Raw genomic sequence first — 57,671 nt, forward strand, 5'->3', positions numbered from 1 at the left:
AAAATAGCAGGGGTGTTGGCTGCGCTTGCTAACCCTAGCCACATACTTATGTATGCTCCTAGCGCTTAGTGCGACTTGCCGCCTACCTACAATTCGAACTATTTTGAGTATTGGCATTTATCTATTTCAAAATTGTAGGGGTGTTAGTTACATTTGCTAACCCTAGCCACATACTTATGTATGCTCCTAGGGCTTAGTGCGACTTGCCGCCTACCTACAATTCGAACTATTTTGAGTATTGGCATTTATCTATTTTAAAATAGCAGGGGTGTTAGCTGCATTTGCTAACCCTAGTCATATACTTATGTATGCTCCTAGGGCTTAGCGCGACTTGCCGCCTACCTACAATTCGAACTATTTTGAGTATTGGCATTTATCTATTTTTAAAATTAATAGACACAAAAAAAGTATGGTTTCCCATACTTTAGTGTGAAAAGCGTGATGTTTAATCGCACATGCAATTTTAATTATTTTAAGTATAATTAGTCTTCTACTTGGTTTAGCTCTTTATAAATTTCATGCTTAATGGGAACTAAGGCCAAAATTAAGGCTTGTTGGTAAACACTTGTGCGGGTTAATACCCCGTCGGTGAAAAAACCAATAGCGCCACCTTGTTGTTTGATATTATCAATACCGGTCAAAAAGGCCATTTCATCGCCAAGTTCACGACCTTCACGAATACCTGCCAGAATTTTTTCTGGGATCATAATACTCGCAGAGCGAGACTCGCCGCGTATTTGCTTATGTTCAATAACTATCCAAGCAAAAGTCATATCATCTTCAATGCCTGCTTCGATACCGACCCAAAAGTCTGCTTCAGGGCGAACTTGTCTTGAAGCCATTACGCGTTGTCTAGCCCCTGTACGGGTTTCATTATTACCGATAGGTTGCTGTGGAACACTGCTATCGACATTAATATCTTCAATTTGATAACTGCCAGCCCCAAATACAGCATCGAAAGCTAGATGGATCGCTTTAATTTTGGCAGGATTAGTCGTTGCAGCTATAACTTGGTACATTAATTATTTTCCTTTGAACACATACTTCGAAAAGTAATAACGGAACACATCTATGTTACAGGTTTATCTTGTTCGCCATGGCGAAACTGAATGGAATTTAGCTCGTCGCATCCAGGGACAATCCGATAGCCCTCTGACAGCCACTGGACGACTGCAAGCAAGGCAGGTGGCTGAAAGGATAAAATCAGAAGGCATTACCCATATTATCACTAGTGATATGGGACGCACACTGGAAACTGCACAAATAATTGCAAGTGTATGCGGATGTGAAATTACCACAGAACCGCGTCTACGTGAACTAAATATGGGGGTTCTTGAACAAAGAGCGATTGAGTCGTTAACCTCAGAAGAAGAACAGTGGCGTAAAAGCTTGATTGACGGCACTCGTGGTGGTCGAATCCCTGAGGGGGAATCGATGGAAGAACTCTATACGCGTATGTTTGCGGCATTAAATAGTTGCTTAGATCTCCCCGAAGGGAGTCGACCCCTGCTTGTAAGCCATGGCATCGCACTAAGTACTTTAATTAGCCGTATTATGGGGGTTCCTGCGTATTCAGAGCGCCGCTTACGTTTACGTAATTGCTCATTATCTCGAGTAGACTACCAAAACAGCCCATGGCTTGCGAATGGGTGGATAGTCGAAACTGCGGGGGAAGTGACTCATTTAACGCAGCCAGCCCTTGATGAACAACAAGGCTAATTATTGAAAAGTAAGGAGTTTCAATGTAATGAAACTCCCTCAGCTTAGCGTGCTTTAGTATCGTCTGCTTTGATAGGAACATAATAATCAAACGTATCGATATGCGTTTTAGGGTCATCACTTTCTGGGGTGATATTATGCAAGTCGATATTTTTTAGTCGGTAATGTTCAATATCATACCCAGGGCGACGCGTTAAATTGAGTTTGGGTAAATAAACACCATAAATTTGGTATAAAAACTCCTGTAACGCATTTCGGGTTGGCACGCCATTAAATGAAAATTTCACATACTTACCACTCGGTAATGTCAAATTGGTATACTGATTAGTATTGAAACTTGCATCTTCAGGCCTAACTGCGGTGGTATAGAACACAGTTTGCTCGTCTTCTTTTTCAGGGTTATGGATTGCATGATGCAGCCCGAACACCTCAGAAGCAATCTTGGTGGTATTATCTAAATAATAATGCCAAAACGTTTGGCGCATTTCTGAACATGCGGTTGACCATTCCTCTAAAGCATAAGAACAGCTTTGCTCCAAACCGACCAATTGCAGTTCAGGCATTTGCATAAATTCATGTTCAATATTTATATGATTATCTAAGATAATCGGTGGGCAAATCCCAGTAGCACACCACTCCTCACTACGGCGGTAGAAAGCCGGTGTCAGGTTAAACTGTTTTTTAAATGCGCGCGTAAAAGTTTGTTGCGAGTCAAAGCGATACTGTAGCGCAATATCAAGAATTGGGCGGCTTGTTAAGCGCAGTGCAACCGCAGCACGAGAAAGTCTTCTGGCTCGAATATAAGCACCAATCGCTTGGTCAGTGACTTCTTTAAACATTCTTTGTAAATGCCACTTAGAGTAGCCTGCTTTTGCGGCAACATTATCCAGCGAGAGTGGTTTATCAAGGTTGTCATCTATCCAGCGAAGCAAGTCGCGAATAATATTAGTTTGATCCATGTATATCCCCAGCCAATGCGACTTATAGTACAGATATAATCTATCAATGAATCGCTATTCTATATCAAGTTACCTTTTTCGTTTATAGTAAATGAGTTGTATTTGAGAATTAGTTAGAAAAGTGAATAATTAACCTTGTATTGATACGAGGTTTACCGATTGTGAGTTGAATAGGAAACCCAGTATGCGTTGTTCCAGATTAAAAAATATTGTTCTCGCGTCATTATTATCAGCGTTGCCTTGTATTACTTTCGCTGAAGAAATCGGTTCAGTCGATACTGTATTTAAGATTTTCGGCCCTGACCATAAAATTGTCGTGGAAGCATTTGATGACCCTGATGTTGATAACGTTACCTGTTATTTGAGTCGCTCAAAAACGGGTGGTATCAAAGGGGGGTTGGGGTTAGCGGAAGATACTTCTGATGCTGCTATTTCATGTCAGCAAGTTGGTCCGATTGAACTGAGCGACCGTGTAAAGCGTAAACCAACAAAAGGCCAAGTTGTTTTTCAAAAGCGCACATCGTTAGTTTTCAAAAAACTGCAAGTGGTTCGTTTTTATGACCCGAAACGTAACACACTGGTTTATTTAACGTATTCAGACAAAATGATCGACGGCTCACCGAAAAATGCGTTAAGTGCTGTACCGATCATGCCGTGGTGATTATGACGAGTGTTTGGGCTGCAATCCTCTGATAGTATGGATGCCACTCATAAAAAAATCCGCTGCTTAAAAGACAGCGGATTTCGATAACTATAATGCAAATAATTAGGTTGTTAATTATTCGTCTAAATCACCACAGAAACGGTAACCTTCACCGTGGATAGTGGCAATAATTTCTGGTGTGTCAGGTGTAGATTCGAAGTGCTTACGAATACGACGGATAGTCACGTCAACAGTCCTGTCATGAGGTTTTAATTCACGGCCAGTCATTTTCTTCAGTAAGTCAGCTCGAGTCTGAATTTTCCCTGGGTTTTCACAGAAATGCAGCATTGCACGGAACTCACTGCGCGGCAATTTGTAGTGTTCACCAGCAGGGCTAACTAATGAACGGCTATTAATGTCTAATTCCCAACCATTAAATTTATAGCTTTCAACCAAACGACGCTCTTCAGTACCGCCAGCCAAATTCATGGTACGTGACAGTAAGTTACGCGCACGAATAGTTAATTCGCGTGGGTTAAATGGTTTGGTGATATAGTCATCAGCACCGATTTCCAGACCGAGAATTTTATCAACTTCGTTATCACGGCCAGTTAAGAACATTAACGCAATACTTTCTTGCTCACGTAATTCACGAGCAAGTAATAAGCCATTTTTACCTGGTAAGTTAATATCCATGATGACTAAATTGATGTCATGTTCTGAGAGAACGTTGTTCATCTCTTCGCCATCAGTTGCCTCATGAACCACATAGCCTTCAGCTTCAAAGATACTTTTCAGCGTATTGCGTGTGACTATTTCGTCTTCAACAATCAAAATGTGTGGGGTCTGCATAGTTGCTACCTAAAGTATTAAAATAAAAATACTGAACTCACAAGCCGTTTTCAGTTAGGTGGTTATTATATTTTTCTCTGAAAAAACACGTTTATGAGTATAAATTTGTTTCAAAATCCAACAGTGACATTATGTTGCTTTTGCAGCAAATGGCTCTAAAAAACTAGCCAAAATATAAGCACTTTCCCAATATTGGGCTGTTAACAGCAATATAACAGCTAATACTGCATTTACCACCTAAAAAACTAACTTTTGTTGATACATATCAAAATCAATTGTAGCACGTTAACAAAAATTGTTAGGTACATAATTATATAAATTAACATGCGATTTAGATATCAGATAGTCGGTCAAAATGCAGAAGACGAATATGAGGGTTGTTGCTTTGACTTGAAATTAAAGAATTTAATCTGCAATTTCCCCAATATACCATCAAAAATAATGTCTGATTTGTGACTCATCTCGAATTTTGACAGGTTGTTTTGTTTAAATGATAGAGAGCAAACGCTTCTAAACTAGAAGTAAAGTGTCTATGCAGTAATATGATGAGTCGTTTATGACTGTAAATAAGTAAATATACTTGTGTTATTTTAAGGGTGAAGAAATTTACTAACAATATTTTTACATTTAAATAAAGCATAAATTGGTGGAGATTATGCTAAACAACGAATATGAGTGTAAATGTAGAGAGTGATATCAGATATTTTCAGATTAAGCCCATATGATAACGATCAACTTTCTCGGTAAATCACAAAACCCCATGCATTGATCTACAACTAGAAATAAGTCTCTATCAGGTTAATTGGAATATGGTTTTTTTCTGACTCATCTTGGTGGAAATTCCTGCTTATTTTTAGTGGTACATAACTTTTATCAAATCCCATCATTGTATTTATTTGCTCATTTAATAAACAAATAAGCCATTAAAATCGCAAAAAATTATTCATCTGCTAATTTAAATTATTTTGGTTGTTAAAGCTGGTACTGGTGGGGTTTTTGTTTTTTTATGAAGATTTTTTCCCTTTTCCTAGAGGGGTTTTTATTGAAAAACTGTTTTGTTAAAGGGGTTGGAATCAAATAAATTTGACAAATTATGCCGATTGCTTTAACCGTATAGGGAGAAACCCAAAAGATCTAAGAGACAGACAGAATTTATGCGTAATATCAGCCTGACTATTATTATTACCACCACCACCGTAACCACAGGAAACGGGGCGGGCTGACGCATCCAAAAAATAAAAATGAAAAAGCCCGCATCCCCATAAGATGCGGGCTTTTTTTTGGTGTTAATTCAGGAGAGAAATACCATGCGTGTGCTTAAATTTGGCGGTACTTCGGTTGCAAATGACGAACGGGTACTAAATGTTGCTGACATCGCTGAAAGTAAATTAGCAGATGGGCAAGTGGCACTGGTGCTATCAGCACCAGCAAAAATCACTAACCATCTGGTTGCTATGATTGAAAAAACGGTTGCAGGTCAAGATGTCATCACGCATGTAAATGATGCCGAAATGATTTTTGCTAACCTTTTAAAAGGATTGAAAGAAAAACAGCCTGGTTTCGAATATGACAAGCTGAAAAAACTTACAGAACAAGAATTCGCACAAATCAAACAAGTACTGCATGGTATTACTCTCCTAGGTCAATGCCCTGATAGCATCAACGCTACAATTATCTGCCGTGGTGAAAAGCTCTCTATTGCTATTATGGAATCTGTATTAAAAGCTCGTGGTCATAATGTGACAGTGATTAATCCAGTTGAAAGCCTATTAGCAAAAGGGCATTACCTTGAATCTACTGTTGATATAAATGAATCGACAAAACGTATTGCTGCTTTAAATATTCCCAAAGATCACTTTGTCTTAATGGCTGGTTTTACCGCTGGGAATGATAAAGGCGAACTAGTAGTGTTAGGCCGCAATGGTTCTGATTACTCCGCCGCGGTATTGGCAGCTTGCTTACGTGCAGATTGTTGTGAAATTTGGACTGATGTTGATGGTGTGTATACTTGTGACCCGCGTTTAGTACCTGACGCACGCTTATTGAAGGGGATGTCTTATCAAGAAGCCATGGAGTTATCTTATTTTGGCGCCAAAGTTCTCCATCCTCGTACAATCGCTCCTATCGCCCAATTCCAAATACCTTGCCTAATTAAAAATACCACTAACCTAAGTGCTCCCGGTACTCTGATTGGGGATGGTCAAACGGATGACAGCACACCAGTTAAGGGGATCACTAACTTAAATAACATGGCAATGATCAACGTATCGGGGCCTGGTATGAAAGGAATGGTGGGCATGGCTGCACGTATTTTCTCTGTCATGTCACGTAAAGGCATTTCAGTCGTGTTGATCACCCAATCTTCATCAGAGTACAGCATCAGTTTCTGTGTGCCACATAATGAACTACAGCGTGCTCGCGCTGCACTAGAAGATGAATTCTATTTAGAGTTGAAAGATGGCGTATTAGACCCACTGGGCGTGATGGAGCAATTAGCGATTATTTCTGTAGTCGGTGATGGCATGCGTACATTGAAAGGTATTTCAGCGCGCTTTTTCTCTGCATTGACCCGTGGCAATATCAATATTGTTGCTATTGCACAAGGCTCATCTGAGCGCTCTATTTCAGCCGTAATTGCGAACGAGGCGGGAACCACGGCGGTACGTCTTTGTCACCAAATGTTGTTCAATGCAGAGCAAGTGATTGAAGCCTTTATCATCGGAGTCGGTGGGGTGGGAAATGCATTGATTGAACAAATACACCGTCAGCAACAATGGTTGAAGCAAAAGCATATCGACCTGCGTGTGTGTGGTATCGCAAACTCACGTGCAATGTTAACGGATATGCAAGGCATTGATTTAGCTAACTGGAAAGCTGAATTAGCGGAAGCAAAAGAACCTTTTAGCTTAAGTCGTTTGATCCGTTTAGAACGCGAGTATCATTTCTTAAACCCTGTGATTATCGATTGTACTTCCAATCAAGAAATTGCAGAGCAATATGTGAATTTCTTAAAAGATGGTTTTAACGTCGTCACGCCAAATAAAAAAGCCAATACATTATCCATGGATTACTACCACCAATTGCGTGGCGCAGCAGAAAGCTCGAAACGTAAATTTCTCTATGATACAAACGTTGGTGCGGGCTTACCTGTTATTGAAAATTTACAAAATTTGCTCAATGCAGGGGATGAATTAGTTCACTTTAGTGGTATTTTATCGGGCTCACTGTCCTTTATCTTTGGTAAGCTTGATGAGGGCATGTCTTTATCTGAGGCAACGGCGCTGGCAAAAGAGAAAGGCTTTACAGAACCAGACCCTCGCGATGATTTATCCGGTATGGACGTAGCACGTAAATTATTGATTTTAGCCCGCGAAGCAGGTTATGACTTAGAGCTACAAGATATTGAAATTGAACCTGTTTTACCTATGGATTTCGATAGCAGCGGCTCTGTTGCTGAATTTATGGCTCGTTTACCACAATTAGATGTACAGTTTGCTCAGCGTATAAAAGCCGCAGAAGCAGAAGAAAAAGTGTTACGCTATGTTGGGTTAATTGAAGAAGGGCGCTGTCAGGTTAAAATTGTTGCTGTTGATGGCAATGACCCACTCTTCAAGGTTAAAAATGGCGAAAATGCACTGGCTTTCTATACACGCTATTACCAACCAATTCCTTTAGTCTTAAGGGGTTATGGCGCAGGTAATGATGTTACTGCTGCTGGTGTATTTGCAGATATGCTGCGTACCCTTTCATGGAAATTGGGAGTTTAAGAAGTGATTAAAGTTTATGCACCAGCTTCAATAGGTAATGTTAGCGTTGGGTTTGATGTCCTTGGAGCGGCGGTCTCCCCTGCGGATGGCTCATTATTAGGTGATTGTGTCACCGTTGAAGCTGCGGATACTTTCTCGCTAACGAACAAAGGTAAATTCGTTGCTAAGTTACCGAAAAAGAACGAACACAATATTGTCTACCAATGTTGGCAGCTGTTTTGTGAACGCCTTGGCAAACAGTTGAATGTTGCAATGACCCTTGAAAAAAATATGCCAATAGGTTCTGGTCTTGGTTCAAGTGCATGTTCCGTGGTTGCCGCGTTAATGGCATTAAATGAGTTTGCGGACAAGCCATTTGATGATACGCAATTATTAGGCATGATGGGCGAATTAGAAGGGCGAATTTCTGGTAGCGTGCATTACGATAATGTAGCGCCTTGTTTCTTAGGTGGGCTACAGTTGATCATCGAACAAAATGGCATTATTTCCCAACCTGTGCCTGCATTTGAAAACTGGTATTGGGTAATGGCGTATCCGGGAATTAAAGTATCGACAGCAGAAGCGCGTGCTATTCTCCCTGATAGCTACCCACGCCATGACATTGTAAATCATGGCCGGTATTTATCTGGTTTTATCCATGCATGCCATACTAACCAACCATTACTTGCTGCAACAATGATCCAAGATGTCGTGGCTGAGCCTTATCGCACTCAGCTACTGCCAGGGTTTGCAGAGGCACGTAAAAATGCCAAAGAAATTGGTGCGTTAGCATGTGGTATTTCCGGTTCGGGGCCGACACTGTTTGCCATTTGCGATGATAAACAAATCGCTGAAAATATGGCGGATTACTTGCAACAACATTATATTCAGAATGATGAAGGCTTTGTGCATATCTGCCGTTTGGATCTCGCAGGGGCAAGGACAATAGGGTAAATAATGAAACTGTATAATTTAAAAGATAATAACGAACAAGTAAGTTTTGCACAGGCAGTTAAGCAGGGGCTTGGTAAACAACAAGGCTTATTTTTTCCGCAAGATCTGCCAGAGTTTAGTGCAAGCGAAATTGAAGAACTATTAAAATTAGATTTCGTGACACGTAGTAGCCGTATTTTAAATGCCTTTATTGGTGATGAAATTCCTCAAGAAGAATTAGCTGCACGCGTGAAAGCCGCATTTGCCTTCCCTGCACCAGTGTCTAAGGTTGAGGAAGATATCGCGACTTTAGAGCTTTATCACGGCCCTACGCTAGCATTTAAAGACTTTGGTGGGCGTTTTATGGCTCAAGCTTTAGGGCAAGTCGCAGGTGACCAACCAGTTACTATCTTAACGGCAACCTCCGGTGATACAGGGGCAGCAGTTGCACATGCATTTTATCGTTTAAAAAATGTGCAGGTTGTTATTTTATACCCAGAAGGGAAAATCAGCCCGTTACAAGAAAAGCTATTCTGTACACTGGGTGACAATATTCATACCGTTGCTATCAAAGATGATTTCGATGCTTGCCAAGCATTAGTCAAACAATCATTTGATGATGAAGCACTGAAAAAGGCCCTATACCTTAACTCAGCTAACTCGATCAATATTAGCCGCTTACTGGCTCAGATTTGTTATTATTTTGAAGCCGTTGCACAGATCCCAGCTGAAAAACGTGATCAACTCGTGATCTCTGTACCAAGTGGTAACTTTGGGGATCTAACCGCAGGTTTATTAGCTAAATCAATGGGGTTACCTGTTAAGCGTTTTATTGCCGCGACTAACGTGAATGATACTGTCCCACGCTATCTTGTTGAAGGCGAGTGGAAACCACATCAAACCGTAGCTACTTTGTCGAACGCTATGGATGTTAGCCAACCAAATAACTGGCCACGCATTGAGGAATTATTCCGTCGTAAAGGCTGGTCACTGAAAGATCTTGGTTATGGCACGGTTAATGATGATGTGACAAAAGAAACCGTACGTGAATTGGATAAAAAAGGTTATCTATCAGAACCACATGCTGCTGTTGCTTATCGTGTTTTACGTGATCAGCTACAACAAGGGGAATACGGACTATTTTTAGGAACGGCTCACCCTGCTAAGTTTAAAGAAAGTGTCGAGGAAATCTTAGGTAAACAGATCCCTTTACCAAAAGAGCTTGCTGAGCGTGCTGAACTTCCGCTGTTATCGCATTTCTTACCTTCTGATTTTGCAGAGTTGCGTACATTCTTGATGAAATTAGCACCTAAGCAATAAGAGTAAATAGCATATTAATAAATAACGGAGGCTCTGGCCTCCGTTATTTATTCAAGTGAATGAACAATTAAATTTAATCTATTAATTGAGCTGCTCTAAATGACGGTTAATTTCATTTTGAATACTCGCTGAGGAACTATTTTTATTAAACTTCAGCATAGTAATTGCCTTCTCATGTTCATTCATATCGGTAAATAATGTTGAGCTCAAAGGCTTTGATTGTTGAAAATCTTTAGATTGGCTTTTGTGATTTAAAATTGCTTGCCTCATAGTTGGTGACGTATTGTTTTTAGTAAAACTAAGGGCAACAGCCGCTTTAGCATGGCTATCTAATTCAGAAAAACTTAATCCTTGGTTAATGGCTTTTTTTGTATTAATTCCAGCTTGATTAAGGTGGTTATTAATAGCCTTTTGAGTCGATGCAGATGTGCTATTCTCAGTAAATGAAAGCGCCGTTGCCGCATTTTTATGTATATTATTTTCAGGTTTTGCGTAAGCCATATTAGCAGTGACAACGATAAGCCCTAAAGTCAAAATAACTTTTTTCATGATACATCCTTATTAAAATAAAACAGAATAACTTTCTATATGGTTATAATAAGGGTTTATTTCTGTCTAATACCTGACAGAAAAATGACAAATCTGCCATTTTTCTTTTTTAACTCTAAATGAGAAATTTTATATATTATTAGGAAGGAAAATTGTAAAACGGGTAGAATACTCATCTGAAGCAATCTGAATAGATCCTTTATGTGCAAGTATAATTGATTTCACAATCGCTAAACCAATTCCACTCCCCTCATTTTTTCTTTGCCTTGATTTATCCACCCGATAAAAGCGATCAAATAACTTAGGGAGATGTTCTTCAGGGATTTTTTTACCTGGGTTACTAATGATAATCTCAATTCCACCTTTGACATTTGCCAAATTTATACTGACGGAATCACCTTTTGGCGTATAGCGGATGCCATTCGAAATTAAATTGGTAATTGCTCGACGAAGCATGTTTTTATCTGCAAAAATAGGGTTTGCTTCACCAATAAGTTTTAATTGAATTTCATTGTCTTCTGCTAAAAACTCAAAGTAATCAAGAATTAAAGTTATTTCCTCCTTAAGATTGATCTGTTTTTTCTCTGGGATCAATCGGTTATCATCGGCTTGCGCCAGAAATAACATGTCTGAGATCATCCGTGATAGTCGATTATATTCTTCCAAGTTTGAATAAAGCACCTCGACTAATTCTTCCTTTGTTCGATTTTTATTTAAAGATATTTGTGTTTCAGTCATTAAATTAGTGATAGGAGTGCGCATTTCATGGGCTATATCCGCTGAAAAATTGGTTTGCCTGACAAAAACATCTTCAATTTTAACCAACATTTGGTTAAATGAAATAGTTAATTGTTTTAGTTCTTTAGGGACAGCGGTTGGGTCTAAGCGAATACTTAAATTCTCTGAGGTGACATTTTTTATTTCATCACTGACATCTTTAAGTGGTTTCAACCCTTTGATAACAAGAAAATAAACAATAGAAACGGTTAAAAAACATAGCAAAACCGCACTGATAATTAAATTATTTATTAGTGAATTAAGGTAATCATGATGGAAATTTAAGGATAAAGCTGTTACTAGCCGATATTTTTTTGCTTCTGAAGGGCCACTGATTTGAATATAGCTTTCTGACAGGCGGTAATTTTTAAGGTAGAGGTCTTTATTGCTTTTGTTAGGGTCATAATTTTTTAAGTGGGAAATAAGTTCTGTTGTTGCATTCGGTGATGTTAATACCTTTCCATTATTGTCACTCAAATAAACCACAATATCTTGATGTTCATTAATAATAGTTCTGATCAGTGTATATTGCTCATCTTGTGAGCCAGCATTTTCGTTTAATAAACTGTGGATCGTTAAATTAATTTGGTTGAGTGTATATTCATCTTGCTGTTTAAAATGCAAAACGACAGAGTTGATCATAAGCCAGCTAAATAATAACAATGCAAGGGAAAGGGTGATGCTGATCAAGAAAATAAGCCGAGCAGAAATAGAGATCGGGGAGCGAAATAGCTTATTCATTTTCTGGGATCTCAAGTAAATACCCCATACCCCTAATGGTATGGATCAGTTTCGGTTCGTAATTATGATCGATTTTTGATCTTAAACGCTTAATCGCGACATCAATAACATTGGTGTCGCTATCAAAATTCATGTCCCATACTTTTGATGCAATTAAAGAGCGTGATAGCACTTCGCCTTGATGTAGAACAAAAAGCTCAAGCAAAGCAAATTCTTTACTCGTTAAATTAATTTTTTCATTAGACCGAGTGACTCGTCTTTTAATTAAATCAACATGCAAATCAGCAATAGAAAATTGAGTTTTTTGAATATTATTATTTCCTCGACGTAAAAGAGTTCTAACACGAGCAAGTAATTCAGAAAAATCGAAAGGTTTTACAAGATAATCGTCAGCGCCAAGTTCAAGGCCTTTCACTCGATGCTCAACATTACCTAATGCAGTTAACATTAATATAGGAGTGTTTTTGCCAATAGTACGTAGGTTTTTCGCTATTTCCCAACCGTTAATATCAGGCAACATGACATCAAGGATGATGAGGTCATACTCTTCTGTTGTTGCCATATGAAGCCCCGTAATACCATTTTCTATCGCATCGACAATAAAACCAGATTCAGTTAACCCTTTTGATAAATATTCTCTGGTTTTATGTTCATCTTCTACAATAAGTAATTTCACAAGTACCTCAAAGCTGAGTTGGAGCTATTTTATCCAGCTTTATTCTAAGCATTGAAACCAACAAATGTAAAATGACAAATTTGTCATTTTCATGTCATGAATCTAACAGGAGGTGTTTTTTACCATAGCAATAATTTTAATTACTAGGGGCGTGGCTATACCATGTTTTCACCAAAAATATTACTGATAGCTCATGCTCTAATTTTAACAGGGTGCGTCTCTCTCGCTCCTGAATATCAGCGCCCAAAGTCTAATGTACCAGAACAATTACATTCTGATTTAACGGCCGCTAGCAGAACAAGGGAATCGACATTTTCTATACCTAGCTGGCAAGCGTTTATTCAAGACCCGCAAATGAAAAGGGTGATACAGACAGCCCTTGAAAAGAACAGTGACCTTTATCTTGCCGCATTAGATGTGGAAGAAGCTCGTGTTCGTTTTGGCTTGTCTCAGGCTGAAAAGTACCCACAAATTAGCTCATCAGCGAGTGGTGATTATAACCAGTCACTGAATTCTGATTCATCTCTAAATAAAAAATACAGTGCGGGTATTGATATTAGTTATGAGCTCGATTTTTTTGGTCGTATTAAGAATTTATCAGAAGCTGATAAAGCAAAATTCCTTTCTTCTAAAGAAATGAGCCGAGCTACACAAATTTTAACGATTAAGGCTGTCGCTGACGCATATTTAGATGTGGTATACAACCAACAACTTTTATTAATTGCTAAAGAAACAAAAAACAGTTATCTCAACAGCCAATCTATTGTGAGGCAAAAAGTTGCAGCAGGAAATGCGACACTATCAGATTTAGAGCAAGCGAAAGGGCAAGTTCAATCCATTGAAATTAGTATAGAAAAAATTAATAGTGAAATAGTAAGAAATGAAAACTTAGTCAATTTCTTGACGCATGATTACGCTGAGAAAATAAAAATAGCCTCAACGAGCTATGAGCCAAAGTATCCACTTATTATAACCCCCTCAAATATACCTTCTGAAATGTTATTAAAAAGGCCTGATATTATGGCGGCAGAGCAAAATATTATTTCAGAAAATGCGAATATTGGTGTAGCAAGAGCGGCATTCTTCCCTTCTATTTCTTTCAATACTGGCATTGAGAATAGTAATGACTCTTTGTCGGGACTATTTGATTCCTCGAATGGTATTTGGAATTTTATTCCTAAAATTACACTCCCTATTTTTACTGGTGGTACAAATAGCCGAAATTTAGAGCTAGCGACTATTCGCAAAAATAAAGCAATTGTTAATTACGAGAAAAATATCCAAGTGGCTTTTCGTGAAGTGAAAGATGCGTTGGCGATTAAATCTAGTTTAGAAAAACAAATATTCTCTCAAAAGCAGTATGTCAAAACGTTAGAACATGTATTGGCTCAAAAACAAGCTAGTTACCAATATGGCAGTTTAAGCTATTTAGATGTTCTTGAATCACAAAGAATTTTATTTACAGAGCAACAGAATTTATTGATGTTGAAAATAGAGCAGCAGAAGAATGAAGTGAATTTATTCTCTGCATTAGGTGGCGGACAAATAGGATCGTAAACATGAAAAATTTGAATAAAGTTATTTTTGCCCTTTCGATAGGGATGTTCACAACGATAGGTTACGCAAATACAGCGGAGCACGATCATTCTGTTTACCCAGAAAAAGTTGCTGAGCCGGTTATTAACACAGAAGGTAAGTTAATTGCGATTGATAAAGCGAATAAAAAACTAACAATTAACCACCAAGCAATTGAAAGTATTGGTTGGCCACCAATGACTATGCGTTTTACCTATGAAGATGAAAATATGATTAAAGGTTTACAAGAGAATGATGAACTAACGTTTTCTTTTTCTCAAAAAGGCAACCTTTCCATATTGAAATCAATCGAAAAGATAAATTAAATAGATAGAGAGATGTTATGTCATTAGTCAACCTGGCCAAATTACTGCTTGTGGTTATTTTATCGAGTGCGATTTCAATTTTATTTTACCGTTATTTCTTTGTAGATGAAAAACTGGTACAGGAAACTGAAAAACAAGAGCGCACCGTTTTATATTGGTATGACCCGATGTACCCAAATACTAAATTTGAGCAGCCGGGTAAGTCTCCTTTTATGGATATGGACTTAGTACCTAAATATGCGGATGAGAATTTAGCTTCAGCAGATAGTAAAGGGGTCACTATTAACCCAACACAAACGCAAAATTTAGGTGTAAAAACAGTGGCTGTGAAATGGGGAAAATTAAACTATGACTTAACATTTCCTGCTGAAATTGTATTTAATGACCACCAATTTGCCATCGTACAAGCACGGGAAAGTGGTTTTGTCGAAAAAGTTTATCCATTTACGGTGGGGGAGCAGATCCAAAAAGGAGAAGCTATCGCTGAGTTAACCATCCCTGCATGGGTCGAAGCTCAAAGTGAATATCTCGCCTTGAAGCAGATGGGCGTTCCACAAACAGATCTTAATAGCGTGCTTGAACGCCTACGTTTAAATGGCATGCCAGAAAATTCAATTGCTCAATTTATTAAAAGTAGCAAAGTACAAACTCGTTTTATCATCAAAGCGCCTATTTCAGGGGTGATTACAGCACTAAACCTACGCCTTGGAATGAATGTGACAAAAGAAGGAGTTATTGCTCAAATTCAAGGAACAACTCCATTATGGTTGAATGCATCTATTTCACAATCAACAGCAGAATTGTTGAATAAAGAGGTTCAATTTTCTGTTGCTATTCCTGCTTATCCTAATCACCAATTTAAAGTAAATAACTGGTTGATATTACCGAGTGCTGATGCGGCTAGCCGGACTATTAATATTCGTGCAGAAATTACAAATGGAGAAAATTTATTAAAACCTGGGATGACTGCTTATTTAAATTTAGTCGCTGAAGATAAAGAAAGTCTGTTAATTCCTTCTCAGGCGATAGTGGATTCAGGTAAAGAACAACATGTGATTGCGGTAGGGAAAGACGGTGAGTTTATCCCGAAAAAAGTCCGGGTCATCAAGGAATCTCAACAAATGACAGCCATATCTGAAGGTTTACAAGTTGGAGAGCCTATAGTGACTCAGGGTATTTTCCTTATTGATTCTGAAGCCAATATTGCTGGTGCATTAGCACGAATGGAAGCACTTTCTGAGCAAGCCACACCATCTAATCATTCATCACATAAATCTCAGGAGTAGACTATGTTGGAATGGATTATAAGACGCTCAGTAGCTAATCGGTTCTTGGTATTAATGGGGGTAGTTTTTTTAGTTATTGCAGGCCTCTGGAGTATTCGCCATACACCAGTTGATGCCTTGCCTGACTTATCCGATGTTCAAGTCATTATTAAAACGACCTATCCGGGTCAGGCCCCACAGTTAGTTGAAAACCAAGTTACTTACCCAATAACTACCACGATGTTATCTGTACCAGGTGCCAAAACAGTACGAGGTTTTTCTGCATTTGGTGATTCATATGTTTATGTTATTTTTGAAGATAATACTGATTTGTACTGGGCTCGTTCAAGGGTTTTGGAGTATTTAAATCAGGTTCAAACTAAGTTACCTAAAGGGGCAGTCGCATCGATTGGACCAGATGCGACAGGAGTAGGCTGGGTTTTTGAATATGCTTTAGTCGATAAAACTGGAAAGCATAATCTAGCTGAATTACGTTCATTACAAGATTGGTTTTTGAAGTATGAATTAAAAGCGCTGCCTAATGTTTCGGAAGTAGCAACCGTTGGTGGTGTGGTGAAATCATACCAAATAGTGGTTGACCCTCTGAAGCTTGCCCAGTTCTCAATTACTTTACCTGAGATAAAACAATCGGTAGAGATGGCTAACCAAGAAGCTGGGGGCTCTTCAATTGAGATTGCTGAAGCTGAATATATGGTTAGAGCTAGTGGCTATCTTCAGTCACTGGATGATTTTAATAAAATTTACCTGAAAACATCTGAAAGTGGCATTCCTATTTATTTACAAGATGTTGCTCGAGTACAAGAAGGCCCTGAGATGCGCCGTGGGGTCGCGGAGCTGAATGGTGAGGGGGAAGTTGTTGGTGGAATAATTTTACTTCGCTCAGGTGAAAATGCACGTGATGTTATCCAAGATGTAAAACAAAAACTTGATGATTTAAAAGCTAGCTTACCCGAAGGTATTGAAATCATCACAACCTATGATAGAAGCATATTAATTGATAATGCTATAGATAATTTAAGTTATAAATTACTGGAAGAATTTATTGTTGTAGCCCTCGTCTGTGCCGTTTTTTTATGGCACTTTCGTTCGGCATTAGTGGCTATTATTTCTTTACCGCTTGGTTTATTTATTGCTTTTATTGTAATGCGCTATCAAGGAATAAATGCAAATATTATGTCGTTAGGGGGGATTGCAATTGCGATTGGTGCGATGGTTGACGCTGCAATCGTGATGATAGAGAACGCCCATAAAAAATTAGAAAAATGGCAACACCAAAATGAAGGTAAAATACTCGATAATGCTCAGCGTTGGAAACTTATAACTGATTCCGCTGTGGAAGTTGGGCCTGCCTTATTCATTAGTTTATTAATTATCACTCTTTCTTTTATCCCTATTTTTACGTTAGAAGGGCAAGAAGGACGGTTATTTGGACCACTTGCGTTTACAAAAACCTATGCAATGGCTGGGGCAGCTGCCTTAGCGTTAATAGTGATCCCTATTTTAATGGGGTATTGGATCCGCGGTAATATTCCAAATGAAAATAAAAACCCACTCAACCGTTGGCTTATCTCACTGTATAGCCCTATTTTGCTTAAGGTTTTAGCATGGCCGAAAACGACATTATTAATCGGTTTTTTAACACTATTTACCGTGATATGGCCGTTAAAGCATTTAGGCGGTGAATTCTTACCATCAATTAATGAGGGCGACTTGTTATATATGCCTTCAACATTGCCGGGGGTTTCACCCGCTCAAGCTGCATTTTTATTACAGAACACCGATAAGCTTATAAAAACCATTCCTGAAGTAGACACTGTATTTGGCAAAGTTGGTAAAGCTGAGACGGCAACAGACTCCGCTCCTATGGAAATGATTGAAACGACAATTCGTTTGAAACCACAATCACAGTGGCGAGAAGGGATGACGCTTGAAAAAATCATTGACGAATTAGATGAAACAGTTCGTTTACCAGGGGTTGCAAACCTATGGGTTCCACCAATTCGTAACCGGATCGATATGCTTTCAACCGGGGTAAAAAGCCCTATCGGGATTAAAGTTTCAGGTAAAGATCTCCAAGAAATTGATGCTTTAGCGCAAGAAATTGAAAAAGTAACTAAATCTGTGCCCGGTGTTGTTTCTGTATTAGCAGAAAGGTTGGTTGGTGGCCGCTATATTGATGTCAAGATTGATAGAGAAAAAGCCGCCCGTTATGGAATGAGTATTAGCGATGTACAAGTGTATATATCGATGGCGACAGGGGGGGAAATGATTGGTGAAACGGTAGAAGGTATTGAACGTTATCCCATAAGTCTAAGATATCCACAGGATCATCGAAATAGTGTTTCCGCATTGAAATTATTACCGATTTTAACGCCAAGTAAGCAACAAATTGTACTGAGTGATGTCGCCGATGTGGCTGTCAATATGGGGGCACCTATGTTGAAAACAGAAAATGCACGTCCAACAAGTTGGATTTATATTGACGCACGAGACCGCGATATGGTTTCTGTTATTAAAGATATTGATGCCGCAATAAAAGATAACATCCAAATGAAGCCGGGGCTGAGTTATTCATTTACAGGGCAATTTGAATTATTAGAAAGAGCTAACCAAAAGCTTATGCTAATGGTACCCGCAACTATTATGATCATTTTTGTGTTGTTGTATTTAGCTTTTAGGCGTTTCAGTGAAGCATTACTTATTTTACTCAGCCTACCTTTTGCTTTAGTCGGGGCTATTTGGTTCCTTTATTGGATGAATTTTAATTTATCCGTTGCGACGGGAACGGGGTTCATTGCATTGGCGGGCGTAGCCGCTGAGTTCGGTGTTGTTATGTTGATTTATTTAAGACATGCTATTGAAGATAAAGAAAAAGTGCAAGGAATTAACCAGTTATCAAAACAAGATTTAGATAGTGCATTATATGAAGGTGCAGTACTTAGAGTCAGACCTAAAGCCATGACGGTTGCGGTAATTTTAGCAGGTTTATTACCTATTTTATTAGGTACTGGAGTTGGCTCTGAAGTGATGAGTCGGATTGCAGCCCCCATGATTGGAGGAATGATCACTGCACCATTATTATCGTTATTTATTATTCCTGCTGCATACAAACTAATTTGTCAGGCGCGCAATAAAAAATAGATTTTTATAAATATTATTAGTGATTATTTAAAAGGTGAACTGGATGAAAAAACTAATTTTAAGTGGAATGTTATTACTGTCATTTTCGGCTTTTTCGCAAGCAGAAAGCGTACAATTGTATAAAGATGCAAACTGTGGCTGCTGCCAGTTATGGGGGGAAGCAATTAATAAAGCGGGCTATGATGTTGTTATTAATGAGATAAGTTATGATGAATTAAGCCAGTTAAATGATAAATTAAAGGTGCCTTATAATTTACGTAGCTGCCATATTGCGAAATATAAAGGGAAAGTGATTGTTGGTCATGTCCCTGTAAGTAGTCTTGACGCTATTGAATCACTCCCCGCGGATGTCGTTGGCATTTCGGTGCCGGGGATGCCAATTGGCAGTTTAGGGATGGAACAACCGGATGGCAGAACCCAGCCATATTCCGTCGTCCAATTTAAAGCGAATGGTGAATACCGTTAGTTTTTATTATTATCAAGTTGCAGATATACTCTGCAACTTGCCTTAAGAAGCAATTTATATTGAATCCTCTAAAATCAATTCAATAGTTTTAAGTTCCTGTTGCGTAAAAGCGCGATTTTTCAATATCCCCATAGCATCATCAATTTGGCTAATGCGACTAGCACCAATCAATACCGAGGTGATTCGGTCATGACGAAGTAGCCATGCTAAGGCCATTTGGTTGAGTTTTTGACCTCTTTTTTCCGCAAGTTCGTTCAACTGTTTGACTTTAGATAAAACACTTGAAGTGAGCCTTTCTGGCGGTAGTGAAGGGTTACCGGCAGCCCGTGAATCGGCAGGGATACCGTTTAAATAGCGGTCAGTTAAAATTCCACCAGCCAGTGGTGAATAAGCGATAGAGCCAACCCCTTCTTCTTCCAGTAAATCAAGGAGTCCTTCTTCGGGCGTGCGTTCTAACATGGAATATTTAGGTTGATGGATAAGACATGGAGTACCTAATTTATTGAGGATACTGATGGCCTCCTTTGCTACATCTGTAGGATAATTAGATATACCTACGTATAATGCTTTACCTTGGCGCACAATGAGGTTAAGAGCCCCCATGGTTTCTTCTAAAGGGGTGTTTGGATCAGGGCGGTGATGATAAAAAATATCGACATAATCAAGTCCCATCCGTTTCAAACTTTGATTTAGGCTTGCAATAAGATATTTTTTACTTCCCCAATCACCATAAGGGCCATCCCACATGGTATAACCTGCTTTTGAAGAAATAATCATTTCATCACGATAAGGTAGGAAATCTTGTTGTAAGATCCGACCAAATTTGCTTTCCGCAGCACCGGGTGGTGGGCCATAATTATTGGCGAGATCAAAATGGGTGATCCCAAGGTCAAATGCGTGCCGAAGCATGGCTTGGCAATTATCAAAAGGTTTGTTATCGCCGAAATTATGCCATAACCCTAATGAAATCATTGGTAAACGTAACCCGCTACGGCCACATGAACGATACTCCATTTCAGTATAGCGCTTTGATGATGCAACATAAGGCATACTTTACCTCCAAAATAGTGGGTAAAACTTAACCTATGTTGTCATAAACTGAAACCGTAAACTGAGTAATCGATGCGAATTTTTGTGAGTATGCAGGCTTTATTATTAAACTGTGATGGGGTACGAAAAAATAAAGCATCTTGAAATAATCAGGTATTGACCTTATAGCAATACCTGAATTTGAGTTTTAAGGCTGTTCTGAGCGGGTAAAGACTAACTCATTACCTTTAGACTGGCTTTCATCAAATTGATAACCATCTAAATTAAAATCAGAAAGCTGATCTGTTTTCGTTAATTTATTTTGGATAATAAACCGGCTCATTAAACCACGAGCTTTCTTTGCATAAAAACTGATGACTTTATATTTACCGTTTTTTTCATCAAGAAAAATAGGTTTAATGATTTCGCCATCCAGTTTTTTAGTGTTCACTGATTTAAAATATTCATCGGATGCAAGGTTGACGAGCACTTGGTCTTTTTGCTCTGCAAGTGCTTGGTTAAGCTGTTTGGTGATAATGTCTCCCCAAAATTCATACAAGTCTTTGCCACGGGTGTTTTTTAAACGAATGCCCATTTCTAAGCGATATGGCTGCATCAAATCTAAAGGCCTTAATACGCCATACAGACCAGATAAAATACGCAAGTGAGATTGGGCAAATTCAAAATCTGCTTGAGAAAAGCTTTCGGCTTGCATGCCAGTATAGACATCACCTTTAAACGCTAAAATAGCTTGCCTTGCATTGTCAGGTGTAAAATCAGCATGCCACTCTGCGAAACGAGCGGCATTGAGCCCTGCTAGCTTATCACTAATTTTCATTAAACTTGCAATATCAGCGGGGGTTAGCTTACGGCATACATTAATCAGTTTCTGTGATTCAGCCAATAGCTCGGGTTGTGTGAATTGCTGGGTTGCCAGGGGGCTTTCGTAGTCTAATGTTTTTGCAGGTGAAATAGTAATCAGCATGACTTGACCCTTTTTAAACAATGATAGCCGTTACTTTAGCAAAAATTCATCCTTAATGGCTAATTGATATAATAAGCCAAACCAATATTGTTTTTTGTTATTCTTTAATCAATGATGTTTAGCTAAAAGGATTCAGTTTTATATCAAGGGGCGAAACCGATTGCCAATCAAATAGTTGCTTCTGACTGGATTTCCTTGCTTGCAGCAATGTGGATGCATGATATTATCTGTATACGGTGCGGCTATAGCCACAATTCCTTTATAATACGCAAAGTAATTCAAATTGTAGGTAGGTGGTAAGCAAACACCACTACAGCTTGAAGTATGACGGGTATAACAACGAGATTAAAGAAATGACCGATAAACTAACCTCCTTACGTAGTCTGACAACCGTTGTTGCTGATACTGGCGACATCGAAGCGATGAAGCTATACAAACCACAAGATGCGACAACTAATCCGTCGCTGATCTTAAATGCTGCACAAATGCCTGAATACCGCAAACTAATCGATGAAGCGGTAGAGTGGGCGCGTAAGCAAAGCAGCAACCGCGAGCAACAAATTGTTGATGCTTGTGACAAACTGGCAGTTAATATCGGTCTGGAAATTCTGAAATTAGTTCCGGGTCGTATTTCTACTGAAGTTGATGCGCGTCTTTCTTATGACGAAGAAGCTTGTATTGCTAAAGCTCGCCATTTAATCAAAATGTACAACGATGCTGGCATCAGCAATGACCGTATTCTGATTAAACTCGCTTCAACTTGGCAAGGTATCCGTGCTGCGGAGAAACTAGAAAAAGAAGGCATTAACTGTAACCTAACCTTATTATTCTCTTTTGCTCAAGCTCGTGCTTGTGCGGAAGCGGGGGTTTACCTAATTTCCCCATTTGTAGGCCGTATCCTTGACTGGTACAAAGCCAATACGGATAAAAAAGAATTTGCGCCACAAGAAGACCCGGGTGTGATTTCTGTGACTGAAATCTATAACTACTATAAAGCTCATGGCTATAAAACAGTAGTGATGGGTGCAAGCTTCCGTAATGTTGGTGAAATCATCGAATTAGCAGGTTGTGACCGTCTAACAATCTCTCCGGGCTTACTGAAAGAGTTATCTGAATCACAAGGTGAATTAGTTCGTAAACTGACTGATGCGGGTAAAACTCAAGAGCCAGGTGAAAAACTGACTGAAGCTGAGTTCTACTGGCAGCATAACCAAGACCCAATGGCGGTTGATAAACTGTCTGATGGTATTCGTAAGTTTGCGGTAGACCAAGAAAAACTGGAAAAAATGATTGCAGATTTACTGTAATATTACCTTTTTCTATTCAAACCCAGCTTACGAGCTGGGTTTTTTTATGGAAATTTTTCATTGAGTTAGTTCTCAATTTCAATATATAAAATTGAGGGCGCTGTATGAAAAAACGCATCATGATATGATAAGAGCCTGTTTACCCATGAGTAAACAGCTTCTGATTGATCAATTTTTTGAGGTTTATATGAATGAATTGCGCATAGGTCTGGTTTCAGTATCTGATCGTGCTTCGAGTGGTATTTATGAAGATAAAGGTATTCCTGCATTAGAAGAGTGGTTAGCAAAAACGCTGACAACGCCTTTTCGTATTGAAACTCGCCTGATCCCTGATGAGCAAATCATGATTGAGCAAACACTGTGTGAGCTGGTGGATGAATTTGCTTGCCACTTGGTTCTAACAACAGGTGGTACTGGGCCAGCTCGCCGTGATGTGACTCCAGATGCAACTCTTGCGGTTTCAGACCGTGAAATGCCCGGGTTTGGTGAACAAATGCGCCAAATTAGTTTGAAGTTTGTCCCTACGGCGATTTTATCCCGCCAAGTTGGTGTGATCCGTAATCAAGCTTTAATTTTGAACTTGCCAGGGCAGCCGAAAGCAATTGCCGAGACTCTTGAGGGGTTAAAAGATAAAGACGGTAATGTATTAGTCTCTGGGATTTTTGCCAGTATTCCATATTGCATTCAATTACTTGACGGCCCATATGTGGAAACTGACCCTGCAATAGTCAAAGCTTTTAGGCCTAAATCGGCGATCCGGTCAGAATAGTTATCGTGAGAAGTGTCATTGAACGTAATCAGGTGAGTGTTCCCCACCTGATTAAAACGATTTAAGGTAAATAATTAAAAACTATTCTTTATCATTAACTGCGCTGCCCTATAGGTAATACTGTTTTGCCATATTGTTCATTTAAAATCTCAGCAACAGCTAAGTAAAATGCACTGGCGCCGCAGATAATGCCCTCAAAACCTGCAAATTTCAGTAATGTGGCATTGCCTGTTATATTTCCAATGGCTAATAGCGCGAATAAAATCGTTAAGCTACCAAAGACAAATTGCAGTGCTAAGTTTGCTTTAAAGGTTCCTAAGAACATAAAAAAGGTAAAGACTCCCCAAATAGCGAGAAAGACGCCTAAAAACTCAGGGGAAGTTGCTTCGGCTAACCCTAATGTTGGTAAAAATAATAAACCAACTAATGAAATCCAAAACATGCCGTAGGAGGTAAATGCGGTTGCACCAAATGTATTGCCTTTTTTATACTCAATCAGTCCAGCAATAAATTGAGCAAGCCCACCGTAGAAAATCCCCATACTTAAAATAACAGATGAAAGAGGAAAGAAACCTGCATTATGGATATTTAGCAGGATGGTTGTCATACCAAAGCCGAGTAAACCAAGCGGGCCTGGATTTGCAAGAGAGCTAGGCTGCATATAACCTCTAGTAAAATATATAAAATTCAAGTAGATATAAGTTGATTAATGCTGCCTGGTTGGCAGCAACGGCGGATCATACGCAGTTTCAATTGCTCAAACCATGATCACAAGACAGGTTTTTTTGCAATAAATGCAAATTTTTTTTAATTCCCCCCTTGATGAATGGATTTGTGACCCCATCTTTAAGACATCGACGGATATCAATCAGAATTATTGCGTATTTAAAAATAATTTTGAGCTCAGAGTGAAAACTCCCTTGAAAATGAAATATTGAGCCACATATAGATTGATATCGAAATCATAGTGAAAAGAATTCCTTTGGAGGCGTTTTAGATGGGTAAAATTATTGGTATCGACTTGGGTACAACAAACTCATGCGTTGCAATTATGGATGGTACTACAGCTCGTGTTCTGGAGAACAGCGAAGGTGATAGAACTACTCCTTCCATCATTGCGTACACTCAAGATGGTGAAATTTTAGTTGGTCAGCCAGCAAAACGTCAGGCTGTGACTAACCCTGAAAATACTTTATTTGCAATCAAACGTTTGATTGGTCGTCGTTTCCAAGACGAAGAAGTTCAACGCGACGTTTCTATCATGCCATATAAAATTATTGCGGCTGATAACGGCGACGCTTGGTTAGACGTGAAAGGCCAAAAAATGGCTCCACCACAAGTTTCAGCTGAAGTTCTGAAAAAAATGAAGAAAACAGCAGAAGACTATTTAGGTGAGCCTGTAACAGAAGCTGTTATCACTGTTCCTGCATACTTTAATGATGCGCAACGTCAAGCAACTAAAGATGCGGGTCGTATCGCTGGTTTAGAAGTAAAACGTATCATTAACGAACCAACAGCTGCTGCTCTGGCCTATGGTTTAGATAGAGAAGTTGGTAACCGTACTATTGCGGTTTATGACTTAGGTGGTGGTACATTCGACTTATCAATTATCGAAATCGATGAAGTTGATGGCGAAAAAACATATGAAGTACTGGCAACCAACGGTGATACTCACTTAGGTGGTGAAGACTTCGATACTCGTTTAATCAATTACTTAGTTGAAGAATTTAAGAAAGAACAAGGTGTTGACCTGCGTAACGACCCGTTAGCAATGCAACGTCTGAAAGAATCTGCAGAAAAAGCAAAAATTGAGCTGTCTTCTGCACAACAAACTGATGTTAACCTGCCGTATATTACTGCGGATGCAACAGGTCCTAAACATATGAATATCAAAGTGACTCGTGCGAAATTAGAGTCACTGGTAGAAGATTTAGTTAAGCGTTCAATGGAGCCAGTTAAAGTTGCTCTACAAGACGCAGGTTTAAGCGTGAGTGAAATCAACGACGTTATTTTAGTTGGTGGTCAAACACGTATGCCAATGGTACAAAAAGTTGTTGCTGATTTCTTCGGTAAAGAGCCACGTAAAGACGTGAACCCTGACGAAGCAGTGGCAATGGGTGCAGCAGTCCAAGGTGGTGTTTTAGCGGGTGATGTTAAAGACGTTCTGTTACTTGACGTAACGCCTCTGTCTTTAGGTATCGAAACTATGGGCGGTGTGATGACTTCGTTAATCTCGAAGAACACGACTATCCCAACGAAACACAGCCAAGTATTCTCAACCGCTGAAGATAACCAAGCTGCAGTAACTATCCATGTTCTGCAAGGTGAGCGTAAACGTGCAAGTGATAACAAATCACTGGGTCAGTTTAACTTAGATGGTATCCAAGCAGCACCACGTGGTATGCCACAAATTGAAGTTACTTTCGACATTGATGCTGATGGTATCTTGCATGTTTCTGCGAAAGATAAAAACAGTGGTCGTGAGCAAAATATCACTATTAAAGCTTCCTCTGGTCTGAATGACGAGGAAATCGAAAAAATGGTACGTGACGCAGAAGCGAACGCTGAATCTGACCGTAAATTTGAAGAGTTGGTTCAAGTTCGTAATCAAGCTGACCAACTGGTGCATGGTACTCGTAAACAAATCGAAGAAGCCGGTGATAAACTCCCAGCGGAAGATAAAGCGAATATCGAAAAAGCAACTTCTGAGTTAGAAGCAGCATCTAAAGGTGAAGATAAAGCAGATATTGAAGCGAAAATCCAAGCCTTAGTAACTGCATCTGCGAAACTTTTAGAAATTGCACAACAACAAGCTCAAGCTGGTGGCGCAGATGCAACTGGTGCTGAAGCTAAGAAAGATGATGATGTTGTTGATGCTGAATTCGAAGAAGTTAACGACAAAGACAAAAAATAATGCCCTTAGCGGGCGCAGTAGCTGTAGCAAATGATAGTTACTGATACCGGATACGGGCGTCGAGGAAACTCTACGCCCGTTCCGCATGTTAAGGGTAAATAGAGAATGGCAAAAAGAGACTTTTATGAGGTTCTAGGCCTCGAGAAAAATGCTTCCGAAAAAGATATTAAGCGGGCTTATAAGCGCTTAGCAATGAAGTATCACCCTGACCGTAATCAGGGGAATAAAGACGAATCCGAAGTCAAATTTAAAGAAATTAAAGAGGCTTACGAAGTTCTATCTGACGATCAAAAACGTGCGGCTTATGACCAATATGGCCATGCGGCGTTTGAACAAGGTGGAATGGGCGGCGGTGGTTTCGGCGGTGGTGCTGACTTTAGCGATATCTTTGGTGACGTCTTCGGTGATATTTTTGGAGGCGGCCGCAGACAGCAACGCCCAAGCCGTGGTTCTGACCTGCAATACAACATGGAACTGACTCTTGAAGAAGCCGTCCGTGGAGTGACCAAAGAAATTCGTATTCCAACACTGGAAACCTGTGATGTGTGCCATGGAAATGGTGCTAAACCAGGGACCAGTGCAGATACCTGCTCAACCTGTCATGGGATGGGGCAAGTACATATGCGCCAAGGCTTTTTCTCAGTACAACAGCCTTGCCCAACCTGTCATGGTCGCGGTAAAGTGATTAAAGACCCATGCAATAAATGTCATGGTCATGGTCGAGTTGAAAGGTATAAAACCTTATCAGTAAAAATTCCTGCAGGGGTTGATACAGGTGACCGCGTTCGCTTATCTGGCGAAGGTGAGGCCGGTGAAAATGGGGCGCCATCAGGGGATTTATTCGTTCAGGTTCATGTATTACCTCATAATATTTTTGAGCGTGATGGTAATAACTTGCATTGTGAAGTGCCTATTAACTTCGCTGACGCTGCACTTGGAGGGGAAATTGAAGTCCCAACTCTTGATGGGCGTGTGAAACTAAAAATCCCGGCAGAAACTCAGACCGGTAAAATTTTCCGCATGAAAGGGAAAGGGGTGAAATCCGTTCGTGGGGGCTTACAAGGTGATTTAATGTGCCACATTGTGGTCGAAACACCAGTCAAACTGAATGAGAAACAAAAAGCATTACTGCAAGAGTTTGGTGAGTCGTTAGGTGGAAAAGGGGGAGAAAAGAATAGCCCTCGTTCTAAAAGTTTTTTAGATGGTGTTAAAAAATTCTTTGATGATTTAACTAAATAAATAATTAGTTAATAATAAATCAAGCTGGATGGCTGACTTTACATATGGTGAAGTCAGCCATTTTTATACCTTATTTAACAACTTCTCCGCTAGCAATCACCGTTTTACGTACTTGGTTAGCAAAATCTTGGGCCTCTGCAATAATTGACCCCTCATTTGCGGTCAGTAATTGGCGATCTTTCATCAATAGCTTACCATCAACAATAGTATGGCGAACATTCGAGCCATTGGCTCCATACACTAAAGCAGCATATGGGCTATACATAGGAACCATATTTGGTGATTTAGTATCAATAACAATAATGTCTGCCAACTTACCTTCTTCAAGGGAACCTAATTTATCTTCCATATGTAGTGCTCGAGCAGAACCCATTGTTGCCATTTCAACAACGGTAATAGGTGGCATAGCAGCTCTATCTTTATTTTCGAGTTTGTGAATTTTACCGACCAAATTGAGTTCATTTAAGGTGGTTAGCGTGTTGCTCGACATCGGCCCATCGGTCCCTAGACCTACCCGAATTCCTTTTTCTAGCATAGTTGTTACGGGAGCAACTCCCTTAGCTGATTTAGTATTCGCACTAATATTATGTGCGACACCTACATCATATTGCTTTAATAAATCCATGTCTTTTTCATCGACCATAATGGCATGGGCGGCGATAACTTTATTATTCAATGCGCCAATATCAGCCATGTACTGAACAGGGCTTTTACCACCAGTGCGTTTCGCAATTTCTTCTTGTTCACGGTCTGTTTCGGCGAGGTGGATCATCACTGGCACATTCAGTTCTTGAGATAACTTAGCAATTTTCTGCAAATGTTCAGTTGAATTGGTATAGGGAGCATGAGGGGCGAAAGCTGGTGTAATACGTGGATGATTTTTATATTGGTTAATAAAGTTAACGGCATATTCAATGCCTTCATCGGCATTTTTCGCATCAGCCACAGGGAATTTGATGACTGACTCCCCTAGTACCGCCCTTAAACCAATTTTATCTACTGTTTTAGCGACTTCATCCTCAAAATAATACATATCAACGTATGTGGTAACACCACCTTTAATCATTTCGATATTGGCGAGATTTGCCCCAATACGTACCATCTCACGAGATACCATTTTGCTTTCTAATGGGAAAATATAGCGATGTAAGCGGTCAGGCACATCATCGGCTAAAGAGCGAAATACAGTCATAGAGGCGTGAGTATGGGTATTAATTAGCCCAGGCATAACAATATCACCATTAACATTTAGAACATCTGATGCTTGATAATTTTTTGCTAGCTCAGGCCCCCCAACAGCTATGATTTTGTTGTCTTTAACCACAACGGTTCCGTGGTCGATAACTTGTTTTTTATTATCCATAGTGAGGACAGTACCATCAACAATCATGATATCAGCGGGCGTAGCAGCAAAGCTGGTGAAAGAAGCGCTGATAACAGTTAGTGCTAGTAAGGATTTTGAGAATGACATTATTGCCTCATATCTAAATGAAAAATTAGCTGCGTTTTTTATATATCGTTTCAGGGTGTTTGAGAGTGAAGTTAATTGCAATCACTCTGGGTATTTTGATATATCAATGATAGTTTACAGAGACTATTATAAAAATTAATAGTTATTTTATTAGTAATATCAGTGTATTAGTATATTAGGTGCTGAGTTTAGCGAGTAAGACACCAAATAAAATAACGACACAGGCAATGACCCGCATCATATTGAACTTTTCTTTCAGAAAAACAATCGATAAAAACATGGCAAACAGAACGCTGGTTTCTCTAATGGCAGCAACGACGACAATAGGTGCTTGGCTCATTGCCCATATTGCAATCCCGTAACTGATAAGTTGCATTAACCCACCTAATAGCCCTGAACGCCAATATTGCTGAACCCCGCTCAATAAACGACGACGGTATTTAATGATGCCAGGTACGATTAATACGACCCCATTTAATAAAAATAACCAAAGTGTATACACCACAGGGTCTTCGCTAGATCGAGAACCATGACCATCTGATAGGGTGTAGCAAGCCGTAAAAAAAGCGGTACATAAAGCGAAGGTGAGCGCCTTCCCATTGATATTTAAGGTGAATTTTTTCCCTGCAAAAGCAATTAAGACAACACCACTTATAATTAATAGGATGCCAATAAACCCCATTAATGGTATTAACTCATTGAATAATAAAGCACTAAGTAGAGCCGTTATTAAAGGTGCAGACCCACGAGATATTGGGTAAATCTGCCCTAGATCGCCGTATGTATAAGCCTGACTCAAAAAGTAGGTATAACCAATATGAAACAGTACCGATAACGCAAGCCAATGGATGGCCTCAGGCGAAGGTAAACCAAGCCAAAGTATTGCAGGTATGGTTAATACCCCTGAAAAAAAAGAAATCATCACAAGGCCGAAGAAACGGTCACTGCCAAATTTAACTAGGGCATTCCAAGTCGCATGGCAAAAAGCAGCGAAAAGTACGGCAAATAGTACGTAAGTTGTCATCGTTAAATAGTAATCGTTAGTGTTTTATTGGCAAATTAACCACATCGTTTTTGAGAAGCGCTTGGCAACTATTTTATTAGCAGTCTCCCACATTTAACTTTTTTGCGAAAGGAATCGAATAAAGAAAGGAGGAAGCTTTTATCAGGACATAAAGAAATGTAGATTTTGTACTGTAATAAAAGTTGAATTTATAAAGTTTATTTTTAACAAAAGTTATTATTTGTTTTTATAAAAATTGTCTATAGTAAAATTAACGTTTCTTTATCATTTAGCGTGATCATCGCCCTTAAAACATCGTCTATTCCGAGTGGTAATGGATAAATAAACGATTTTTTACGAATTAATAATTAGCATAGTATTAACATTCAAAAAAATACTGGGGTTATATATATGACAGCAATTATTCGTAAATTTTTAAGGTTAGAAGCAGCAGGGGGCTTACTTCTGATTATTGCTGCCATAGTCGCTTTAGTAATGGCTAATTCACCATTACAAGGGGCTTATCAGCAATTTTTAGATATCCCCGTGTCCATTAAAATATCAGAGTTTGGTTTGGATAAGCCATTGATATTATGGATTAATGACTTCTTAATGGCGATCTTCTTTTTGGTGGTTGGCCTTGAAGTAAAGCGTGAATTATTAGAAGGATCTCTTGCTGGACGAGATAAAGCCATATTTCCTGCAATTGCAGCACTTGGAGGAATGTTAGCACCTGCATTAATTTACCTTTTATTTAATGGCGGAGACAGTGTTACTCAACAAGGTTGGGCGATACCTGCTGCAACTGATATTGCATTTGCATTGGGAGTGATGGCGCTATTAGGAAAGCGTGTACCAACAGAATTAAAAGTGTTCTTATTAGCACTAGCCATTATTGATGATCTTGGTGTCATTGTTATTATTGCATTTTTCTATACAAGTTCTGTATCTCTGATTGCCTTAGGTTTATCAGCATTATGTATCGCCTTGTTATGTGTAATGAATTGGCGTAGGGTTGAGAATACTGCCGCATATTTGGTTATTGGTATCATACTGTGGGTGTGCATATTAAAATCAGGTGTTCATGCTACATTAGCGGGTGTTATTGTTGGCTTCTTAATTCCATTACATGGTACGAATAAGACTAAGCCTTCTGAAGAATTAGAGCATGTTTTACACCCATGGGTTGTCTATCTAATTTTACCTATATTTGCTTTTGCGAATTCGGGCGTTCAGCTACAAGGCGTCACTTTTGAAGGGTTACTCAGCCCATTGCCATTAGGTGTCGCTGCGGGGCTTATTCTCGGTAAACCAATTGGGATTTTTCTGTTTAGTTGGGTTTCGGTAAAACTTGGGTTTGCAAAATTACCTGAGTCGATTAACTTAAAGCAAGTCTTTGCTGTTTCGGTTCTATGTGGGATCGGTTTTACTATGTCTATTTTTATAACGGGTCTCGCATTTGATGGGCTTGATGAGGTGTATAGTACCTATTCACGCCTAGGGATCTTAATTGGCTCTACATTAGCAGCATTCTTAGGTTATTTTATGTTAAGGGTAGTCTTACCGAAGCAAAAAGAGTCAGTATAGTTCATACTATCGAAATAATTTTTCAAATTATTAGTAAGAATTTCCGAGCTAATACTCTATGATATGCCGCAGTATATTGTGAATATACTGCGGCATTTAAATGAAAGCTCCTGAGTTATGGGGTACAGGTAAACGTGTATAACCAGCAGCGCGGATGATTACTGTTGGCGGTGCAAAAGGAATAGATATGCGGGTTTCACATCTTAATTTTAACCACCTTTACTACTTTTGGCATGTATGCAAAGAAGGTTCTGTAGTTGGAGCAGCGGAAGCACTTTACCTGACTCCTCAAACAATTACAGGGCAAATAAAAGCACTAGAAGAGCGTTTAGGGGGGAAATTGTTTAAGCGGCAGGGGCGTGGGTTAGTTCCTTCCGAGCTTGGGCAATTAATTTTTCGCTATGCAGACAAAATGTTTATGCTTAGCCAAGAAATGTTAGATATCGTCAATTATAGCCGGGAATCTAACCTACTGTTTGATGTAGGAGTGGCAGATACACTATCAAAACAGTTAGTCAGTAAAATATTAGAAACTACAGTTGTTGAGCATGAGCAAATTCACTTGCGCTGCTTTGAGTCAACGCATGAGCTGCTATTAGAACAACTTAGTCAACATAAGCTCGATATGATTTTATCGGATTGCCCTGTTGACTCATCTCAGCAAGAAGGCTTGTTCTCGGTAAAACTCGGGGAGTGCAGCATGAGCTTCTTTTGCCGTCAGCCTATCCCTAAAAAACCCTTTCCTGAATGTTTAGAAGAACGTCGTTTACTAATACCGGGACGGCGCTATCTATTAGGTCGGCATATACTCGCTTGGATACGGAATAAAAATTTACAAGTGGAAGTGTTAGGTGAGTTTGATGATGCTGCATTAATGAAAGCATTTGGTATGCATTATAATGCAATTTTTGTCGCTCCATCTCAATATACACCTGATCTTTTAGGTGGTGATGATATTGTGGAGTTAGGGCGTTTAGAAAGTGTAAAAGAAGAGTATTATGTTATTTTTGCCGAAAGGATGATCCAGCACCCTGCGGTACAACGTGTCTGTAATAAAGATTTTTCTGATCTATTCTCGGTTCCATTTAATAGCGTAGAGAAAAAAGCTTAGCAGACAAAAAAACCGGCAAAAGCCGGTTTTTTTAGCTAATCAAGAAGCAAAATTACATTGCTTTAATTTGAGCAACTAAGTTAGCTTTATGACGTGCTGCTTTATTCTTGTGGATCAGGCCTTTACTTGCATGGCGATCAACAATAGGTTGCATGTCATTGAATGCTTTCTGAGCAGCTTCTTTATCGCCAGCAGCGATAGCAAGGTAAACTTTCTTGATAAAAGTACGTACCATAGAGCGACGGCTAGCGTTGTGCTGGCGACGTTTCTCTGCCTGAACGGCACGTTTCTTAGCTGATTTGATATTAGCCAAGGTCCAACTCCCAAATGTATTCTATTGAGGACAATTCAAAGGTCGAGGAATATGCCCTTTCGCCCTTCATTTGTCAATGGATTTGTGCAAATAAACATCGTGTACTTCGATGCTAATGCGTTGTGAATGGTGCAAGATTCTATCAGCAAATATGAGAAGAATACAGATCTTAGCGTGAAAAAATGCGTAATTGATGGCAGATATTTGAAAAAAATGAAAACTAAAAAAAAATTTGGCCTATCAATCAGTGGGTAGTATGAAATTTACCCGGTTATTGGTTGCTTATTAATCGTAATCTATGTTTAGCTATAGGCATTGATGAGAAAACGATAAAAATTTAATATTTTTAGAGACCTCGGAACAAATTTGTTGTATTGATAATCCATTGGTTATCCCAACGTTTTTGATATTCGTGCCTAACAGCTCTGTTTGGGTAGCATTATAACCGACTAATCACATAAAATGGGTCGGTAATAAATCGTGTAGAGATCAAAAAAATAGGGTTTAATGAAACCTTTTGCGAACTAAGGTTAACCTTAGGCGTCGTACAAGGTATAATCCTGCAATTTCCTCGGTATTGAGCCTGTTATGGAGCTAATTCGCGGTATACAGAATATCCGGGCGTGCCATCATGGTTGCGTGCTGACTATTGGTAATTTTGACGGTGTCCATCGTGGGCATCAGGTTTTACTTCAAAATTTGAAGCTCAAAGGTGCGGAGTTAGGGCTACCAATGGTAGTGATGATTTTTGAACCACAACCTCTTGAGTTTTTTATTGGTGACAAAGCGCCTGCGCGTTTGACACGTTTGCGAGACAAAGTGAAATATCTTGCAGATAGTGGTATTGATTACCTCTTATGTGTTGAATTCAACCAGCACTTTGCGTCATTGACTCCGGCTGAGTTTGTATTGGACTTACTTGTCAACAAACTAGGCGTGAAGTACCTTGCTATTGGCGATGATTTCCGTTTTGGGAAAAATCGTATGGGTGACTTTACCTTTTTAAAACAAGCGGGTCATGAATTCGGTTTTGAGGTTGCAGATACAGAAAGCTTTTGTGATTCGGGTCTTCGTATCAGTAGCACGGCTATTAGAAAAGCGATACAAGACAATGACCTTGAATTGGCAGAAAATCTGTTAGGGCATACTTATCGTATTAGCGGGCGGGTCGTACATGGTAACCAGCTCGGTAGGACAATCGGTTTTCCCACAGCTAACTTGCCGTTAAAACGTTTAGTCACACCAGTTACAGGTGTGTATGCTGTAGAAGTTTATGGTTTAGGCGATAAGCCTTTACCTGGTGTGGCGAATATCGGCACACGACCGACTGTATCTGGAAAAGGAACGCAGTTAGAAGTTCATCTGATTGATGCAAGTATGGATTTATACGGGCGTCATATTGATGTAGTGTTACGTAAAAAATTACGTGATGAGCAGCGGTTTGCTTCGTTGGAAGCGCTTAAGGAGCAAATTGCTAATGATGTAATTGCAGCGAGAGAATATCTTACTGCAATAGGAATCAGATAATTTAGCGGAAAATTGGAACTGAGAATCGATGAGTGATTATAAAAATACCCTGAATCTACCAGAAACAGGGTTCCCAATGCGTGGCGATCTCGCTAAACGCGAACCACAGATGTTAGAGCGCTGGTACAAAGAAGGTTTGTATCAGGCAATCCGTAAAGCAAAATCGGGCAAGAAAACGTTTATTCTGCACGATGGCCCTCCATATGCGAACGGTAGTATTCATATTGGTCACTCAGTTAACAAAATTCTCAAAGATATTATTATTAAATCCAAAGGGTTGTCGGGTTATGATTCCCCGTATATTCCTGGTTGGGATTGCCACGGATTACCTATTGAACATAAAGTTGAACAAATCGTAGGTAAACCGGGCGAAAAAGTTTCTGCCGCTGAATTTCGTGCACAATGCCGTCAATATGCAAAAGAGCAAATTGAAGGGCAAAAAGCTGATTTTATACGTTTAGGGGTTTTAGGTGAGTGGGATAAACCTTACCTAACGATGGATTTTAAAACTGAGGCTCATATCATTAGGGCATTGGCAAAAACCATCGAAAATGGCCATTTAGTGAAAGGGGCTAAACCTGTTCACTGGTGTACTGCGTGTGGTTCATCACTTGCAGAAGCTGAAGTGGAATATTATGACAAAACGTCCCCTTCTATCTACGTACGCTTCCCTGCGGTAGATGGCAAAGCCGTATGCGAAAAATTTGGCATTGTTAGTGAAAAAACACCTTCATTAGTTATCTGGACGACGACCCCTTGGACTTTGCCTGCTAACCGTGCAATTTCTTTGAATCCTGAATTCAAATACAATTTAGTTGAAGCAAATGGCGAATTAGTCATTTTAGCTGCCGACCTCGTAGAAGATGTGATGAAAACATCCGGTATCGAGTCGTGGAAAGTGTTAGGTGAGTGTGAAGGCACTGCGCTGGAATTGCTGCGCTTCCAACATCCATTTATGGGCTTTGATGTTCCAGCAATTTTGGGCGACCACGTGACATTAGACGCCGGTACAGGAGCCGTTCATACGGCGCCAGGCCACGGTCCTGAAGACTACATTGTTGGTCAAAAATATGGTTTAGAAACAGCGAACCCAGTGGGTCCAGATGGCTGTTTCCTACCAAATACCTACCCAACATTGGATGGGCTATTTATTTTTAAAGCGAATGACCTGATCGTTGAATTACTCGATGAAAAAGGGGCATTGCTCTATAAACAAGCAATTCAACATAGCTACCCATGCTGTTGGCGCCATAAAACTCCTGTTATTTTCCGTGCGACACCTCAATGGTTTATCGGTATGGATAAAAACGGCTTACGTGAACAATCATTGAAGGAAATTGATATTGTTCAATGGATTCCTGGCTGGGGTCGTGCTCGTATTGAGGCAATGGTTGAAAATCGCCCTGATTGGTGTATTTCTCGTCAGCGTACATGGGGCACACCAATGTCTCTGTTCGTTCATAAAGACACTGAAGAGTTGCACCCTCGTACATTAGAATTAATGGAAGAGGTTGCTAAGCGTGTTGAGGTCGATGGTATTCAAGCATGGTGGGATCTTGACCCAGAAGAGCTATTAGGCGCTGAAGCGGAGACTTACCGAAAAGTCCCTGACACATTAGATGTGTGGTTTGATTCTGGTTCGACACATTTTGCAGTGGTTGATGCTCGCCCTGAGTTCCACGGTAATTCAGCGGATATGTACCTTGAAGGTTCAGACCAACATCGTGGTTGGTTTATGTCTTCATTAATGCTATCAACTGCGATGAAAGGTAAAGCACCTTACCGCCAAGTTCTGACACACGGCTTTACTGTTGATGGCCAAGGCCGCAAAATGTCTAAATCGTTAGGCAATACAGTGAGCCCACAAGATGTCATGAACAAACTGGGTGCGGATATCTTACGTTTATGGGTGGCATCAACGGATTATACGGGCGAAATCGCTGTTTCTGATGAAATTTTAAAACGTGCCGCTGATTCTTATCGCCGCATTCGTAATACGGCCCGTTTCTTATTGGCTAACCTGAATGGCTTCAATCCTGAAACAGACATGGTTAAGCCTGAAGATATGGTGCTGCTAGACCGCTGGGCGGTTAGCCGTGCGCTTGAAGCTCAAGCTGAAATTACTAAAGCATATGATGAGTATGACTTCCTATCAGTCATTCAGCGTTTAATGCATTTCTGCTCCATTGAAATGGGGTCGTTCTACCTAGATATCATCAAAGACCGTCAGTATACAGCGAAAAGTGATAGCTTAGCGCGTCGTAGCTGTCAAACTGCTCTGTTCCACATTGTTGAAGCATTAGTACGTTGGGTTGCACCTGTTCTTTCTTTCACTTCAGATGAAATTTGGAACCAGTTACCAGGTAAGCGCTCACAGTTTGTTTTAACCGAAGAATGGTATGACGGTTTATTTGGTTTAGATGCGTCAAACGAAATGAACAACAGTTTCTGGGCTGAGTTGTTAGCTGTTCGTGGCGAAGTGAATAAAGTGTTAGAGCAAGCTCGTACAGATAAACACATCGGTGGTTCATTAGAAGCGGCGGTCACACTGTATGCTGATAAAGCATTAGCAAGTAAACTGCAAAGCTTAGGTGACGAACTACGTTTTGTGCTACTGACATCACAAGCTACAGTTGCAGATATTGCAACAGCGCCAGTGGATGCGCAAGAAAGTGAATTAAGCGGCCTGAAAATTGCTTTCAGCAAAGCTGTGGGTGAAAAATGCCCACGTTGCTGGCACTATGCGAGTGATATTGGTTCTTCAAGCGAGCAACCTGAAATTTGTGGTCGCTGTGTGACTAACGTAGCCGGCAACGGCGAAACCCGTAAGTTTGCTTAATGAAGGCGCCAATTTGTTCGACCGGTCTGCGTTGGTTATGGTTAACCATTGTGATCATCGTTGCGGATTTAGGGATCAAGCAATTAGTGCTAAAAGATCTCAATCTGTACGAACCGCATCCTGTAATGCCGTTTTTCAACATCATGTATGCCCAAAATTTTGGTGCTGCATTTAGTTTCTTAGCGGATGAAGGCGGCTGGCAGCGTTGGTTCTTCGCTGGGATAGCGGTTGGGATCTCCATTATTTTAATGGTTATGATGTATCGCCAAAGTGCACAAAAGCGCTTATCGAATATTGCTTATGCATTAATTATTGGTGGTGCAATTGGTAATCTGAGTGACCGGTTAGTTCATGGCTTTGTTGTTGATTACCTTGACTTTTACGTCGGTAATTGGCATTGGCCAACATTTAACCTAGCTGATATGGCCATTTGTATTGGTGCAGCACTCGTCATTTTTGAAGGTTTCTTGCCAGATAAACCAAAGCAAGAAAAAGCTAAATAAATTGGCGACACAATAGGTTACAATGCAATAACTCACAGCCCAGATTTTCTGGGCTGAATTTTATGACAAAATAGGTTTGGTTTATGTCTACTCAAATACAGGCGCAGAGCTCTGTTTTACTGCATTTCACATTGAAATTGGAAGATGGCTCTACCGCAGATTCCTCACACGCACAAGGAAAGCCTGCGTTGTTTGTCTTAGGGAATGATTCTTTATCTCCAGAACTTGAAGCCCAGCTTATTGGCCTCAATGAAGGTGAAAAGAAAAACTTTTCATTACCCGGAGATACTGTTTTTGGGAAACATAACCCTGATTTAGTGCAATACTTTTCATTGCGTGACTTTACTGAAACAGGTATACCTGAAATTGGTACTATCATGTTATTTAGCGCGATGAATGGCAGTGAAATGCCAGGGGTAGTAAAATCGATTGAAGGCGAATCTATCACAGTCGATTTTAATCATCCTCTGGCAGAGCAGCAGATTAGCTTTGAAATAGAAGTGCTTGAAGTAGACCCGCAATTGGAGGATCACAATGCAAATATTAATGGCTAATCCTCGTGGATTTTGTGCAGGTGTAGACCGCGCAATTAGTATCGTAGAAAGGGCGTTGGAAATTTACGGCGCACCTATTTACGTTCGTCATGAAGTGGTTCATAACCGTTATGTTGTGGATGATCTACGGCAGCGTGGGGCTATTTTTATTGAAGAAATTTCTGAAGTGCCTGATGGTTCAATTTTAATTTTCTCGGCACATGGCGTATCACAAGCTATTCGTCAGGAAGCTCGTTCACGTGATTTAACCATGTTATTCGATGCAACTTGCCCATTGGTCACTAAAGTTCATATGGAAGTTGCACGTGCAAGTCGCAAAGGTAAAGAGGCTATTTTAATTGGGCATGCAGGCCACCCTGAAGTTGAAGGTACTATGGGGCAATACAGTAACCCTGAAGGTGGTATGTACCTTGTTGAAAGCCCTGAAGACGTTTGGAAGTTAACCGTGAAAGATGAAAATAATTTGTCTTTTATGACCCAAACAACACTCTCAGTCGATGATACATCAGATGTAATCGATGCACTGACAAAGCGTTTCCCAAGCATTGTCGGGCCGCGTAAAGATGATATCTGCTACGCAACAACTAACCGCCAAGAAGCTGCGAGAGAGCTTGCTGAACGTGCTGATATTGTCTTAGTTGTCGGTTCTAAAAACTCCTCGAACTCAAATCGCCTTGCTGAATTAGCATCTAGAATGCAAAAACCTGCATTTTTAATTGATGGCGCAGAGGATATCAAAACAGAATGGCTAGCAGGTAAAAATATTATTGGCCTAACGGCTGGGGCGTCAGCACCCGATATTCTAGTTAGGCAAGTTATTGATCGACTTAAAGAGCTAGGTGCAGATTCTGTTGTGGAATTACAGGGACGGGAAGAAAATATCGTCTTTGAAGTACCTAAAGAATTACGAGTTGAAGTCAAAGAAATCAATTAATTATTTGCTGTAAATAAGGCAGCTACATTTTCATAAAGTAGCTGCTATTTTTATTTTGTTTAAACATTCATTTCCTGTTTTTTTCCTACTATTAAAACTTTTTCTGATAATCAACGCGCTCTCTATGCTTTTGTTAATATCAATGCATTTTTGCTAGCGGATTGCCGCTATGATGGTTAATCTGTATCACAATCATTTTTCAGACTGCGGGCAATATATTAATTTTGCAGCCTAAAGCAGTTTAGATTCAATTTCTTGCATTAATAATGAAAAAAGGATGAACCATGGCAAATTCAGTGGTACGTGTTGCGGTAGTCGGCGCAGGTGGTCGCATGGGGCGGCAATTAATTCAAGCGGCACAAGAGCAAGAAGGTATTCAACTAGGCGCAGCCATTGAACGTGAAGGCTCATCACTCATTGGAGCTGATGCCGGTGAGCTTGCAGGGGTTGGTAAACTAGGTGTTTCTGTTGTTGATTCACTCAACCAAGTGGTAAATGATTTTGATGTTGTGATTGATTTTACACGCCCAGAAGGCACATTACATTATTTAGCATTTTGTAAAGAGAATCAAAAAGCGATGGTCATTGGCACGACAGGCTTCGATGAACAAGGTAAGCAAGCTATTGCAGATGCTGCAACGGTGATCCCAATTGTTTTCGCGGCAAACTTTAGTGTTGGTGTTAATTTAGTACTCAAATTACTAGAAAAAGCCGCAAAAGTGATGGGAACTTACACTGATATTGAAATTGTTGAAGCCCATCATCGATATAAAGTTGATGCGCCATCAGGCACAGCTTTAGCAATGGGAGAATCTATTGCTGGTGCACTTGGTAAAGATTTAAAAGATTGTGCGGTATATGCAAGAGAAGGCTATACCGGTGAGCGTGAAGCTGGGACGATCGGTTTTGCAACTATTCGAGCTGGTGATATTGTGGGAGAGCATACCGCGATGTTTGCCGATATTGGTGAGCGAGTTGAGATCACTCATAAAGCGTCTAGCCGGATGACGTTTGCAAATGGCGCAATAAGGGCATCAGGCTGGGTAGTCGCTAAAAAACCAAGTTTATATGATATGAAAGATGTATTGTGTTTAGATGATATTTAATTTTTAAATTATAATTTTTGTTTATAATCAGGTTGATATAGTCATCAACCTGATTATATTTAATGTTCGGTGTTTTTACCTTTTCAAGTAATCATTTCTATTTGTTTTCCTGTTTTTTAGTGCTTTTTTTATCACTAATTTCTCTTTAAACTGATTTTTAGCTGAGTTATTATCATTTTTACAGTTATCTTACGTTGCAACCGTTTACTTATTCATATTGGCTATCATTTTTGGTGGTCATAACGATAAATTCAGGGTAGCTTGGCAAAAAAGTAAGGTAAAATTGTAAAAAATGCATTTTTTTCTAGACAAGACCCTATCTCATCATTAGAATGCGCGCAATTTGCCAAAAATCTGCTTAAAAACTCATTTTGGCATTGATTTAGATCGCAAAATCTGAATTAATATGCAAAAAACGTGATTTATTATTCTCCGGAGGGTGTTTTGATTAAGTCAGCTATATTGGTTCTGGAAGACGGAACCCAATTCCACGGGCATGCCATAGGCGCAGAAGGTGCCGCAGTTGGAGAAGTCGTTTTCAATACGTCAATGACCGGATATCAAGAAATAATTACAGACCCTTCCTATTCCCGCCAAATTGTTACTCTCACTTATCCCCATATTGGTAATGTCGGCACAAATGCTGATGACGAAGAATCTCCAAATGTTCATGCTCAAGGTCTAATCATTCGTGACTTACCATTGGTTTACAGCAACTTTCGTGGGCAAGAAGGGTTGTCAGAGTATCTGAAACGCCACAACGTTGTGGCTATCGCAGATATCGATACACGTAAATTGACCCGCTTATTGAGAGAAAAAGGGGCTCAGAATGGCTGCATTATCGCAGGGGATAGTCCAGATGCCGCATTGGCACTTGAAAAAGCACGTAGTTTCTCTGGGTTGAATGGATTGGATTTAGCAAAAGAAGTCTGCACTAAAGAGATTTATAGTTGGTCTCAAGGATCTTGGACACTAGAAAATGGTCAGCAAGGTGCGAAAGCCGCTGAACAGCTTCCTTTCCACGTCGTTGCCTATGATTTTGGTGCTAAACGTAATATTTTACGAATGCTAGTTGACCGCGGTTGCCGCTTAACAGTTGTTCCCGCAACGACCTCGGCAGAAACGGTTCTAGCGATGGAGCCGGATGGTATTTTCCTATCTAACGGGCCTGGTGACCCTGCCCCTTGTGATTACGCAATCAATGCAATTGAAACATTTTTAACCACCAATATACCTGTTTTTGGGATCTGCTTAGGGCATCAATTATTGGCTCTGGCTAGTGGTGCAAATACCATGAAAATGAAGTTTGGTCATCATGGTGCTAACCATCCTGTGAAAGATTTAGACAACGATGTTGTTATGATCACCGCGCAAAATCATGGTTTTGCTGTCGATGAATCAACACTCCCCGATACACTGCGTGTGACACACAAGTCACTGTTTGATGGGACATTGCAAGGTATTCACCGTACGGATAAACCAGCATTTAGTTTCCAAGGCCATCCTGAAGCAAGCTCAGGGCCACATGATGCGGCGAACTTATTCGACCATTTCATTGATTTAATCAATGAATACCGTCAAAACACACCACGTCAAAACGCAAAATAATCGGGAGCAGAAAAATGGCAAAACGTACTGATATAAAAAGCATTCTGATTTTAGGTGCGGGCCCAATCGTTATCGGCCAAGCATGCGAATTTGACTATTCAGGTGCACAGGCATGTAAAGCGTTACGTGAAGAAGGTTATCGCGTTATTTTAGTTAACTCGAACCCTGCAACGATCATGACTGACCCTGAGATGGCTGATGCTACTTATATTGAGCCAATTCATTGGGAAGTGGTTCGCAAAATCATCGAAAAAGAGCGCCCTGATGCGGTATTGCCGACGATGGGTGGGCAAACGGCACTAAACTGCGCACTTGAATTGGAACGCAAAGGGGTTTTAGCCGAATTTGGTGTAACAATGATTGGGGCTACTGCAGATGCGATTGATAAAGCAGAAGACCGTCAGCGTTTCGATAAAGCAATGAAAAAAATCGGCTTGGGTACGGCGCGTTCTGGTATCGCACATAATATGGAAGAAGCCTACGCAGTTGCTGATGATGTTGGCTTCCCATGTATTATTCGCCCATCGTTTACTATGGGCGGAACGGGGGGCGGTATTGCATACAACCGTGAAGAATTCGAAGAAATTTGTACGCGTGGTTTAGATTTATCACCAACGAATGAGTTATTAATTGATGAGTCATTAATTGGTTGGAAAGAATATGAAATGGAGGTTGTCCGCGATAAAAAAGACAACTGCATTATTGTCTGTTCAATCGAAAACTTTGATGCGATGGGGATTCATACCGGTGACTCTATCACCGTTGCACCAGCGCAGACTTTGACGGACAAAGAATACCAAATCATGCGTGATGCCTCTATGGCTGTTTTACGTGAAATTGGTGTGGAAACAGGTGGCTCTAACGTTCAATTTGCTGTAAACCCTAAAGATGGGCGCTTAATTGTTATTGAAATGAACCCGCGTGTTTCTCGTTCATCGGCGCTAGCATCAAAAGCGACAGGGTTCCCTATTGCCAAAATTGCTGCCAAATTAGCGGTCGGCTATACCCTCGATGAGTTGATGAATGATATCACTGGAGGCCGTACACCAGCTTCATTTGAGCCTTCTATCGACTATGTTGTGACAAAAATACCACGCTTTAACTTTGAGAAATTTGCAGGCACGAATGACCGCTTAACGACTCAGATGAAATCTGTGGGTGAAGTGATGGCAATTGGTCGCACATTCCAAGAATCAATGCAAAAAGCCCTACGTGGTTTAGAAGTCGGTGCGACTGGTTTTGACCCAAAAGTCTCTCAAGAAGACCCTGAAGTATTAACTCGGATCCGCCGTGAATTAAAAGATGCGGGAGCAGAGCGAATTTGGTTTATCGCAGATGCTTTCCGCGCAGGTCTTTCGGTAGATGGTGTCTTTAACCTAACGAATATCGACCGTTGGTTCTTAGTACAAATTGAAGAGTTAGTCCGTTTAGAAGAGAAAGTTGCAGAGTTAGGTGTAAATGGCCTGACAAAAGACTTTTTACGGGTATTGAAGCGCAAAGGTTTTGCAGACGCACGTCTTGCTAGCTTAGTTGGCGTCTCCGAAGCCGAGCTACGTAAATTACGCCAAGGGTATGGCTTACACCCTGTTTATAAACGAGTAGACACTTGTGCAGCAGAGTTTGCAACAGATACGGCTTATATGTATTCCACTTATGAAGAAGAGTGTGAATCAAACCCAAATAATGATAAGCCCAAAGTAATGGTGTTAGGCGGTGGCCCGAACCGTATTGGCCAAGGGATTGAGTTTGACTACTGTTGTGTACATGCTTCTTTAGCACTACGTGAAGATGGTTATGAAACCATCATGGTTAACTGTAACCCTGAAACGGTTTCAACAGATTATGACACATCTGACCGCCTGTACTTTGAGCCAGTGACATTGGAAGATGTTCTTGAAATCGTGCGTATTGAACAACCACAAGGTGTGATTGTGCAATATGGCGGTCAAACTCCGCTTAAATTAGCGAGAGCACTTGAGGCAGCAGGTGTTCCTGTTATTGGTACTAGCCCTGATGCCATTGACCGCGCTGAAGACCGTGAACGATTCCAACAAGCAGTTAATCGTTTAAATTTAAAACAACCCCAGAATGCAACGGTAACTGCTATTGAACAAGCGGTTGAAAAAGCTGCGGGAATTGGTTACCCACTGGTAGTTCGCCCATCTTATGTGCTAGGCGGTCGTGCGATGGAAATCGTGTATGATGAGGTGGATTTACGCCGTTATTTCCAAACCGCGGTGAGTGTATCGAATGATGCACCAGTACTGCTTGACCGTTTCTTAGACGATGCAGTCGAGGTGGATGTTGATGCGATTTGTGACGGTGAAATGGTATTGATTGGCGGTATTATGGAGCATATTGAGCAAGCCGGTGTGCATTCTGGCGATTCCGCATGTTCGTTGCCTGCCTATACCTTAAGCCAAGAAATTCAAGATGTCATGCGTGAACAAGTTCGTAACCTTGCATTTGAGTTACGTGTGCGTGGCTTAATGAACGTACAGTTTGCGGTGAAAAATAATGAGGTGTACTTGATTGAAGTTAACCCTCGAGCAGCAAGAACCGTCCCATTTGTGTCGAAAGCAACCGGTGTGCCATTAGCTAAAGTGGCAGCACGTGTGATGGTTGGGCAAACATTGGCTGAACAAGGTGTTACAGAAGAAATCATTCCCCCTTATTACTCAGTGAAAGAAGTTGTTCTTCCATTTAATAAATTCCAAGGCGTAGACCCGATCCTTGGGCCAGAAATGCGTTCAACGGGTGAAGTCATGGGCGTCGGGCGGACATTTGCAGAAGCATTCGCTAAAGCAATGTTAGGCAGTAGCTCAACCATGAAAAAATCAGGGCGAGCGCTCCTGTCTGTCCGTGAAGGTGATAAAACGCGCGTCGTGGATTTAGCCGCAAAATTGCTAAAACATGGTTTCGAATTAGATGCGACGCACGGAACAGCGATTGTATTAGGGGAAGCTGGGATTAACCCTAGGTTGGTGAATAAGGTTCATGAAGGTCGTCCACATATTCAAGATAGAATTAAGAATGGTGAATACGATTATATTGTAAATACAACCGCGGGGCGCCAAGCCATTGAAGATTCTAAATTAATTCGCCGTAGTGCCTTGCAGTATAAAGTACATTATGACACAACGTTAAACGGTGGGTTTGCAACGACTATGTCATTGAGTGCTGACCCAACAGAAAAAGTGATTTCAGTTCAAGAAATGCATGCGTTAATTAAGTAAATTATTCATTAGCCATTAATGAGCCCCTGCAGTTCAGTCTGCTGGGGCTTTTTTGTTTATCTGGGGATAATATGCAATTTCAATAAAAAAATGCAAAATGTTGGTTGACTCTCACGTAACGTGAGGCACTAACCTTAGTCGCAATTACAGGAGGAACGTATGCTATTTCAAGTCGGTGAAATCGCGGAAAAAACAGGGTTAACCATCCGTACACTTCATCATTATGAAGAGATTGGCTTGTTGCTTCCAACTGCAAGGACCGATGCGGGTTATCGGCTTTACAACATGCAATGTATAGAGCGTTTAACGCAAATTCAATTGTTACGGCAAGTTGGAGTCAAACTGAAAGACATCGGTGAATTACTCGATGGTCAGAGTGGGGATATCGCAAGTTTGTTGCAAGAACGTATTGCATTATTAACGGAACAAATGGAACAAATGGCAACGTTACGTTATCGATTAGAGCAATTACATAGGCAAATGCAAACAGGAGATGTTTTAACTCAGGCTGATTGGTTTTCTGTATTGGAGATGATGTCGATGTTTGATAAATATTTTACCCCCCAAGAGTTGGAACAATTGCCATTGTATACAGCACATACGCTGAAAAACCAAGAATGGCAACAGCGTATAGCAACAGTAAGTCAGTTAATGGAGCAAGGTGCAGCACCGCAATCTACAGAGGTGCAACAAATTGCACATGAATGGATGACCGCACTAGAAAGAGATACCGGAGGGAACCCTGATTTCTTTGCTCGGCTGAATCAAATTCATTTATCCGATAATACATTAGCTTATTCATCGGGGATTTCCGTTGCAATGATCCAATATGTTGCAGAGGGTTTTAGTGAATACCAATTGTCGTTGTTTAAACCACATTTAACGGCTGCACAATTTGCTTTGGTTAGGCAGCATTATTTTGCTTCGGGGCAGGTGTGGCCCGAATTAATTGCAGGTTTATATAATGCAATGAAAGCACGTAAATCCCCAGACTCAGAGGAAGTTCAGCAGTTGGCGAAAACCTGGTTAGCGATGTTTAATCAATTTACGGGGAAAGATCCTGAACTACAGGAAAAGATCCGTATGGTATATCGAGAAGAACCAAGGATTTCTCAAGGGACGTGGATGACCCCAGAAATTGGTCAGTATTTGTTTTCAGCTATCACTGTTTTGATGGCGCAATAAGTGAAACGGCCGCTATTTAGCGGCCATTGAAGTTGCTGACGAAGCGGGATAAAAGCGTGGTTTTCCCCGCTCCGTGTTATCAGCCGAAAATCAATAAATTGATTTTCCTCGTTTATTTCAGAACCCCTAACGACTGTCGCCAAACATGATATGTTTGTCAACAGTCTGAATGGCCGCTATTTAGTGGCCATTGCTGTTATCAATTTTATTTGTTATTTGACAGGGCCTTACGGTGTTTCCAATACACGACAATTGAACCAATTAACCCACTCACGAGTAAAACAACAGGGATGATCATCAGTGCGCTGATAACAATTTGCTCATGTTCTTTTACAAAAGGAATTTGATTGAGGGCGTAACCTAAGCTCACAATTAAGCCAACCCATAATAAGCCACTTAACCAATTGAAAAATTGGAAACGACGGTGACTGAGTTCGGATAGCCCCGCGAGCAATGGTAATATTGTTCTAACAAATGCAAGAAACCGGCCTATAAGCAACGCATATAACCCTTGTTTGTTAAACATATTGTTTGCTTTAGTATGATATTCCTCAGGGATTTGGGATAACCAACGTTTGACAACGGTGGTCTCGCTTAGCCATCTTCCTTGTAGAAAACCTAGCCAACACCCTAAACTTGCCGCCACCGTTAACAATAATATGGTTGGAATAAAATGTAATACACCTTTGGCTATTAGTGCACCTGACAAGATAAGCAAGGTGTCTCCCGGTAAAAATGCAGCGGGAAGAACGCCATTTTCTAAAACAATGACAACAAAAAGCACGGTATAAATAACCCAAAGCACTTCAGGGTTGGAGAGTTTAAGGAAATCGTGGTTCCAAAGTGCCAGTACGATTTCGCGTAGGACTTCCATAATCGTTCCTGTATTTGCGTAAAAGCGAATTTCTTTATTAACTATATTACAGGAAAAATGTGCGTCGAGTTTGATTTGTTTGATGAATTAGTGATTTAGCAAATTAATTGCAGGCAACAAGCAAATGGAAACCTGCAATTTAAAATAATTAATTTATTGATTTTTAATGAAAATCAAATTCGCTCGAAAGCTAATTGTAAATCATGAATTAAATCATCAGGGTGCTCTAAGCCGATATGCACTCGGAAAAATGTCCCCTCTTTAGGTGAAAAATCATATTGGCGCATGTTTTGTAAATCCTCTTTTTGATACCCCAAAATCAGTGATTCAAACCCACCCCATGAATACCCCATTTTGAAATGAGTAAAGTTATCAAGAAATATGGTGAATTGCTCAGGAGATAATCGAGATTTTAGTTGAAAAGAGAATAAGCCATTACAGCCAGAAAAATCGCGTATGAAGTATTCATGACCGGGCGATGATGGAAGTGCAGGATGAAAAACTTGGTCGACTTCTGGCCGTTGCTGTAGCCAGTGTGCAATCTGCAAACTATTAATTTGGTGCTGTTTTAATCGAGTTGCTAGGGTATGAAGCCCTCTGTTTGCCATATAAACGGTATCAGGATCTGCGGTTTGGCCTAATAGATAAGAATTTTCACGTAATGTTTCGATACAACGTTGATTGGCAACAGCAAGACCTAACATGCCGTCAGAGTGGCCGTTAATATATTTTGTGGCTGACTGAATGGATATATCAATATCGAATAATAAGGGTTTAAGCAATACGCCAGCCGCCCAAGTATTATCAATCATAATAATAATTTCAGGTGATTTGGCACGGACTGCATGAACAATAGCCGGTAAATCATGAACTTCCATTGTAATAGAGCCGGGTGATTCTAAGAAGACGATACGAGTATTTGGCTGGATTAACTCAGCGATATCTTCCCCAATTAATGGGTCGAAATAAGTCGTTTGAACGCTTAGCTTAGTTAAAATGTTGTCGCAAAAATTCTGCGTAGGGTCATAGGCAGAGCCGGTAACAAGGATGTGCTCTCCCGCTGAAATAAAAGACAAAATAGCATTGGTAATTGCGGCTGCACCCGAAGGATAAAGCACACAGCCAGCCCCTTGTTCTAATTCGGTCATTGCTTCTTGAAAAGCAAAATGTGTTTGTGTACCCCGTCGCCCATAAAATAAAGTGTTACCCGCACGGTGACGGGTTGCGTGACGTTTTTCTTCCAGAGTGTCAAAAATAATAGATGATGCACGCTGAATAACTGGGTTTACCCCTTTTTGTGTGTACTTAGGGTTTCGACCAATATGTACTAATTGAGTTTCAGGTTTACTCTCTGCCATGATTTTTCCCTACACAGAATGTGATTTGCCGAATTCTAAGGTGATTAATACTAAGACGTTAAATGATCTCGAAGGAAATGTAACCTGAGTATTCTTCAACTTTCATTTTAAATATGGGGATGAAGTAAATTTGTGGGTAATCTACCGAGTGAAAGCAACCAAGGCCGATGGTGAACTAGCTAAATTGTTAACTCAAAGCTGAAGATAAATAACCGTATCATAGAAGAGGGCTTCTTTGTCGAAGAGCAAAAAAACATAAAAAAATTGCAAATACTAATGATAATTACTATCAATTCGCGCTGTGTTTGATATTATCAGCAGCGTCTTTTTGAAAAGAATGGACAGTGCGAGTCAAATTTCGCTTTTAATGGTTAGTCGATGAATGGCACAATCATCGATATAAATTTTGTTATACAACACTAAAAAGAGAGTAAAGGCCAACTGATGCGTAAACTAACAGCTTCTATTCTATTGGCGTTCGGCTTGATGGGGACGGCAGTCGCTGAAACCACACCTGCAACAACACCAGCGGCGTCTCAAAATACATCCTCAACACCATCGGTAGAAAATTCTGCTACGCCAACCACAACGGCACCAAATGCTGAGGTTGCATCAGTACCCGCAGAGCCCATTCAAGGGGAAGGTGGAAATACATCAGCGGTTAGCGAAAATATTGAGCTGGCAACAGAGGCACCAACTGGCGGGTTTGATCAAGACTTATCTGTTTGGGGGATGTACCAAAATGCAGATAACGTGGTTAAAACCGTGATGATAGGTTTAGTCATTGCTTCAATTATTACTTGGGCACTGTTCTTTTCAAAAGGGTTAGAAATCTTAGTTGCACGTCGCCGCTTAAAAGAAGAAGCCAAAGCGATTGCAGAGGTAAAATCACTTGATGAAGCTGTCAGCATTGCAGATGGTTTCAAAGCTAATAGTGTTACCCGTATGCTATTAAATGAAGCTGTTAATGAAAGAACACTTTCTGTCAATAGTACTGACTTATCAGGGACTAAAGAGCGTACTTCGTTCCGCCTCGAAAGAGCTGTCGCTGGAATTAGCCGTTATATGGGGCGCGGAAATGGTTATTTGGCAACGATTGGCGCGATCTCTCCATTTGTCGGTTTATTTGGAACAGTTTGGGGGATCATGAACAGCTTTATTGGAATTGCTCACTCACAGACCACTAACCTTGCCGTCGTTGCACCAGGGATAGCAGAAGCATTGCTAGCGACTGCAATTGGTCTTATCGCCGCAATTCCAGCCGTTGTGATTTATAATATTTTTGCTCGGATGATCAACAACTACCGTGGTCAAGTAGGGGATGTCGCTGCTCAATCTGCATTATTATTGGGACGTGATCTCGATCTGGCAAATAGCAAAGCAAGGTAATTATTATGGCAATGCGTTTAGGTGACGAACAAGACGATAGTGGTGAAATGCATGAAATTAACGTAACGCCTTTTATTGACGTTATGTTAGTTTTATTGATTATCTTTATGGTTGCGGCACCGTTGGCAACTGTTGATATTAAAGTCAACTTACCTGCTTCGACTGCGAAGCCGCAGCCACGCCCAGAAAAACCCGTATTTCTAACTGTTAAAGCAGACAACCAACTCTTTATTGGTGATCAAGCGGTATCAAAAGATCAGCTTTCAGCAATGCTTGACCAAGCCACTAGTGCGAATAAAGATACAACAATCTTTTTTCAAGCTGATAAGAGTGTAGATTATGAAACTATGATGGATGTAATGAACGCATTACGCCAATCAGGGTATTTAAAAATCGGTCTAGTTGGTATGGAAGCGACATCCTCTTCTAAATAAGGGGAGCATCAAATCTTTCCGGCGCGTTTTATCCTTTGGGATGGAACGCGTTTTTTTATGTATAAAATTAATTGTTCAAAAATAGCTATGTAGTGTTTTGAGCTAACCTCTTTATAGTATTTCTCTTGTGCTTAATCATATTTTTTAGTGATTAACTTATTTTTAAAGCGTTTTATTCTTATTTCACACTATTTTTTCGTCAAATTTATGGGGCTATAGTTTGTTATTCATGTTTTTTCGCCGATTTTTAGGCGGGGCGTTGGTTATAGTAATAAAAAAATAAGGGGGGAACATTAAATTTTATAATGAATAGGTGTTACTTGGCATCTGATTTTTGATGATAACGGTAAGTGATAGCTTTATTTTTCTAGAATACGCATAAGAAATGTTGATTATTGAGTTGGTTTTTTAGTTTTAAAATGCGAGTTTGTCTGGTTGTAAATGCTTTTTATTTTGTTAAAAACGATTTTAAAGATAAGTTATATATAATAAAAAATAAACCATTTTATTAATAAGGTTTTATGTTTTTATCTTTTTTACCAGTTAATATCAATAACCATATATATGTTGCGGCTATTTTATTGTTTTAAAAAAAACAAAAAATGATTGTTAATCATAGGAATAGTAGCTATTAGTTTTATTATGTAAATTTAAAATACACAGATAAGTATATTTGCTTATTTCTTTTGTTTTTTTATATGTAAGCATTATTAATGATTATATGGGGTTTGAAATCTTAAATAATATATTTAAGTAATTATCTGTAGTGATTAAATAATATTAAAGTTATTTATTGGAAATTATTTTAAATATGTAAAATATATATTTAACGAATAAATGTAAATTGTCTGTAATATCTTAACTATAAGACTATTATTTTGTTGTTTTTCTGTAAATTTACATAACCAATTGATTTTCAATGAAAATATTTTTTTATTTTCACGTGGAGACTCGAGCAAAAAAATGCTTGCGCAACAAATGTATTACGTTATAATGCAATCAATAACATTTAGAAACACTTTTAAATACCTTGTTATATTGAAATGTTTATTTAAAATTTACTTACGCTAGGGTTAATAAAGCCATCGCTAATTTTTGAATTTTAAATTTAGCAAGTTATTAGGCTTTATCTTAAAAATAACTATAATTACTTGGTTAAATAATTCGAATAGCGGGCGTATTTATATAGTGAGATAAGTGTTATTACTGGAGTCAAATGGGCTGACTACAGACTACGCATAGCAAGCGTCGCCGTAATACGGCAATTTCATATTATACACCTCTATAGATAAAATAAGACTACACTTCCAGCGTTATCATTTCGATAACGCTTTTTTTTAGTATTCATTTCGTAGTTTAAGCTCTCATCTCTTTCTGGGATAACATAAAGAAAAACAATACAAGTTAACTAAAGAATGAATTGATATAGCTAAGGGGGTGAGATATGAGAAGCATCAACCTTTTCTGTGTTTTATGATGAAATGGCTTCACGAAAAAATTTATCAGAGTATGATATTGCCTCTTCGCTGTGGGGTATCGATATAACTACTTATAAAGATAATTATACAACGGCGAATTTCTCTGCCAGGATCTGGCGTGAAACGAATTGGAAGTAACAATGACTTGGTCTGATTTTAAATCTCACTATCTCATCGGTTTTTGGAAACCATTACCTGCAGTAATTGCTGCGGGGATCTTATCAACTTATTATTTTGGCTTAACGGGCACATTTTGGGCTGTGACTGGCGAGTTCACTCGCTGGGGCGGACATGTCATGCAACTTTTTGGTGCGGAGCCTGAAACTTGGGGATATTTTAAAGTTATTGGCTTTGAAGGCACGCCATTAGACCGTATTGATGGTGTTATGATTATTGGTATGTTTGCAGGGTGTTTTGCGGCAGCCCTTTGGGCCAATAACATCAAATTACGTATGCCTCAACACCGAATCCGTATTTTCCAAGCAATATTAGGCGGTATTATTGCGGGGTTTGGGGCTCGTTTAGCTATGGGCTGTAATTTAGCCGCATTCTTTACTGGGATACCTCAATTTTCATTACATGCGTGGTACTTTGCCGTTGCCACTGCTGCTGGGTCATATTTTGGCGCCAAGTTTACACTGATGCCAATGTTTCGGATCCCCGTGAAGCTCAAAAAGGTCAATACTGCATCCCCACTAACCCAAAACCATGATGTGGCGAAAAGACGTTTTAAACTTGGTATGGTGATTTTTACTTTAGCCATTGCTTGGGGTTTTTATACGTTGCTTGATTCTCCAGTGATGGGTTTCGCGATTTTATGTGGGATAGGTTTTGGTTTATTAATTGAGCGAGCTCAGATCTGCTTTACTTCTGCGTTTCGTGATCTTTGGATCACGGGGCGTACGCATATGGCGAAAGCAATTATTATCGGCATGGCGGTTAGTGCCGTGGGGATTTTTAGCTACGTACAACTAGGTGCTACACCTAAAATCCTATGGGCAGGCCCGAATGCAGTAATTGGTGGTCTATTATTTGGCTTTGGTATCGTTCTTGCTGGTGGTTGTGAAACGGGCTGGATGTATCGTGCTGTTGAAGGCCAAGTTCATTATTGGTGGGTTGGCTTCGGTAATATTATTGGCGCAACAGTTCTTGCTTATTATTGGGATGATTTGGGCCCTTGGTTGGCCACTGATTTTGATAAAGTTAATCTATTAGAAACTTTTGGGCCAGAAGGTGGTTTATTGGTTACTTATGCATTATTAGCGGTAGCGTTTGTGCTGATGCTGTTATGGGAAAAACACTTTTTCCGTAAACGAGAGCAAAAGTCATCGAATACATCCGTGGAGGCAGTATGAACAAGAAAGACATTATCCCTGATTACCGCTTAGATATGGTTGGAGAACCTTGTCCATATCCTGCTGTAGCAACGTTAGAGGCTATGCCATCACTGAAAAGCGGTGAAATCTTAGAAGTGGTAAGTGACTGCCCCCAGTCAATTAATAATATCCCACTAGATGCGAAAAATTATGGTTATACGGTGTTGGATATTCAACAGGATGGGCCGACTATTCGTTATCTTATCCAAAAATAACAGATACCCGTCATACTTCGCGCTGTAGCGTTGTTGACCGCTCTCACCGCCCCTAGTCACATACTTTTGTATGCTCCTAGGGTTCGGTTCGCTTGTCGCCTAGCTACAACCCGAATTATATAGGGTATCCAAATGGTATTGTTATATTTTGCGTCGGGGCGCTGCCGACTGTAACGACAGCCCTAGTCACATACTTTTGTATGCTCCTAGGGTTCGGTTCGCTTGTCGCCTAGCTACAACCCGAATTATATAGGGTATCCAAATGGTATTGTTATATTTTGCGTCGGGGCGCTGCCGACTGTAACGACAGCCCTAGTCACATACTTTTGTATGCTCCTAGGGTTCGGTTCGCTTATCGCCTAGCTACCACCAGAATTATATAGGGTATCCAAATGGTATTGTTATATTTTGCGCCGGGGCGCTGCCGACTGTAACGACAGCCCTAGTCATATACTTTTGTATGCTCCTAGGGTTCGGTTCGCTTGTCGGCTAGCTACCACCCGAATTATATAGGGTATCCAAATGGTATTGTTATATTTTGCGTCGGGGCGCTGCCGACTGTAACGACAGCCCTAGTCACATACTTTTGTATGCTCCTAGGGTTCGGTTCGCTTGTCGCCTAGCTACGGCACAAATTATTTAGGGTATATTAGTGACTTACCATTCAATTTATTAAAATATTTAAATTGCAGATGGGTTTATGAGTAAAATATCGACAGATGTTCAGTTAATCTTCTTGCCAATTTGTAATATCAAGGACTAATTCACACTCATCGTCAATATATCCCCCTGTAGGGACAAAACCGAGCTTTTTGTAAAATTCGAATGGGCTTTCCTCCCCTTCGCCACAACTGTTATAAAGGCGCGGATAGCCTTTCTTTTTTAGATAAGCAATGACTTGAAGTAATGCTTCGCGACCAAACCCTAGTTTTTGATAGGGTTCCGCAATCATAAAGCGCCACAGCATAATGCCATCATATTCTAATTCATCATCATCTAAACCAGAGTGAAGCATGATAAAGCCAACAGGGACATCATCTGCGTAAATTCCTCGGTACCACGCACAACTAGAAAATTGTGCTTCGACCATAGAATAAGCATTGTCTGCCACCATATTACGTTGTGCTTCACTAAGGGTATGACTTAGTAAGCAAATTTCAGAGAAATTATCAGCAGTGATTTTTTGCAAGGTGACCAGTGAATTTTCATCCACTTCAGGTTCGATGAGCTCTTTCATAACAATTCCTTCGATAGAATATTGACCATAGCTCCAATGATGGAGGTTATTATTTATTATTTTTGTTTAACAAACTAAGTATCAAATAAATTGGTAGTGTGGATGTAATTTAATCAACCAGAGATTGAGTGAGCAGTCAATGACTTAATTGTGGCTATGTAAGCAGGGTCTAAAAAGAAATGGCAACTTAGTTAGGTAATAAGTTGCCACCGTGAGATGAAAGGGAACCTGAAGGAAAATTAGTGCTCGGCTTCGCCACCTAACACATCAATTAAACGGGCGATCAAAGCGCTAAGTTCGCCGGTCATTAACACATAGTCCGCATCAAATTTTTGGGCGAAATCTTCTTTCGCAATATCATCGTTTTGATCTTTTAATGTATCGCTAAATTTTAACCTTTTTAGTGAGCCATCATCAGATAACATAAACTGAATTCTTTCTTCCCAATCTAACGCTAACTTAGTGACTAATTTGCCCGCTTCGATATGAGTTGTAATTTCATCAGAAATTAAATCTTGTTTTTTACAACGGATAATTCCGCCTTCTTCTAGGATGGCTTTAAGTTCTGCTTCATCCATTACCGCGAAACCTTGTGGTAATGAGCCAGAACGAACCCATTCGGTTAGTGTGAGTTCTATTGGGTCTTTAAATGTAAGTGGAACTACGGGTAAAGACCCTAAGCTTTTACGTAACAAAGCAAGGTTGTCTTCTGCACGTTTTGCACTGGCGGCATCAACAATAATTAATTGATTGACGGTGTCGATCCAAATATAGGTTTTGCTAAACTTACTGAATGCACGGGGAAGCAGAGTATGCACGACTTCATCTTTTAAGGCGTCTTTTTCTGTTTTCTTTAATTTGCGGCCTTGGTCTGCTTCTAGTTTTTCAATTTTATCCTGTACTTCTTGCTTAATTACAGGAGATGGCAGCATTTTTTCTTCTTTTTTTGCACAAATGAGAATTTGATTGCCTGCTACATGGGTTAAGGCGTCTGCGCCATTCATCGGTGCTACCCAGCCTGTTTGCATCATATCTTGGCTGCCACAAGGGTGATAGGCAAGTGAGGCAAGCTGTTTTTCCAGATCATCAGCGGAGAGTGCCAAATCCCGATTCAGGCGATAGACTAATATATTCTTGAACCACATGAAAAACCTACCTTTGTTGATAAATAGCCAATTAGAGCAAGGGGCTATGATAGCGAATTGTCCGTTATTAAGCGAAAAAAAATGTGTTTAGGCTTTGTCGTCCACAATTTTAATGTCTAAGCCTTGAAAATATTGATGAAGACAAGCCATGATAACCAGATAAATGAAAAAAACATTAGAGAGCATCATTATGAGAATAGGTATTGACCTTGGTGGTACAAAAATTGAAGTGATTGCACTAGATAATAACGGTGAAACGCTATTTCGTAAGCGGGTCCCTACTCCTAGGGGGGATTATGATGCGACACTTAGGGCCATTGCAAGTTTAGTGAGTGATGCGGAAACTGCGACAGGGCAGTCAGGGAGCGTTGGCGTTGGGATCCCAGGAACATTATCCCCCGTGACAGGAAGGGTTAAAAATGCCAATTCAACATGGTTAAATGGTCAATTTTTTGATGCAGATTTAGGTCAATTACTAGGACGACCCGTTAAAATTGCTAATGATGCGAATTGTTTAGCGGTATCAGAAGCGATTGATGGGGCTGGAGCTGGCGGAAAAGTTGTTTTTGCGGTGATTATTGGTACGGGGTGTGGTGCAGGGGTGGCAATCAATGGGCAAGTTCACTCTGGCGGCAATGGTGTAGCTGGGGAGTGGGGGCATAATCCTCTACCTTGGCAAGATGACCAAGATAGGCTATTTATTGCTGAAGAGCATTGTTATTGTGGGCTAAATGGCTGTACAGAGCAGTTTGTTTCAGGGACGGGGTTTATCGCTGATTATAAAAAGTTAGCTGGAGAATCTAAGACTGGAATAGAAATTATTCAGTTGGCGCAAAATGGTAACAAGCACGCCATCAAAGCATTTGAAAATTACCAGAATCGCCTCGCGAAAGCTTTGGCTCAAGCTGTTAACATGTTAGACCCTGATGTTATTGTGCTAGGTGGGGGGATGAGCAACGTGGATGCGTTGTATGTCAATTTGCCTGAAAAAATACGCCAGTGGGTATTTGGTCGGGAGTTCGATACACCAATTCGTAAAGCCGCGCATGGCGATTCTAGTGGCGTGCGCGGTGCTGCATGGCTATTTTCCGCCTAATTCCAATATGTGTTATTGGCTACACTCTGCGAATCGGGCCATATACATTAGTATATGGCCCACGTTATCCTCTTTTGTCGCCTAACGATAAAGCAAAATTTCAGCAAATAATTTAGAGGATTAATTATAATTCAGTATTT

The 57,671-nt window shown here is 40.1% G+C and carries 47 protein-coding genes and 1 other annotated feature; of the genes, 31 read left to right on the forward strand and 16 right to left on the reverse strand.

Annotated features, from left to right (window positions below; genetic code table 11):
• Positions 1-482 precede the first annotated feature (482 nt).
• Positions 483-1,019: an inosine/xanthosine triphosphatase gene (yjjX, locus tag ACHB7C_RS18100; protein ID WP_004914743.1), complete on the reverse strand. Its 537-nt coding sequence runs from the start codon at positions 1,017-1,019 to the stop codon at positions 483-485.
• Positions 1,020-1,071: 52 nt separating this feature from the next.
• Between yjjX and gpmB the strand changes: the two genes are divergently transcribed.
• A complete protein-coding gene (gene gpmB, locus ACHB7C_RS18105; protein WP_042847004.1) occupies positions 1,072-1,719 on the forward strand; it encodes a 2,3-diphosphoglycerate-dependent phosphoglycerate mutase GpmB in 648 nt (215 codons plus the stop codon).
• A gap of 44 nt (positions 1,720-1,763) precedes the next feature.
• Here gpmB and robA read toward each other — a convergent pair whose 3' ends face one another.
• Positions 1,764-2,678 carry an MDR efflux pump AcrAB transcriptional activator RobA gene (gene robA, locus ACHB7C_RS18110; protein WP_395348109.1) on the reverse strand — a complete coding sequence of 305 codons (915 nt, stop codon included), beginning with the start codon at positions 2,676-2,678 and terminating at the stop codon, positions 1,764-1,766.
• 184 nt (positions 2,679-2,862) lie between these two features.
• Between robA and creA the strand changes: the two genes are divergently transcribed.
• The gene (gene creA / locus ACHB7C_RS18115) at positions 2,863-3,339 is read left to right on the forward strand and encodes a protein CreA (RefSeq protein WP_042847002.1); all 477 of its coding nucleotides are present in this window, start codon (positions 2,863-2,865) and stop codon (positions 3,337-3,339) included.
• A gap of 117 nt (positions 3,340-3,456) precedes the next feature.
• Here creA and arcA read toward each other — a convergent pair whose 3' ends face one another.
• Positions 3,457-4,173, reverse strand: a complete 717-nt coding sequence (arcA, locus tag ACHB7C_RS18120) for a two-component system response regulator ArcA (RefSeq protein ID WP_004905684.1) — start codon at positions 4,171-4,173, stop codon at positions 3,457-3,459.
• 1,154 nt (positions 4,174-5,327) lie between these two features.
• Between arcA and thrL the strand changes: the two genes are divergently transcribed.
• From thrL to thrC, 4 genes are all read left to right on the forward strand, one after another.
• Positions 5,328-5,396: a thr operon leader peptide gene (thrL, locus tag ACHB7C_RS18125; protein WP_071548816.1), complete on the forward strand. Its 69-nt coding sequence runs from the start codon at positions 5,328-5,330 to the stop codon at positions 5,394-5,396.
• Positions 5,335-5,456: a sequence feature (Thr leader region), on the forward strand. It overlaps the preceding gene by 62 nt.
• A 24-nt stretch (positions 5,457-5,480) precedes the next feature.
• A complete protein-coding gene (gene thrA / locus ACHB7C_RS18130; protein ID WP_042847001.1) occupies positions 5,481-7,940 on the forward strand; it encodes a bifunctional aspartate kinase/homoserine dehydrogenase I in 2,460 nt (819 codons plus the stop codon).
• Positions 7,941-7,943: 3 nt separating this feature from the next.
• A complete protein-coding gene (gene thrB / locus ACHB7C_RS18135; protein ID WP_048608446.1) occupies positions 7,944-8,873 on the forward strand; it encodes a homoserine kinase in 930 nt (309 codons plus the stop codon).
• A gap of 3 nt (positions 8,874-8,876) precedes the next feature.
• A complete protein-coding gene (thrC, locus tag ACHB7C_RS18140; protein WP_048608444.1) occupies positions 8,877-10,172 on the forward strand; it encodes a threonine synthase in 1,296 nt (431 codons plus the stop codon).
• A gap of 81 nt (positions 10,173-10,253) precedes the next feature.
• Here thrC and ACHB7C_RS18145 read toward each other — a convergent pair whose 3' ends face one another.
• From ACHB7C_RS18145 to ACHB7C_RS18155, 3 genes are all read right to left on the reverse strand, one after another.
• Positions 10,254-10,721: a hypothetical protein gene (locus ACHB7C_RS18145; RefSeq protein WP_048608443.1), complete on the reverse strand. Its 468-nt coding sequence runs from the start codon at positions 10,719-10,721 to the stop codon at positions 10,254-10,256.
• Positions 10,722-10,850: 129 nt separating this feature from the next.
• On the reverse strand, positions 10,851-12,239 hold the full coding sequence (locus ACHB7C_RS18150) for a Cu(+)/Ag(+) sensor histidine kinase (protein WP_166686982.1): 1,389 nt from the start codon (positions 12,237-12,239) through the stop codon (positions 10,851-10,853).
• The gene (locus ACHB7C_RS18155; RefSeq protein WP_048608439.1) at positions 12,232-12,915 is read right to left on the reverse strand and encodes a heavy metal response regulator transcription factor; all 684 of its coding nucleotides are present in this window, start codon (positions 12,913-12,915) and stop codon (positions 12,232-12,234) included. The genes ACHB7C_RS18150 and ACHB7C_RS18155 overlap by 8 nt, the downstream gene beginning before the upstream one ends.
• Positions 12,916-13,077: 162 nt before the next feature.
• Here ACHB7C_RS18155 and ACHB7C_RS18160 point away from each other — a divergent pair, with 162 nt between their 5' ends.
• From ACHB7C_RS18160 to ACHB7C_RS18180, 5 genes are read left to right on the forward strand one after another with little or no spacing between them, the layout of a single operon-like run.
• Positions 13,078-14,472 carry an efflux transporter outer membrane subunit gene (locus ACHB7C_RS18160; RefSeq protein WP_187550677.1) on the forward strand — a complete coding sequence of 465 codons (1,395 nt, stop codon included), beginning with the start codon at positions 13,078-13,080 and terminating at the stop codon, positions 14,470-14,472.
• A 2-nt stretch (positions 14,473-14,474) separates the two neighbouring features.
• Entirely contained in the window at positions 14,475-14,816 is a 342-nt protein-coding gene (locus ACHB7C_RS18165; protein WP_042846995.1) for a copper-binding protein, read from the forward strand.
• A gap of 17 nt (positions 14,817-14,833) precedes the next feature.
• A complete protein-coding gene (locus ACHB7C_RS18170) occupies positions 14,834-16,102 on the forward strand; it encodes an efflux RND transporter periplasmic adaptor subunit (RefSeq protein ID WP_042846994.1) in 1,269 nt (422 codons plus the stop codon).
• A 3-nt stretch (positions 16,103-16,105) separates the two neighbouring features.
• On the forward strand, positions 16,106-19,243 hold the full coding sequence (locus ACHB7C_RS18175) for an efflux RND transporter permease subunit (RefSeq protein ID WP_048608436.1): 3,138 nt from the start codon (positions 16,106-16,108) through the stop codon (positions 19,241-19,243).
• Between the two features lie 43 nt (positions 19,244-19,286).
• On the forward strand, positions 19,287-19,709 hold the full coding sequence (locus ACHB7C_RS18180) for a DUF411 domain-containing protein (RefSeq protein ID WP_042846992.1): 423 nt from the start codon (positions 19,287-19,289) through the stop codon (positions 19,707-19,709).
• 54 nt (positions 19,710-19,763) lie between these two features.
• On the opposite strand, the gene ACHB7C_RS18185 is transcribed toward ACHB7C_RS18180, so the two are convergent.
• Both ACHB7C_RS18185 and yaaA read right to left on the reverse strand, forming a co-directional pair.
• Positions 19,764-20,759, reverse strand: coding sequence for an aldo/keto reductase (locus ACHB7C_RS18185; protein ID WP_042846991.1), 996 nt, complete (start codon positions 20,757-20,759; stop codon positions 19,764-19,766).
• A 187-nt stretch (positions 20,760-20,946) separates the two neighbouring features.
• Positions 20,947-21,723: a peroxide stress protein YaaA gene (gene yaaA, locus ACHB7C_RS18190; RefSeq protein ID WP_048608432.1), complete on the reverse strand. Its 777-nt coding sequence runs from the start codon at positions 21,721-21,723 to the stop codon at positions 20,947-20,949.
• Between the two features lie 353 nt (positions 21,724-22,076).
• On the opposite strand from yaaA, the gene tal reads away from it, so the two are divergent.
• Positions 22,077-23,030 carry a transaldolase gene (gene tal, locus ACHB7C_RS18195; RefSeq protein ID WP_042846989.1) on the forward strand — a complete coding sequence of 318 codons (954 nt, stop codon included), beginning with the start codon at positions 22,077-22,079 and terminating at the stop codon, positions 23,028-23,030.
• A gap of 187 nt (positions 23,031-23,217) precedes the next feature.
• Positions 23,218-23,799, forward strand: coding sequence for a molybdopterin adenylyltransferase (gene mog, locus ACHB7C_RS18200; protein WP_042847030.1), 582 nt, complete (start codon positions 23,218-23,220; stop codon positions 23,797-23,799).
• Positions 23,800-23,893: 94 nt separating this feature from the next.
• Here mog and satP read toward each other — a convergent pair whose 3' ends face one another.
• Positions 23,894-24,460, reverse strand: a complete 567-nt coding sequence (gene satP / locus ACHB7C_RS18205) for an acetate uptake transporter (protein ID WP_221078309.1) — start codon at positions 24,458-24,460, stop codon at positions 23,894-23,896.
• Between the two features lie 336 nt (positions 24,461-24,796).
• On the opposite strand from satP, the gene dnaK reads away from it, so the two are divergent.
• Positions 24,797-26,713 (forward strand): molecular chaperone DnaK, encoded by a 1,917-nt coding sequence (gene dnaK, locus ACHB7C_RS18210; RefSeq protein WP_048608428.1) that lies wholly within the window; start codon positions 24,797-24,799, stop codon positions 26,711-26,713.
• A 105-nt stretch (positions 26,714-26,818) separates the two neighbouring features.
• A complete protein-coding gene (gene dnaJ / locus ACHB7C_RS18215; RefSeq protein WP_042846986.1) occupies positions 26,819-27,952 on the forward strand; it encodes a molecular chaperone DnaJ in 1,134 nt (377 codons plus the stop codon).
• Positions 27,953-28,022: 70 nt separating this feature from the next.
• Here dnaJ and ACHB7C_RS18220 read toward each other — a convergent pair whose 3' ends face one another.
• Both ACHB7C_RS18220 and ACHB7C_RS18225 read right to left on the reverse strand, forming a co-directional pair.
• On the reverse strand, positions 28,023-29,423 hold the full coding sequence (locus ACHB7C_RS18220; protein ID WP_048608426.1) for an amidohydrolase: 1,401 nt from the start codon (positions 29,421-29,423) through the stop codon (positions 28,023-28,025).
• Positions 29,424-29,598: 175 nt separating this feature from the next.
• Positions 29,599-30,447, reverse strand: coding sequence for an EamA family transporter (locus ACHB7C_RS18225; protein ID WP_129466869.1), 849 nt, complete (start codon positions 30,445-30,447; stop codon positions 29,599-29,601).
• A 390-nt stretch (positions 30,448-30,837) separates the two neighbouring features.
• On the opposite strand from ACHB7C_RS18225, the gene nhaA reads away from it, so the two are divergent.
• Positions 30,838-32,013, forward strand: coding sequence for a Na+/H+ antiporter NhaA (gene nhaA / locus ACHB7C_RS18230; RefSeq protein ID WP_048608421.1), 1,176 nt, complete (start codon positions 30,838-30,840; stop codon positions 32,011-32,013).
• A gap of 187 nt (positions 32,014-32,200) precedes the next feature.
• Positions 32,201-33,124 carry a transcriptional activator NhaR gene (gene nhaR / locus ACHB7C_RS18235; RefSeq protein WP_048608452.1) on the forward strand — a complete coding sequence of 308 codons (924 nt, stop codon included), beginning with the start codon at positions 32,201-32,203 and terminating at the stop codon, positions 33,122-33,124.
• 52 nt (positions 33,125-33,176) lie between these two features.
• Here nhaR and rpsT read toward each other — a convergent pair whose 3' ends face one another.
• Positions 33,177-33,437: a 30S ribosomal protein S20 gene (gene rpsT, locus ACHB7C_RS18240; RefSeq protein ID WP_042846982.1), complete on the reverse strand. Its 261-nt coding sequence runs from the start codon at positions 33,435-33,437 to the stop codon at positions 33,177-33,179.
• A gap of 588 nt (positions 33,438-34,025) precedes the next feature.
• On the opposite strand from rpsT, the gene ribF reads away from it, so the two are divergent.
• The 9 genes from ribF to ACHB7C_RS18285 all read left to right on the forward strand — a co-directional run bounded on the left by ribF (position 34,026) and on the right by ACHB7C_RS18285 (position 46,929).
• Entirely contained in the window at positions 34,026-34,964 is a 939-nt protein-coding gene (gene ribF, locus ACHB7C_RS18245; protein ID WP_395348119.1) for a bifunctional riboflavin kinase/FAD synthetase, read from the forward strand.
• Between the two features lie 28 nt (positions 34,965-34,992).
• The gene (gene ileS, locus ACHB7C_RS18250) at positions 34,993-37,803 is read left to right on the forward strand and encodes an isoleucine--tRNA ligase (RefSeq protein WP_042846980.1); all 2,811 of its coding nucleotides are present in this window, start codon (positions 34,993-34,995) and stop codon (positions 37,801-37,803) included.
• Positions 37,803-38,306 (forward strand): signal peptidase II, encoded by a 504-nt coding sequence (gene lspA / locus ACHB7C_RS18255; protein ID WP_042846979.1) that lies wholly within the window; start codon positions 37,803-37,805, stop codon positions 38,304-38,306. The genes ileS and lspA overlap by 1 nt, the downstream gene beginning before the upstream one ends.
• Positions 38,307-38,389: 83 nt before the next feature.
• Complete coding sequence (gene fkpB, locus ACHB7C_RS18260; protein ID WP_042846978.1) at positions 38,390-38,860, forward strand: FKBP-type peptidyl-prolyl cis-trans isomerase; 471 nt, start codon at positions 38,390-38,392, stop codon at positions 38,858-38,860.
• Positions 38,841-39,794, forward strand: coding sequence for a 4-hydroxy-3-methylbut-2-enyl diphosphate reductase (ispH, locus tag ACHB7C_RS18265; protein ID WP_042846977.1), 954 nt, complete (start codon positions 38,841-38,843; stop codon positions 39,792-39,794). Before fkpB ends, ispH begins: the two co-directional genes overlap by 20 nt.
• 284 nt (positions 39,795-40,078) lie before the next feature.
• The gene (gene dapB, locus ACHB7C_RS18270; protein WP_042846976.1) at positions 40,079-40,900 is read left to right on the forward strand and encodes a 4-hydroxy-tetrahydrodipicolinate reductase; all 822 of its coding nucleotides are present in this window, start codon (positions 40,079-40,081) and stop codon (positions 40,898-40,900) included.
• 444 nt (positions 40,901-41,344) lie between these two features.
• Positions 41,345-42,508 (forward strand): glutamine-hydrolyzing carbamoyl-phosphate synthase small subunit, encoded by a 1,164-nt coding sequence (gene carA / locus ACHB7C_RS18275; protein ID WP_164975528.1) that lies wholly within the window; start codon positions 41,345-41,347, stop codon positions 42,506-42,508.
• Positions 42,509-42,522: 14 nt separating this feature from the next.
• Entirely contained in the window at positions 42,523-45,744 is a 3,222-nt protein-coding gene (carB, locus tag ACHB7C_RS18280) for a carbamoyl-phosphate synthase large subunit (RefSeq protein ID WP_042846974.1), read from the forward strand.
• A gap of 159 nt (positions 45,745-45,903) precedes the next feature.
• Positions 45,904-46,929 carry a MerR family transcriptional regulator gene (locus ACHB7C_RS18285; RefSeq protein ID WP_166685899.1) on the forward strand — a complete coding sequence of 342 codons (1,026 nt, stop codon included), beginning with the start codon at positions 45,904-45,906 and terminating at the stop codon, positions 46,927-46,929.
• A 205-nt stretch (positions 46,930-47,134) separates the two neighbouring features.
• Here ACHB7C_RS18285 and ACHB7C_RS18290 read toward each other — a convergent pair whose 3' ends face one another.
• Together ACHB7C_RS18290 and metC are read right to left on the reverse strand one after the other, a co-directional pair.
• Positions 47,135-47,803: a DedA family protein gene (locus ACHB7C_RS18290; protein WP_042846971.1), complete on the reverse strand. Its 669-nt coding sequence runs from the start codon at positions 47,801-47,803 to the stop codon at positions 47,135-47,137.
• A 173-nt stretch (positions 47,804-47,976) separates the two neighbouring features.
• Complete coding sequence (metC, locus tag ACHB7C_RS18295; RefSeq protein WP_129466865.1) at positions 47,977-49,161, reverse strand: cystathionine beta-lyase; 1,185 nt, start codon at positions 49,159-49,161, stop codon at positions 47,977-47,979.
• 444 nt (positions 49,162-49,605) lie between these two features.
• Between metC and exbB the strand changes: the two genes are divergently transcribed.
• The 4 genes from exbB (at position 49,606) to yedF (ending at position 54,053) form a co-directional block, all read left to right on the forward strand.
• Positions 49,606-50,550: a tonB-system energizer ExbB gene (exbB, locus tag ACHB7C_RS18300; RefSeq protein ID WP_042846969.1), complete on the forward strand. Its 945-nt coding sequence runs from the start codon at positions 49,606-49,608 to the stop codon at positions 50,548-50,550.
• 5 nt (positions 50,551-50,555) lie between these two features.
• Complete coding sequence (exbD, locus tag ACHB7C_RS18305; protein ID WP_042846968.1) at positions 50,556-50,984, forward strand: TonB system transport protein ExbD; 429 nt, start codon at positions 50,556-50,558, stop codon at positions 50,982-50,984.
• A 1,618-nt stretch (positions 50,985-52,602) separates the two neighbouring features.
• Positions 52,603-53,817: a selenium metabolism membrane protein YedE/FdhT gene (gene yedE, locus ACHB7C_RS18310; protein WP_042846967.1), complete on the forward strand. Its 1,215-nt coding sequence runs from the start codon at positions 52,603-52,605 to the stop codon at positions 53,815-53,817.
• Positions 53,814-54,053, forward strand: a complete 240-nt coding sequence (gene yedF, locus ACHB7C_RS18315) for a sulfurtransferase-like selenium metabolism protein YedF (RefSeq protein ID WP_042846966.1) — start codon at positions 53,814-53,816, stop codon at positions 54,051-54,053. Before yedE ends, yedF begins: the two co-directional genes overlap by 4 nt.
• A gap of 727 nt (positions 54,054-54,780) precedes the next feature.
• Here yedF and ACHB7C_RS18320 read toward each other — a convergent pair.
• Together ACHB7C_RS18320 and rdgC are read right to left on the reverse strand one after the other, a co-directional pair.
• Positions 54,781-55,290 (reverse strand): GNAT family N-acetyltransferase, encoded by a 510-nt coding sequence (locus tag ACHB7C_RS18320; RefSeq protein WP_042846965.1) that lies wholly within the window; start codon positions 55,288-55,290, stop codon positions 54,781-54,783.
• Positions 55,291-55,529: 239 nt separating this feature from the next.
• Positions 55,530-56,435 carry a recombination-associated protein RdgC gene (gene rdgC / locus ACHB7C_RS18325; protein WP_048608409.1) on the reverse strand — a complete coding sequence of 302 codons (906 nt, stop codon included), beginning with the start codon at positions 56,433-56,435 and terminating at the stop codon, positions 55,530-55,532.
• Between the two features lie 190 nt (positions 56,436-56,625).
• Between rdgC and mak the strand changes: the two genes are divergently transcribed.
• Entirely contained in the window at positions 56,626-57,531 is a 906-nt protein-coding gene (mak, locus tag ACHB7C_RS18330; protein ID WP_042847028.1) for a fructokinase, read from the forward strand.
• Positions 57,532-57,671 lie beyond the last annotated feature (140 nt).

It is taken from the genome of Providencia sp. 2024EL-00732 (assembly GCF_044006275.1).
Lineage (GTDB): Bacteria > Pseudomonadota > Gammaproteobacteria > Enterobacterales > Enterobacteriaceae > Providencia > Providencia huashanensis.

What these genes read in the sequence shown, in the direction of transcription:
- yjjX (WP_004914743.1), bottom strand. Translation starts at nt 1,019, where the DNA reads ATGTACCAAGTTATAGCTGCAACGACTAATCCTGCCAAAATTAAAGCG.
- gpmB (WP_042847004.1), top strand. Translation starts at nt 1,072, where the DNA reads ATGTTACAGGTTTATCTTGTTCGCCATGGCGAAACTGAATGGAATTTA.
- robA (WP_395348109.1), bottom strand. Translation starts at nt 2,678, where the DNA reads ATGGATCAAACTAATATTATTCGCGACTTGCTTCGCTGGATAGATGAC.
- creA (WP_042847002.1), top strand. Translation starts at nt 2,863, where the DNA reads ATGCGTTGTTCCAGATTAAAAAATATTGTTCTCGCGTCATTATTATCA.
- arcA (WP_004905684.1), bottom strand. Translation starts at nt 4,173, where the DNA reads ATGCAGACCCCACACATTTTGATTGTTGAAGACGAAATAGTCACACGC.
- thrA (WP_042847001.1), top strand. Translation starts at nt 5,481, where the DNA reads ATGCGTGTGCTTAAATTTGGCGGTACTTCGGTTGCAAATGACGAACGG.
- thrC (WP_048608444.1), top strand. Translation starts at nt 8,877, where the DNA reads ATGAAACTGTATAATTTAAAAGATAATAACGAACAAGTAAGTTTTGCA.
- ACHB7C_RS18145 (WP_048608443.1), bottom strand. Translation starts at nt 10,721, where the DNA reads ATGAAAAAAGTTATTTTGACTTTAGGGCTTATCGTTGTCACTGCTAAT.
- ACHB7C_RS18150 (WP_166686982.1), bottom strand. Translation starts at nt 12,239, where the DNA reads ATGAATAAGCTATTTCGCTCCCCGATCTCTATTTCTGCTCGGCTTATT.
- ACHB7C_RS18160 (WP_187550677.1), top strand. Translation starts at nt 13,078, where the DNA reads ATGTTTTCACCAAAAATATTACTGATAGCTCATGCTCTAATTTTAACA.
- ACHB7C_RS18165 (WP_042846995.1), top strand. Translation starts at nt 14,475, where the DNA reads ATGAAAAATTTGAATAAAGTTATTTTTGCCCTTTCGATAGGGATGTTC.
- ACHB7C_RS18170 (WP_042846994.1), top strand. Translation starts at nt 14,834, where the DNA reads ATGTCATTAGTCAACCTGGCCAAATTACTGCTTGTGGTTATTTTATCG.
- ACHB7C_RS18175 (WP_048608436.1), top strand. Translation starts at nt 16,106, where the DNA reads ATGTTGGAATGGATTATAAGACGCTCAGTAGCTAATCGGTTCTTGGTA.
- ACHB7C_RS18180 (WP_042846992.1), top strand. Translation starts at nt 19,287, where the DNA reads ATGAAAAAACTAATTTTAAGTGGAATGTTATTACTGTCATTTTCGGCT.
- ACHB7C_RS18185 (WP_042846991.1), bottom strand. Translation starts at nt 20,759, where the DNA reads ATGCCTTATGTTGCATCATCAAAGCGCTATACTGAAATGGAGTATCGT.
- yaaA (WP_048608432.1), bottom strand. Translation starts at nt 21,723, where the DNA reads ATGCTGATTACTATTTCACCTGCAAAAACATTAGACTACGAAAGCCCC.
- tal (WP_042846989.1), top strand. Translation starts at nt 22,077, where the DNA reads ATGACCGATAAACTAACCTCCTTACGTAGTCTGACAACCGTTGTTGCT.
- mog (WP_042847030.1), top strand. Translation starts at nt 23,218, where the DNA reads ATGAATGAATTGCGCATAGGTCTGGTTTCAGTATCTGATCGTGCTTCG.
- satP (WP_221078309.1), bottom strand. Translation starts at nt 24,460, where the DNA reads ATGCAGCCTAGCTCTCTTGCAAATCCAGGCCCGCTTGGTTTACTCGGC.
- dnaK (WP_048608428.1), top strand. Translation starts at nt 24,797, where the DNA reads ATGGGTAAAATTATTGGTATCGACTTGGGTACAACAAACTCATGCGTT.
- dnaJ (WP_042846986.1), top strand. Translation starts at nt 26,819, where the DNA reads ATGGCAAAAAGAGACTTTTATGAGGTTCTAGGCCTCGAGAAAAATGCT.
- ACHB7C_RS18220 (WP_048608426.1), bottom strand. Translation starts at nt 29,423, where the DNA reads ATGTCATTCTCAAAATCCTTACTAGCACTAACTGTTATCAGCGCTTCT.
- ACHB7C_RS18225 (WP_129466869.1), bottom strand. Translation starts at nt 30,447, where the DNA reads ATGACAACTTACGTACTATTTGCCGTACTTTTCGCTGCTTTTTGCCAT.
- nhaA (WP_048608421.1), top strand. Translation starts at nt 30,838, where the DNA reads ATGACAGCAATTATTCGTAAATTTTTAAGGTTAGAAGCAGCAGGGGGC.
- nhaR (WP_048608452.1), top strand. Translation starts at nt 32,201, where the DNA reads ATGCGGGTTTCACATCTTAATTTTAACCACCTTTACTACTTTTGGCAT.
- ribF (WP_395348119.1), top strand. Translation starts at nt 34,026, where the DNA reads ATGGAGCTAATTCGCGGTATACAGAATATCCGGGCGTGCCATCATGGT.
- ileS (WP_042846980.1), top strand. Translation starts at nt 34,993, where the DNA reads ATGAGTGATTATAAAAATACCCTGAATCTACCAGAAACAGGGTTCCCA.
- lspA (WP_042846979.1), top strand. Translation starts at nt 37,803, where the DNA reads ATGAAGGCGCCAATTTGTTCGACCGGTCTGCGTTGGTTATGGTTAACC.
- fkpB (WP_042846978.1), top strand. Translation starts at nt 38,390, where the DNA reads ATGTCTACTCAAATACAGGCGCAGAGCTCTGTTTTACTGCATTTCACA.
- ispH (WP_042846977.1), top strand. Translation starts at nt 38,841, where the DNA reads ATGCAAATATTAATGGCTAATCCTCGTGGATTTTGTGCAGGTGTAGAC.
- dapB (WP_042846976.1), top strand. Translation starts at nt 40,079, where the DNA reads ATGGCAAATTCAGTGGTACGTGTTGCGGTAGTCGGCGCAGGTGGTCGC.
- carB (WP_042846974.1), top strand. Translation starts at nt 42,523, where the DNA reads ATGGCAAAACGTACTGATATAAAAAGCATTCTGATTTTAGGTGCGGGC.
- ACHB7C_RS18285 (WP_166685899.1), top strand. Translation starts at nt 45,904, where the DNA reads ATGCTATTTCAAGTCGGTGAAATCGCGGAAAAAACAGGGTTAACCATC.
- ACHB7C_RS18290 (WP_042846971.1), bottom strand. Translation starts at nt 47,803, where the DNA reads ATGGAAGTCCTACGCGAAATCGTACTGGCACTTTGGAACCACGATTTC.
- metC (WP_129466865.1), bottom strand. Translation starts at nt 49,161, where the DNA reads ATGGCAGAGAGTAAACCTGAAACTCAATTAGTACATATTGGTCGAAAC.
- exbB (WP_042846969.1), top strand. Translation starts at nt 49,606, where the DNA reads ATGCGTAAACTAACAGCTTCTATTCTATTGGCGTTCGGCTTGATGGGG.
- exbD (WP_042846968.1), top strand. Translation starts at nt 50,556, where the DNA reads ATGGCAATGCGTTTAGGTGACGAACAAGACGATAGTGGTGAAATGCAT.
- yedE (WP_042846967.1), top strand. Translation starts at nt 52,603, where the DNA reads ATGACTTGGTCTGATTTTAAATCTCACTATCTCATCGGTTTTTGGAAA.
- yedF (WP_042846966.1), top strand. Translation starts at nt 53,814, where the DNA reads ATGAACAAGAAAGACATTATCCCTGATTACCGCTTAGATATGGTTGGA.
- ACHB7C_RS18320 (WP_042846965.1), bottom strand. Translation starts at nt 55,290, where the DNA reads ATGAAAGAGCTCATCGAACCTGAAGTGGATGAAAATTCACTGGTCACC.
- rdgC (WP_048608409.1), bottom strand. Translation starts at nt 56,435, where the DNA reads ATGTGGTTCAAGAATATATTAGTCTATCGCCTGAATCGGGATTTGGCA.
- mak (WP_042847028.1), top strand. Translation starts at nt 56,626, where the DNA reads ATGAGAATAGGTATTGACCTTGGTGGTACAAAAATTGAAGTGATTGCA.